We start from the raw sequence: 55,405 nt of genomic DNA on the forward strand, positions 1-55,405 counted from the left end.
TAGCCCGATAGCGCGTCGAACAGGGTGGCCAGTTGACCCGGCGACACCGCGACGCCGCATTGGTTGCGCAGGTCGCTCAGCGGCTGCGCGATGTGTTGCAGGTCCATCAGTTCGCCGACATGGCCGGCGAAGTAGCCCCGCACCGACGCGCGGGCCTCCGCCGGCGACTGCTGCACCGCGCTGGTCAGCACGTCGTTGGCTTCCGGATGGCTGCCCAGGTATCCGCCGGCCCCGCTGAGCACGCCGCTGGCGGTGGTCGCCAACCCGGCGGCCGTGCACTGATCGGGGGCGGCGTCGGCCGGCCGCGTCACCGCGGCGCCACCCAGCACGCCGACACAGGCCAAGACGATCGCGGTGCGCCACAACTGTGCAGAGGATTTCATCACGCTGGGTCCTTTCGGGGGTTCGCCTACCCGCCACGTTATCCGCGCAGCCGCAGCGGCAGGCCGGCGACCATCAGAACCACCGAGTCGCTGTCAGCGGCCATGCGCATGTTCAACTGACCGAGCAGATCACGAAACAGCCGCCCGGAGGCAGTAGCTGGTACCACCCCGCTGCCCACCTCGTTGCTGACCGCGACGGCCCGTACCGGGCAGGCCCGCCAGGCCGCCACCAGCTCGTCGATATCGGCGTGCACGCCGTCCAGCGAGCCGCCGTCCCACACCCGGTGCAGATCCATCCGGGCGGTCAGCCAGGTGCCCAGACAATCCAGCAGCAGCGGAGTCGTCGCGGACCGCAATTGTGCTGCAGCGTCAGTGGTTTCGACCGTTCGCCACGCCGCCGGACGGCGCACCTGATGCTGCCGGATCCGCTCAGCCCATTCCGCGTCGCCGGGGCGAACTCCGCCGGTGGCCAGGTAGGTCACCTCCGATTCGGCCGCCAGCGCCGCCTCGGCGTAGGCCGACTTTCCCGACCGCGCCCCGCCGAGCACCAGGGTGCGGATGCCCATGACCCTCCTCGTTGACCCTGCGCTCACGGCGCACACCACTCGCACTTTTGCGCCGTAGGCGCAGAGTCAACGTAAACGACGAAGGCCCGGCCCCCACCAGGGGAGCCGGGCCTCGTCGCGCTCAGACTTAGAAGTCCATGCCGCCCATGCCACCGGTCGGGTCGCCCGCCGGAGCGGCCGCCTTCTCCGGCTTGTCGGCGACAACGGCCTCGGTGGTCAGGAACAGCGCCGCGATGGACGCCGCGTTCTGCAGCGCCGAGCGGGTGACCTTGACCGGGTCGGCGACGCCGGCCTTGAGCAGGTCCTCGTACTCACCGGTGGCGGCGTTCAGGCCGGTACCGGCAGGCGAGTTGCGAACCTTCTCGGCGACCACGCCGGGCTCCAGCCCAGCGTTGAAGGCGATCTGCTTCAGCGGAGCCTCCAGTGCCACCTTGACGATGTTGGCACCGGTGGCCTCGTCACCGTCGAGCTTGAGCTCGTCGAGCGCCGGGGCGACCTGCAGCAGGGTCACGCCACCACCGGCGACGATGCCCTCCTCCACGGCGGCCTTGGCGTTGCGCACCGCGTCCTCGATGCGGTGCTTGCGCTCCTTGAGCTCCACCTCGGTGGCGGCGCCGGCCTTGATCACCGCAACGCCGCCGGCCAGCTTGGCCAGCCGCTCCTGCAGCTTCTCGCGGTCGTAGTCGGAGTCGCTGTTCTCGATCTCGGCGCGGATCTGGGCCACCCGCCCGGCGATGGCATCGCTGTCGCCAGCGCCCTCGACGATGGTGGTCTCATCCTTGGTCACCACGACCTTGCGGGCCTTGCCCAGCAACGCGACGTCAGCGGTCTCCAGCGAGAGGCCGACCTCTTCGCTGATGACCTGGCCGCCGGTCAGGATCGCCATGTCCTGCAGCATCGCCTTGCGACGGTCACCGAAGCCCGGAGCCTTGACGGCCACGGACTTGAAGGTGCCGCGGATCTTGTTGACGACCAACGTGGACAGGGCCTCGCCCTCGACGTCCTCGGCGATGATCAGCAGCGGCTTACCACCCTGGATGACCTTCTCCAGGAGCGGCAGCAGGTCCTTCACGGTGGACACCTTGGAGCTGACCAGCAGGATGTAGGGATCCTCCAGGACGGCTTCCTGACGCTCGGCGTCGGTCACGAAGTAGCCCGAGATGTAGCCCTTGTCGAAGCGCATACCCTCGGTGAGCTCCAGCTGCAGGCCGAAGGTGTTGGACTCCTCGACGGTGATGACACCCTCGTTGCCCACCTTGTCCATCGCCTCGGCGATCAGGTCGCCGATCGACTGGTCGCCCGCGGAGATCCCGGCGGTGGCCGCGATCTGCTCCTTGGTCTCGACCTCCTTGGCGTCCTTCAGCAGGGTCTCGCTGATCTTCTCGACGGCCTTCTCGATGCCGCGCTTCAGACCCAGCGGGTTGGCGCCGGCGGCCACGTTGCGCAGGCCCTCACGAACCAGCGCCTGCGCCAGCACGGTGGCCGTGGTGGTGCCGTCACCGGCGACGTCGTCGGTCTTCTTGGCGACCTCTTTGACCAGCTCGGCGCCGATCTTCTCGTAGGGGTCCTCCAGCTCGATCTCCTTGGCGATGGACACACCATCGTTGGTGATCGTGGGGGCGCCCCACTTCTTCTCCAGGACGACGTTGCGGCCCTTGGGGCCCAGCGTCACCTTGACCGCGTCGGCGAGGGCGTTCAGGCCCCGCTCGAGGCCGCGACGGGCCTCTTCGTCATACGCAATTTGCTTAGCCATTGCGAAGTGATTCCTCCGGTTAGGGGGTGCACGTCTTGTCGGTCGGGTGCAGTGCCCGCGACGGACGGCTGTGGGTGTGCTCCGCTATGCGGCCCCTGCCTCACCGTCCCGACCTAGCACTCACTGGTCGCGAGTGCCAGTGTCATTTTTAGCACTCGCCCATAGGGAGTGCAAGGAGTGGGCCGTCGTCATCGCCGCGGGCGTAGACCGTCGATGACGACGTCGGTCACCCGTTCGGCCCGAGCCTTGTCGTAACCCTGCATGGCCTGGCAGCCCACCAGGAGTGCCTTGATCTCGGGCACGTCGACGTCGGCGCGCACCGTACCGGCGTGCTGGGCGGCGAGCAGCAGTTCGCCGAGAAGCCCACGAAATGCGTCTTCGGCGTCGGGGGCGACCGACGCGACGTCGATCCCCAACCCGCCGAGGGCGTCGACCAGGCCCTGATCGGTGGCGCCCCAATCCAGCACCATCGACCGCAGAAACGTATACAGCGCCTCGCCGGGTCCGGGGTCGTCCAGCAGCGCGCGACCGTCGGCGATGACGTGCTGCAGCCTGCTCTCGACCACCGCCCCGAACAGGTCTTCCTTGGTCGGGAAGTGCCGGTAGACGGTCCCGGCCCCGACACCGGCGCGGCGGGCGATCTCATCGATGGGCACCGACAGACCCTCGGCCGCAAAGGTCTCGTAGGCGACTTCGAGGACGCGGGCTCGGTTGCGCGCCGCGTCCGCACGCAACGGTCGGGCAGGCTGGGCCACCAATATCCCCTCACGGTTGACAAAACGGGGCGTGCGTTCCGTATAGTGTTTCAACAACCGGAGCGTCCGCCCCGTTTACCCTACCGCGCAGGAGCCTTCCGATGGCCAAATGGACAACCGCCGACATTCCCGACCAGACCGGTCGGGTCGCCGTGATCACCGGAGCCAACACCGGCCTCGGCTATGAAACCGCCGCCGCACTCGCCGCCCGGGGCGCCCACGTGGTTCTCGCGGTGCGCAATCTCGACAAGGGCAAGGACGCCGCGACCCTGATCAGTCGACGCAGCCCGGGTGCCAGCGTGGCGCTGCAGGAGCTCGACCTGACGTCGCTGGAATCGATCCGCGCCGCCGCGGCGCAGTTGGGTGCCGACCACGACCGCATCGACCTGCTGATCAACAACGCCGGCGTGATGTACCCGCCCAGGTCGACCACCCAGGACGGCTTCGAGTTGCAGTTCGGCACCAACCACCTGGGCCACTTCGCGTTCACCGGCCTGCTGCTGGATCGGCTGCTGCCGGTCGCGGGTTCGCGGGTGGTGACGGTCAGCAGCATCGGCCATCGCATCCGCGCCGACATCCACTTCGACGACCTGCACTGGGAGCGCCGCTACAACCGGGTCGAGGCCTACGGGCAGGCCAAGCTGGCCAACCTGTTGTTCACCTACGAACTGCAACGGCGGCTCGCTGCGCACGGGACGACGATCGCCACGGCCGCGCACCCCGGCGGCTCCAACACCGAGCTGATGCGCCACCTGCCCGGATGGGCGGCGAACGCCTACCCGGTGATCGCACCGCTGTTCCAAAACGCCGCCATGGGTGCCCTGCCGACGCTGCGGGCCGCCAGCGACCCGCAGGCACAAGGCGGGCAGTACTACGGACCCGACGGCTTCGCACAGACCCGGGGCTACCCCAAGGTGGTGCGATCCAGCCGCAAGTCGCATGACGCGGCGCGGCAGCGTCGGCTCTGGACCGTCTCCGAGGACCTGACCGGGGTGGTCTTCCCGGTCAGGTGATCCGGGCTCAGCCCAGGTCGAGCAGTTCCTCGTAGAACCCGCCGAAGCCGCGAGCGGAGTTGACCAGGTGGACTTCGAGGATCCAGTGGCAGGCCAGGCCGGAACTGTCCGGGCGGCGCATCGGCTGATCGGATCCCGGCGCCACGTACCACTGGGCGCCGTCACCGGAGATCTTCTTGTGCGGGAACTGGCCGACCAGATGTCCGGCGATCGGGCTGCCCAACTCGTAGCCCTCGCTTCGCGCCAGGTCGACCATGTGGTCGTAGAGTTCGGCGCCGGTGATCGCCGGGTGCGTGTCGAAGTGGTCGCGACCGGCCTGCCACACCCGGGGCAGCGCGTCGCGCAGCGCGATCTTGTCCGGGTCGTCGCCGAGTACGAAGGTCCGCCCGAAGTCGGCCTCCCATTGTTCGAAGATCGGGCCGAAGTCGCAGAACACGATGTCGTCGGCGGCGATGATTCGATCCGGGGGGTTCTCCGCGAACGGCTGCAGGGTGTTTTCCCCGGCGCGCACGATGCGCTTGTGCCAGTGTTCGGTCAACCCGAACATGTCAGCGGCCAGGTCGCGGATCTCGTCGGACAGCTCGCGCTCGCCGACCCCGGGGCGCACCAGGGCCCGCCGTTCGATGGTGTCGAACAGCTCAGCGGCCTTGGCCTGCGCGTCCAGCAGCCGCTCGACGCGGATACGTTCATCGCCGACCAGCTTCTGCACGGCACCGATGCTACCGGCAACACGCGCTGGGGAAATGCGCTGCCGGATGACCTTGCCTTAGACTGCATCTCGATCAGGGAGGAGTCTCGGGTGCGGGCTGATGCAGCGCCCAGCACCCAGGCTTTGCGGGGCTGGCAACGACGGGCGCTGGTGCGCTACCTGACCGCCAAACCGCGCGATTTCCTGATGGTCGCCACCCCCGGCGCAGGCAAGACGACGTTCGCGTTGCGCATCGTGGCCGAGCTGCTGGGCGATCGGACCGTGGACCGGATCACCATCGTGGTGCCCACCGAGCATCTGAAAATGCAGTGGGCGACCGCGGCCGCCGGCCACGGCATCGCCCTGGACCCGAAGTTCAGCAACTCCGACGCGCAGACCAGCTCGGAGTATCACGGCGTCGTCGTCACCTACGCCCAGGTGGCCAGCCACCCCACCCGGCACCGGGTCCGCACCGAGGACGCGAAAACCCTGGTGATCTTCGACGAGATCCACCACGGCGGCGACGCCAAAAGCTGGGGCGACGCAATCCGCGAAGCGTTCTCCGACGCCACCCGTCGGCTGGCGCTGACCGGGACGCCGTTTCGCAGCGACGACAGCCCCATCCCGTTCGTCAGCTACGAGCCCGACGGCACCGGTGCCCTGCGATCGGTGGCCGACGACAGCTACGGCTACACCGACGCGTTGGCCGACGGAGTGGTGCGCCCGGTGGTGTTCATGGCCTACTCGGGCGAAGCCCGCTGGCGCGACAGCGCCGGCGAGGAGCACTCGGCACGCCTCGGCGAGCCGCTGACCGCCGAGCACACCGCCCGGGCGTGGCGCACCGCCCTGGATCCGGCCGGGGAGTGGATGCCAGCGGTGATCGCTGCCGCCGACAAACGGCTGCAGCAGAAGCGTCAGCATGTGCCCGACGCCGGCGGCATGATCATCGCCTCGGATCAGAAGGCGGCCCGCGCCTACGCCAAGCTGCTGACGAACCTCACCGGCGAGGCTCCCACGGTGGTGCTCTCCGATGATACGGGCGCGTCGGACAAGATCGCGCAGTTCGCCGCGGCCACCAGCCGCTGGCTGGTGGCGGTGCGGATGGTCTCCGAGGGCGTCGACGTGCCGCGGTTGGCGGTCGGCGTCTACGCCACCAGCGCGTCGACACCGCTGTTCTTCGCCCAGGCCATCGGCCGGTTCGTCCGGTCCCGGCAGCCCGGCGAGACGGCCAGCATCTTTCTGCCATCGGTGCCCTCGCTGCTGCAGCTGGCCAGCGAGCTGGAGGCGCAGCGCAACCACGTGCTGGGCAAGCCGCACCGGGAATCGATGGGTGACGAGTTCGAGGAAGCGCAGCGCAAGCGCGACGAACCCTCGGAGCTGGAGAACACGTTCGAGTCGCTGGGCGCCGACGCCGAGCTGGATCAGGTGATCTTCGACGGCGCCTCGTTCGGTACCGCCACCCCGGCCGGTAGCGATGAGGAAGCCGACTACCTCGGTATCCCGGGCCTGCTGGACGCCAACCAGATGCGCGACCTGCTGCGTCAGCGCCAGGACGCCCAGCTGGACCGCCGATCCAAAGCGGTCGGCGAATCGGGAATACCGGTGCCGGTCACCAGGCACGGTCAGCTGCGGGAGCTGCGCCGCGAGCTCAACGCGCTGGTGTCGGCGACCCATCACCGGACCGGAAAGCCGCACGGCTGGATTCACAACGAGCTGCGCCGGATCTGCGGCGGGCCGCCGGTGGCCGCGGCCACCTCCGAGCAGCTGCAGGCCCGCATCGCAGCGATCCGCGAGCTGCGCCCCTGACGCCGCGTGTATGACTTGAGACATGATCCTTCGGCGACTGGGGACCACCGCGTGCGTACTGGCGTTCGCCGTGGCCGGATGCGGCAGCCACCGCGACGCCTCTACCGGCGCACCCCCAACATCGGCCACCGAGAGCACTCCGGACTCCGCGCCGCCACGCGCGGGTGCGGCGACACTGCCGGACGGCTTCCCGGCTGACATCCCGGTGGTACCCGGCACCGTCACGGGCAAGTCCATCGACATACCGGGATCCAGCGGAGGCAAGGTCTGGAATCTGTCGGTGACCGGCGTCAACGCCGACGCCTACGACCAGGCGGAGCAGCTGCTCACCGACGCGGGCTTCAAAGGTATTGAGTCCGACGAGAAGTGGACCCGGCGCCCCTGTGAGCGGCAGTCCCAGTTCCACAACGACGCCACCGACGGCGGCGGATACGTCGTGCACTTGTGTGGGGGCCCGGAGGGGCCGGGATACAAGCTGGATTACAACGTGAACGCCTACCCGAAGGCGGACTGGCAGCCGCCGGCCGTCCCGGCGTCCCCGGTCGTTCCGGCTCCGCCGCCGGTCCCATCGCAGCCACCGCGCTGAGTATCGTCTGACGCCATGAGCTCCTCTGCGAAATGGACCACTGCCGACGTGCCGGATCAGACCGGGCGCGTCGCGGTCATCACCGGATCCAATACCGGACTGGGCTACCACACCGCGGCGGCGCTGGCCGGTGCCGGCGCCCGGGTGGTGCTGGCGGTACGCAACCTCGACAAGGGCAACGATGCCGCCGCCCGGATCCGGGCGGCCAACCCGCAGGCCGAGGTCGGCGTGCAGTCGCTGGATCTGAGCTCGCTGGACTCGGTGCGTGCGGCCGCCGAAGCGCTACGCGGCGCGCACCCCCGGATCGATCTGCTGATCAACAACGCGGGGGTGATGTTCACCCCCAAGCAGAGCACCGCCGACGGCTTCGAGTTGCAGTTCGGCACAAACCATCTGGGTCATTTCGCGTTGACCGGGCTGCTGCTGGACCGCATGTTCGTCGAGGGCGCCCGAGTGGTCACGGTCAGCAGCGTGGGGCACCGGATGGCGCCCGCGATGCGGTTCGATGATCTGCAATGGGAGCGCCGCTACAACCGGTTCGCCGCCTACGGACAGGCCAAGCTGGCCAACCTGCTGTTCACCTACGAGCTGCAGCGCCGGCTGGCGGCCAATGGCAAGCCGACCATCGCGGTGGCCGCGCACCCGGGCGGCTCAGACACCGAGCTGACCCGCAACCTGCCGGCGTTCGTGCGCCCGGTCGAACGGCTGCTGGCGCCGCTGGTCTTCCAGAGCGCCCAGATGGGGGCATTGCCGACCTTGCGTGCCGCCACCGACCCGAGCGTGACCGGCGGCCAGTACTACGGGCCCGATGGCCTCGGCGAGCAACGCGGACACCCCAAGCTGGTGCACTCCAGCAAGGCGTCCCACGATGAGGACCAACAGCAGCGGCTGTGGACCGTGTCCGAAGAGCTGACCGGCATCAACTTCCCGGTGTGAGGAGAGGCCCGAATGCGCCCCGTCGATGAGCATCAACGCGTCGTCGCTGGCCTGATCAGCGCACGCCCGCCGATCACTGTGCCGTTGGCGCAGGCCGAGGGTCTGGCGCTGGCCGCCGAAGTGGTGGCCGCGGTGCCGCTGCCGATCTTCGACAACTCCGGTATGGACGGCTACGCGGTGCGCGCCGAGGACCTAGCGGCCGCCACCGCGACAGACCCGGTGACACTGCCGGTGGCCGAGGACATTCCGGCCGGGCGCACCGACATCCCGACACTGCAGCCAGGTACCGCGCACCGGATCATGACCGGCGCCCCGATTCCGGCCGGGGCGGACGCGGTGGTGCCGGTCGAGGCCACCGACGGCGGCACCGACACCGTCACGTTCCGGGATAACACCCAGTCCGGACGCCACATCCGCCCCGCCGGGGGCGACGTCGCCGCCGGCGCCACCGTGCTGCGCCCCGGTCACCTGGTCGCTCCGGCGGTCGTCGGGCTGGCCGCGGCCCTGGGCATTGCCGAGCTGACGGTGATCCCCCGCCAGCGGGTGCTGGTGATGTCCACCGGTACCGAGTTGGTGGCCCCGGGCACCCCGCTGCTGCCGGGCCAGATCTACGAGTCCAACGCCGTCATGCTGGCCGCCGCGGTCCGCGAGGCGGGCGCCGCCGTGGTGGCCTGCGCCACCGTCAGCGACGACGTCGACGAGTTCACCGCGGTGTTGGATCGGCATGCGGCCGACGCGGATCTGATCATCACCAGCGGCGGTGTCAGCGCCGGCGCCTACGAAGTGGTCAAGGACGCGTTCGGCCGCGCCGGCGATCGGGGGGTGGAGTTCGTCAAGGTGGCGATGCAGCCGGGCATGCCGCAGGGCACCGGGCAGGTGGCGGGCATCCCGATCATCACGCTGCCGGGCAACCCGGTCGGGGCGCTGGTGTCCTTCGAGGTGTTCATCCGACCGGCGCTGCGCCGCGCCATGGGTCTACCGCATCCCGAACGCGCCCACCGCACCGCACGCCTGGCCGAGCCGTTGACCTCGCCGCAGGGCAAGCGCCAGTTCCGCCGCGGTCTGCTGGACGCCGCCGCCGGCACCGTCACCAGCTACGGGCCGCCGGCGTCGCACCATCTGCGCTGGCTGGCATCCTCGGACTGCCTGCTCGACATCCCCGAGGACGTGGTGGAGTTGCCCGCGGGCGCGGAGCTGCAAGTCTGGGATCTGACCGGGTAGCCGCGGCCGCTTCGTAAGATGGGCGGGTGGCCAGACGACCCCGTCCCGATTCCCCGGACCTGACAACCACGCAGCGGCTGCTGGGTTTGGTGCGTTCGTCGGTCCCGCCGGTGCACCGGGCCGGGCTGCCGTTCATCTCCGCCGGGCTGGCCGTGGCGGCCGCCGGACGCAACCGTCCCTGGCTGCGCCGGGCCGGGCTGCTGGCCGCCGGCGCCTGCGCCGGATTCTTCCGCCACCCGCCCCGGGTGCCGCCCATCCGGCCCGGGGCGGTTGTGGCGCCCGCCGACGGTGTGGTCTGCCTGATCGAATCGGCGGCGCCGCCGGCCGAGCTGGGCCTGGGTGAGGAGCCGCTGCCGCGGGTCAGCATTTTCCTGTCGGTGTTGGACGCGCACGTGCAGCGGGCCCCGGTGGGCGGCGAGGTGATCGCGGTGGAGCACCGGCCGGGCCGTTTTGCGTCGGCGGATCTGCCCGAGGCCAGTGCCGACAACGAACGCAACAGCGTCGTGATCCGCACCCCGGAGGGTCACACGGTGATCGCCGTGCAGATCGCCGGGCTGCTGGCGCGGCGCATCGTCTGCGACGTCCGCGCCGGGGACTACGTGGCGATCGGCGACACCTACGGGCTGATCCGGTTCGGCTCCCGGCTGGACACCTACCTGCCGGCCGGGACCAAGCCGCAGGTGCTCCTCGGCCAGCGGACGTTGGCCGGTGAAACCGTGCTGGCCGACCTGACATGAGCGGACCCGTCCAGGACCGCGCCCGGCGGGCCGTCGGTCTGCACATCCTGCCCAGCTCGATGACCGTGCTGGCGATCTGTGCCGGGCTGACGTCGATCAAGTTCGCGCTGGATCATCAGCCGCACATCGCGATGGCGCTGATTGCCGCCGCCGCGATCCTCGACGGGCTGGACGGCCGGGTGGCCCGCATGCTCGACGCGTCGTCGCGGATGGGCGAGGAGATCGACTCGCTGGCCGACGCGGTCAACTTCGGAGTCGCGCCCGCGGTGGTGGTGTACCTGTCGGTGCTGACGCCCTCGCCGGCGGGCTGGATCGCGGTGATGCTGTACGCGGTGTGCATCGTGCTGCGGCTGGCCCGGTTCAACGCCCTGCTCGCCGACGCCAGCCTGCCGGCCTACACCCGGGAATTCTTCGTCGGCATGCCCGCCCCGGCGGGGGCGATCTTCGCGATCGGCCCGCTGGCCGCCAAGATGCAGTTCGGCGACGGCTGGTGGACCTCGGAGTGGTTCGTGTGCGCCTGGCTGGCGGCCTGTTCGGTGCTGGTGGTCAGCCGCATTCCGATGCGCAAGATGCACGCCGTGTCGGTGCCGCCGAACCTGGCGGCGGTGCTGCTGGCCGCCCTGGCGATGGTGGCCGCCGCCGCGTTCCTGTACCCGTTCATCCTGGTACTGGTGGGCATCGTCGCGTACCTGGGCACCATTCCGTTCTCGATGCGCAGCCACCACTGGGTTGCCACGCACCCCGAGGCCTGGGACGACGCCCCCAAAGAGCGTCGCGCCACCCGGCGCGCCATCCGCCGCGCGCAGCCCAACCGCCGCTCGGTGGCCCGACTCGGGTTGCGCAAACCCAGCGGCCGCTCGATGGCGCGGCTGCGGCTGCGGCGGCCGGGACCCTGACCGGGGCTATCCGACGCAATAGGCTTGCGTCGCCGCCGACAGCGCCTGCCGGTAGAACTCGTCGAGCTGCCGTGCGTCGCTGACGGCCCGTTTCGCCTCGTCGAGTTCAGCGGCGCATCCCGGTGCGTGCAGCGGCGCCCACTGCAAACCGATCTGGTCCAGCATGACGTGGTTGAGGCTGTCGATCCGGGTGCGCGACACCGACAGGTCCGCCGCGGTGGCCGGGGCGGCCGACGGGTCCAGCTTCCACTGCGCGAACCGATAGTGCTCGACTGCTTCGGTGGCGGCGATCTGGTCGGTGAATACCCGGGTCACATAGTCGGGGTCGAGGTGGCTGCCGATGGTGGCCGCCGACAGCGCGTTCAGTTGTTGGCGGACGCGTTCGGGGTCCTCGATGGCGCCTCCCGCTTGCCATTTGGCCGCCGCCACCGGGTCGGCGACCTGAAGCCGCTCGGCTGCCGCGTCCACCAGCGCGCCCAGCGGATTGGTGTCGTCGGCCCGCGCCGCGGGGGCCGCCAGCACCGCCACTGCGCAGCACACCGACGCCAGCGTGCGGATGTATGTCAATAATGACCGCATGGGTTCTGCTGAATATCACGTGGAACACCGGGCTGTCGAGACCACCCGACACCTGACGCTGATCGCGCGATTGAACACCGCCGCCGTCGACACGCGGCGCGGCGTGGTGCGGCTGCACCCCGAAGCGATTGCCGCCCTGGGGATCCGGGAGTGGGACGCGGTGTCGCTGACCGGGTCGCGGACCACGACGGCGGTGGCAGGACTCGCCGGCGGCGACACCCCGGCCGGTGTGGTGCTGCTCGACGACGTGACGCTGTCCAATGCCGGCCTGCGCGACGGTACCGCGGTGATCGTCGCCGCGGTCACCGTGTACGGCGCCAAGTCGGTGGCGTTGAGCGGCTCCCCGCTGGCCACCCAGTCGGTGTCGTCGGCCACCCTGCGCCAGGCCCTGCTGGGCAAGGTGCTGACGGTCGGTGATGCGGTGTCGCTGCTGCCCCGCGACCTGGGCCCGGGCACCTCGACGTCGGCGGCCACCGCGGCGCTGGCGTCGGCGGTGGGGATCAGCTGGACCTCCGAACTGTTGACGGTGACCGGTGTCGACCCGGCCGGGCCGGTCAGCGTCCAACCCAATTCGCTGGTGACCTGGGGCAGCGCGGTGGCTGCCGGCGCACCACCGGCCCCCGAGCCCGCCACGCCCACGTCGATCACCGTCGAGGACCTCACGGGCGTCGCCGCCCAGGCCGGGAAGCTGACCGAATGGCTCAAGCTGGCGCTGGACGAACCCGAGTTGCTGCACACCCTGGGCGCGAGCAGCAACCTGGGCGTGCTGGTGTCGGGGCCCGCCGGCGTCGGCAAGACCACCCTGGTGCGTGCGGTGTGCGCGGGCCGGCGGCTGATCGAGCTGGACGGCCCGCACGTCGGGGCGCTGGCCGCCGACGATCGGCTGGCCGCGGTGGCCGCGGCCGTCGCCGCCGTGCGCGCGGGCGGCGGGGTGCTGCTGATCGCCGATATCGACGCGCTGCTGCCGGCCGATCCCGAGCCGGTGGCCACCCTGATCCTGGCCGAGCTGCGCGGCGCGGTCGCCACCGCGGGTGTCGCGTTCATCGCGACCTCCGCGCTGCCCGATCGGCTGGATGCGCGGTTGCGGGCCCCCGAACTGTGTGACCGCCAGCTGGGGTTGAGCCTGCCGGACGGCGCCACCCGCGCCGCACTGCTGGATGCGCTGCTCAAGCCGGTTCCCGTCGATGACCTCAACGTGACCGAGATTGCGGAGCGCACACCGGGTTTCGTGGTCGCGGACCTTGCGGCGGTGATCCGCGAGGCGGCGTTGCGGGCGGCGGCGCGGGCCAGCGGCAACGGCGAGCCGCCGGTGCTGACCCAAGACGACGTGATCGGTGCGCTGAGCGTGATCCGGCCGCTGTCCCGATCGGCCGCCGAGGAGGTCTCGGTCGGGTCGGTCACCCTCGATGACGTCGGGGACATGGCGGCGACCAAGCAGGCGTTGACCGAGGCGGTGCTGTGGCCGTTGCAGCATCCCGACACCTTCGGCCGCCTCGGCGTCGACCCGCCGCACGGGGTGCTGCTGTACGGACCGCCCGGTTGCGGCAAGACCTTTGTGGTGCGGGCGTTGGCCGGCTCCGGCAAGGTCAGCGTGCACGCGGTCAAAGGCGCTGAGCTGATGGACAAATGGGTGGGCAGCAGCGAGCGTGCCGTGCGCGATTTGTTCCGGCGTGCCCGCGACTCGGCGCCGTCGCTGGTGTTCCTCGACGAGATCGACGCGCTGGCACCGCGGCGCGGCCAAAGCGTCGACTCCGGGGTGACCGACCGGGTGGTCGCCGCGCTGTTGACCGAGCTCGACGGCGTCGACCCGTTGCGCGACGTGGTGGTGATCGGCGCGACCAACCGACCCGAGCTGATCGATCCGGCGTTGCTGCGGCCCGGCCGGCTGGAGCGGCTGGTGTTCGTCGAACCGCCCGACGCCGACGGGCGACACGCCATCCTGCGTACCGCCGGAGCCTCGGTGCCGCTGCACAGTGATGTGGATCTGGCCGCGCTGGCCGCCGACCTGGCGGGCTACAGCGCCGCGGACTGCGTGGCGCTGTTGCGCGAGGCCGCACTCACCGCGATGCGGCGGTCCCTGGACGCCGCGGACGTCACCGCCGCCGATGTCGACGCGGCCCGCCAAAGTGTGCGCCCCTCACTGGATCCCGATCAGGTCGAGTCGCTGAGGGCATTCGCGCGTCCGCGCTGATCGGGCTCGACGGATTACCCGCGTACCGGTCGGGGTACCCGTATCGCAGCGCCACCCGGCGCAGCGAACGAGGGAGCGAAAGTGATCGGAACCATCATCGGCGCGATCGTGGTCGGGTTGATCGTCGGAGCACTTGCCCGGCTGGTGATGCCGGGCAAGCAGGATATCGGCATCGTCATGACAACGGTGCTTGGCGCCCTGGGCTCGCTGGTCGGCTCATGGCTGACCTACCAGGTGGGCTACTCCAATGCCAACGGCGGCTTTGAGATCATCCCGTTCCTGGTCGGGATCGTGGTCGCGGTGGTGCTGATCGCCGCCTACCTCGCCATCACCGGTCGTCGCCATTCCGTGCAGTAGCCGTAGAAAGGACAATCTCCATGGGGCTCACCGACAAGGCCAAGAACGCGGTCGAGAACGCCGCAGGCAAAGCCAAGGAGCAGGCGGGCAAGGTGACCGGCGACAAGGACACCGAAGCCGAAGGCAAGGCGGACCAAGTCAAGGCGAATCTGAAGAAGGCCGGCGAGAACATCAAGGACGCGTTCAAGTAGCCCGCGAGCTGGCGGCTGGTCTGTGTTGAGATCGCGTTCTGGTCAGCGGTCGCCCGATTGTCGGTCGGCAGACGCCTCGTAGCCGGTCGTGAGCCAGTACACCGCACGGTCCAGCGTGGGCACGATGTCGGTGATCGCGACCTCTCCGACGGCGAAGCGCCCCAACAGCCCGTACACCAGGTTGGCGACGACGGCGTCGACGTCGGCGATGAACTGTTCATCGACGTCGGCGAGCGCTCCCAACGCGGCGGGGACCACCACGTCCAGGCCGCGGCGAACCAGACGCTGACCGCCCGGCGCGGCCCGCGCCCGGAAGTAGGCGGTCAACATCGCGGGGTGTCGTTCCCACGGCTCGAAGATGGTGCGCAGCACGGCCATCAGCGCGGTGTAGACCGACTCCCCCGGCCGGCGCGGCCGCACGGTGACGCTCGAATAGCGGTGGTCCTCCATCCAGGACTCCAGCGCGGCCAGAATCAGCTCGTCGCGGGTCGGGTACCGCTTGTAGATGGTGGACAGCGAAACCTGTGCGCGACGGGCGACTTCGCGCAGTTGCACCGCGTCGTAGCCGTCAGCCTCCAGGATCTCGACGACGACACCCAGCAGTCGGTCGTCGGTTGTCACAACTGCAGTACCGATCATCCCAACCCTTGCCGTCGACGAGTAACCAGGTTACCGTACCGGAGGTAACACAGTTACTACAGGTTTCCGCCGCACAACGAAGTGAGGGTCGATGGGTACTTTGTCCGGAAAGGTCGCGTTCATCACCGGGGTGGCGCGCGGGCAGGGCCGCAGCCATGCGGTGCGGCTGGCCGCGGACGGCGCCGACATCATCGGGGTGGATATCTGCGCCGATATCGCGTCCAACGGATACCCGATGGCCAGCCGCGACGAGCTCGACGAAACCATCGCCCTGGTGGAGGAGGTCGGCGGCAAGATGCTCGGCTCGGTCGCCGACGTCCGCGACTTCCGTGCGCTCAAGGCGGCGGTCGACGCCGGGGTCGAGCACTTCGGCCGCCTCGATATCGCCTGCGCGAACGCCGGGATCGCCGCGATGGCGTTTCGGGAGTTGACCGACGAAGAAGACCTACAGATGTGGACCGATGTGGTCGACGTCAACCTGGTGGGGTCGTTTCACACCGCCAAAGCCACCATCGACCACCTCATCGCGGGAGGGCGCGGCGGCTCGATCGTGTTCACCAGCTCGACCGCGGGCATCCGGGGCTTCGGCGGCCAGCGGGGCGGCGGCCTGGGCTATGCGGCGTCCAAGCACGGGATCGTCGGGTTGATGCGCGCACTGGCCAATGCGTTGGCGCCGCACAGCATTCGGGTCAACACCGTGCACCCCACCGCGGTGAACACCATGATGGCCGTCAATCCGGCGATGACGGCGTTCCTGGAGCATTACCCCGACGGTGGACCGCATCTGCAGAACCCGATGCCGGTCGAACTGCTGGAACCCGCGGACATCAGCGCCGCGATCGCCTACCTGGTGTCCGATGCCGCCCGCTACGTCACCGGGGTCACCTTCCCGGTCGACGCCGGCTTCTGCAACAAGCTATGACCGGGCGGGTTGCCGGGAAGCGGGTTCTGGTCACCGGCGCCGCGCGCGGCATGGGCCGCAGTCACGCGGTGCGGCTGGCGCAGGAGGGCGCCGACCTGATCCTCGTCGACATCTGCGCGTCGCTGCCGGAGATCGAATATCCGTTGGCCGCAGCCGAAGACCTCGCGGAGACCGCCCGGCTGGTGCAGCAGCAGGGCCGCCGTGCGGTCACCGAAGTCGTCGACGTGCGCGACGCCGACGCGTTGGCGGCCGCGGTCAACGACGGCGTCGCGCAGTTGGGCGGCCTGGACGCAGCGGTCGCCAACGCCGGAGTCATCACCGCCGGCACCTGGGACACCACCACGGCCGAGCAGTGGCGCACCGTCATCGAGGTGAACCTGACCGGAACCTGGAACACCTGCGCGGCGGCATTGCCGCATCTGGTCGAGCGGGGCGGCAGCCTGGTCAACATCAGTTCGGCCGCCGGGCTCAAGGGCACGCCGCTGCACCTGCCCTACACCGCGTCCAAACACGGCGTGGTCGGGTTGAGCCGGGCGCTGGCCAATGAGCTGGCCGCGGTGAACGTCCGGGTCAACACCGTGCACCCCACCGGGGTGGAGACCGGGATGCGCCCGGATTCGCTGCACGGGCTGCTCGCCGAGACCCGACCGGATCTGGCCCCGCTGTTCCTCAACGCGCTGCCGATCGTGATGACCGAGGCCGTCGACATCAGCAACGCGGTGCTGTTCTTGGTCTCCGACGAATCCCGGCACGTGACCGGGCTGGAACTCAAGGTGGATGCCGGTGTCACCCTCCGCTGAGGCGCGCCGCGGGGCACAAGCCTTCGCCGATCTGATGGCACTGCCCGCGCCGGGCTGCACACCCGCCGCGGCGACCCTGCTGGATTTCGTGTTCGGGCAGGTATGGCAACGACCCGGGTTGAGCCGACGCGACCGGTGGTTCATCGCGCTGCCCTGCGTCGCGGCCGCCGACGCCGAGGGACCGCTGACCGATCACGTGTACGCCGCACTGTATTCCGGCGATCTGACGATCACCGAAATACAGGAGACCGTCCTGCATTTCGCGGTCTACGCCGGCTGGCCCAAAGCGTCGCGGTTCAACATGGCCGTCGACGCGCAGTGGGAACGCATCCACCACGATCGTGGCCAGGACGTGCCGCCGGCGCCGCCGCTGCTGCCGTTGACCACACCGAGCGACCCGGAGGCCCGGTTGGCCGTCGGCGAGCAGTCGTTCCGGGACGTCAACTGCCTGCCGTACGTGCCGGTGCGCGACAACCCCTATTCCGGGGCGGGCATCTTGAACTTCGTCTTCGGTGAGATGTGGCTGCGGCCGGGACTGGGGATGCGGGAGCGACGGCTGGTGACCGTGGCATGCGTCGCGTTTCAGGATGCGCCGTATCCGATCCTGAGCCACGTCTACGCCGCGCTCAAGAGCCGCGACGTGTCCTTCGACGAAATGGATGAGCTGGCTCTGCATTTCGGCGCCTACTACGGCTGGGCCAAGGCCTCGCACCTGAACCAGGTGATCGCCGAGCAGAAAGAGCGGGTGCTGGCCGAATGGGCCGCCGAGGAAACGTCGTGACGGCCGCCCCGGTGGGATTGCTGGTCGGCGGTGAGCGGATCACGACGTCGGACCGTCACGACCACATCTATCCGGCCACCGGTCAACCCAACGCGATCGTCGCCCTGGCCGGGGCGGCGGAGATCGACCGTGCGGTGGCTACCGCCGCCCAGGCGCAACGGGAGTGGATCGCCCTGACCGTCGACCGACGCCGCGACCTGCTGATGGATCTGGCCGACGTGGTGCACGAACACCTCGACGAGCTCGCCGTGCTGAACGTACAGGACTACGCGGTGCCGGTGTCGTTCGCCGGCAACGCCGTTCTGCTGGAACGGTTCCTGCGCCATTTCGCCGGATACGTCGACAAGCCGCACGGCTCCAGCACCCCGGTTCATGGCTGCTTCGACGTGAACCTGGTCGAACGGGAACCGTATGGGGTCGTCGGCGTCATCGCACCCTGGAACGGAGCGTTGGTGGTCGCCGGGTCCTGCGTGGCCCCGGCGTTGGCGGCCGGTAACGCCGTGGTGTTCAAGCCGTCCGAGCTGGCGCCGCTGGCCGCGCTGCGCTTCGGTGAGCTGTGTCTGGATGCCGGTCTGCCGCCCGGGCTGGTCAATGTGGTGCCGGCCGGGGCCGAGCGCGGCGACGCGCTGGTGCGCCACCCCAGCATCGGCAAGATCCACTTAACCGGCGGCGAGGCCACCGCGCGCACCGTGTTGCAGTCCGCGGCAACCAATCTCACCCCGGTGGTGACCGAGCTCGGTGGCAAGTCGGCCAACATCGTGTTCGCCGACGCCGACCTGGACGCGGCCGCCATGCTGTCCGCGCATCAGGGTCCGCTGATGCAGTCCGGGCAGAGCTGCGCCTGCGCCAGCCGGCTACTGGTGCACGAGTCGGTGTACGACGCCTTCACCGAGAAGTTCCTGGCTGTCGTGGGTTCCGCGGCTGTGGGCGACCCGTTGGATCCGACGGTGACGTTCGGTCCGGTCATCAGTCAGGCCGCGGCGGAGCGCATCCTGGGTGTGATCGAGTTAGCGACCGGCAGCGGCGCCGGCGAGTTGCTCACCGGTGGTCGACGCCTCGGCGGTGAACTCGCGCAGGGCTTTTACCTTGAGCCGACGGTGTTCGGCAACGTCGACAATGCTTCGGAGCTGGCCCAGGTCGAGACGTTCGGACCGGTGGTGTCGCTGATCCGGTTCGGCGACGACGCCGAGGCGGTCGCCCTGGCCAACGGCACCCGCTACGGCCTGAACGCGTTCGTGCACACCCGCGATCTGCAGCGCGCGCACCGGGTCGCGCGGCAGTTGCAGGCGGGATCGGTGTGGGTCAACACCTTCAGCGATATCGCTCCCCAGGGTCCGTACGGCGGCTACAAGCACAGCGGCTTCGGCCGCACCGGCGGGCTGGACGGGCTGTACGAGTTCCTACAGGTGAAGAACATCCGCATCGGGATGTGACCTCGGGTCCTTTTAGCGCACTTCGCGATCGCGAGCAAGGGATTCAAACGCTTCGGCAGTCGTGTGATCAGCGGGAAAGAGCAATTCGATCGCCAGTTCCGAAATCGTGACTTCGAACGGCATTTCGAACGTGCCGTAGATTCCGAAGAACGACCACTCACCACCGTCGGGCGCCCGGACTCTGACCGGTCCGAGACTCTGCGCGAAGGCGGATTCGCTGGCCGGGTCGCGCTCGCCGAGCTGCGGCATGAAGTTCTCAAACTGCTTATGGAGATGCGCGAGCTGGTCATCGGCGGTGGCGGCGAGCTGGCGCTGAATCCGATCACGAAAGTAGGCCATCACGTCGCGGACGTTGATGATCCGGGGAATCATCGCCAGGGCGACGCGCAAGATGTCGACCGGCGGGTTCAGCAGTTCGGGATCGATGCCCTCGACGAGCGGCTGTATGGCGGCGTTGGCGGCGACCACACGCAAGTGGCGGTCCAACACGATCGCCGGGTACGGCTCGTGGCTTGTCAGAATCCGCTCCAGTGCCTCGCGGACCGGGGCGAGTTCGGGTGCGCCGAACGGATGCTCGGGGAATGCAGGAGCGTACCCAGCAGCGAGCAGCAACTGGTTGCGCTCGCGGAACGGTATCTCAAGTCGCTCACCTACCCGCAGCAACATGTCCCGCCCGGGCTTGGAGCGGCCGGTCTCGACGAAACTCAGATGGCGCGCCGATACGCCTGCATCAAGCGCAAGCTCTAGCTGGGTCAGCCGCCGCCGCTGCCGCCACTCCCGCAGTTGGGGCCCGACTTGAGAGGCGGAGCTGGTGGTCACCATCGGGACTGACTGTAGCCGGAGCTGGTTCGCGGTTCGATTACCTCGAGGTAATCGACAGCACGACCTGTGATCGGGATCATCGGCGTGTGGCGACAAGGATCGTCATGCGTAGTTGCGACGTTGGGAGGACAAGATGACGACATTGCTCCGACGGCTGGTCTGCGGCGCAGCAGGCACCTCGATGATCGTGGCCTTGTTCATGCCCTGGACCAGTGTTGACGGCGCTGATCGCAGCGGGTGGGAGTTGCTCACTTTTCCGCTCTGTGTGATCGTGGCCGTGTGTGCGCTGACCACCGCGATCACCGGCGGACAGTTCGGCCTGATGAGGCCGGATGTTTCGATCATCGGCGCGACCGACGGTCTTGGTGTAGTCACCACAGTGACTCTTGTCTGGCTGTTGGTCGACTTTCCTGACGACGCCAGCCGTCAGCCGGCCCTCATCCTGGCGTTGATATCGGCAGCAGCAGCGGCCTTTGCAGCCGCTGATTACCGACCGCTGCGAGGAGCACCCCTATTTCCGCAAATGGTCGATCCGCTCAGCACCAGTCACCGTCCCAGAAGCCTTTCAGAAGCTTCTTGACAACCCGTCATCCGGCCGGCGTGAACTCGATGTGCAGTTCGGTCAGCCCCCGCAACAAAAACGTCGGCTCGTAGGCGTAGCGGCGGGCACCGACCGGGCCGTGGTGGGCCTCGCTGATCGTGATGTCGCGCATCCGGTCCAGCATGCGGTGCACGGTGATCCGCCCCTCCACCCGGGCCAGCGGCGCGCCGGCGCAGGTGTGAATACCGCGCCCGAACGCGATGTGCTCGCGCACGTTCTTGCGATCGAGCCGGAACTTGTCGGGATCGTCGAACTTGCGCGGATCCCGGTTGGCCGCACCCAGGCACAGCATCAACACCGTGCCGGCCTGGATACGCACCCCGCCCAGGGTGGTCGTCTTGCGGGCGAGCCGGAAGTCGATCTTGGTGGGGCTCTGGATTCGCAGTGCTTCCTCGATGAACGCCGGGATCAGCGCCCGGTTGTCGCGCAACGTCTGCTGGAGTTCGGGCCGGTCGCCGAGGGTCTGCACCGCGGCGCCGAGCAGCTTGGTGACGGTCTCCTGCCCGGCACCGAACAGGAACGTGGCCGGCCGCACCACTTCGAGCAACTCCGGCGTCGAGCCGTCCGGGTAGGTGGCGGTGGCCAGGCTGCTGAGTACGTCCCCGCTGGGGCGTAGCCGCCGCTCGGTCAGGTAGCCGCTGAACTTCTTGTCCAGGTAATGCAGCGGATTGAGCCCAACCGGCGTTCCGTCGAGGGATCCGACGTGTTGCCCGGCCTGATGCCCGGCGCCCAGCGCGCTGCGGAACTCGGCGCGTTCGTTCTCCGGAACGCCGAGCAGGTCGGTGATGGCCAGGGTCGCATACGGTTTGGCGTAGTCGAACAGGAACTCACAACGGCCTCGCAAAACCGAGGGGTCGATGAATTCATCGAGTTGGGTGTCGGTCAACCGCCAGATGAACTCCTCGTTCTCCTTCAGCCGCTTGGGGGTGAGCAGCCCACTGAGTAGCGAGCGGGCCCGCGTGTGCGCCGGCGGATCCATCACGACAACGTGTTCGAAGATCGGGAACTGGTGCCGGTGCGCCTCGATCAGCTCGGTGATGTCGTCGCCGACCGGCTCGAACGGCAGCGGCGGAAACGGCCCGCCGATCGCGTTGACCGCCGAGAACGAGTCGTGATCCTTGAAGGCGGCCAGGACCTCCTGATACCCGGTGACGGCCACCACACCGTGGTGCGGCTCGGCGAACACCGGACCCTGCGCCCGCAGGTACTCGTAGTAGGCGTACGGGTCCTGGGTGACGGCTTCATCGGAGAAATAGTCCACCGCCGCGAGATCGGGCATCGTCGTCCTCTCCGTGCCGGCCGGGCACCAACCCTCTCATTGCTGATCGATCGATCAGATTGCTAGAATGCACCATGCCTACCACGCGCCGTCGCCGATGGTCAAGCAATCGCCGCGCGGGGAGCCGCTGAATGGCCGCGCCGCGCAAGGCCCGCTCGACCGACTCCGATGCCCGTCGCCGGCTCATCGAGGCCACCGCCCGGATCATGCAGGAGGAGGGCTATGCCGCCGCGACCTCGCGACGAGTCGCCACCGAGGCCGGGGTCAAGCAGGCGCTGGTCTACTACTACTTCCCCACCATGGACGACCTGTTCGTGGAGGTGTTGCGGGCCGGCGCGGAGACCGCCCTGGAGCGCATGCGGGCCGCCCTCACCGACGACGACCCGCTGCGCACACTGTGGGCCATCAACAGCGATACCCGCCTGACCAGCTTGAATGCCGAGTTCATGGCGCTGGCCAACCACCGCAAAGCAATCCGGTCCGAGCTGCGCGCCTACGCCGAGCGGGTGCGTGACATCGAGACCGCCGCGGCCACGGTGGCGCTGCGCGCCAACGGGGTGAGCCTCGACGACTACCCACCGGTCGCGGTGTCGATGTTGATCGCACAGACCGCGCGCAGCCTGTGCAACGAGGACGCGGTCGGGCTCACCCGCGGCCACGACGAGCTGCGCGCCCTGATGGAACGCCAGCTGACCCGGCTGAGCACCCCGGCAGCCACCCACTAGCCATCGGCTGTTGACAGCGTCAATGTTTGGTGCCAGCCTTGCTGATCGACTGACCAATTCGAAAGAACGGGTGCAGAGATGGCCGGACGGGTCGAGGGCAAGGTCGCGTTGATCACGGGCGCGGCGCGTGGGCAGGGCCGCAGCCACGCGGTGCGGCTCGCGCAGGAGGGCGCCGACATCATCGCCGTCGACGTGTGCGCCCCGGTCAGCAGCAACACCCAGATCGCCCCGTCCACACCCGACGACCTGGCCCAGACAGCTGATCTCGTCAAGGGGTTGGATCGCCGCATCGTTACCGACGAGGTCGACGTGCGGGACTTCGCCGCGCTCAAATCGGTGGTCGACGGCGCCGTGGAGCAGCTGGGCCGCCTGGACATCGTCGTCGCCAACGCCGGCATCGGCAACGGCGGTCAGACGCTGCACAAGACTACCGAAGAAGACTGGCAGGACATGATCGACGTGAACCTGTCTGGCGTGTGGAAGACGGTCAAAGCCGGCGTCCCGCACCTACTTTCCGGTGGGCGCGGCGGATCCATCATCCTGACCAGCTCGGTGGGCGGACTCAAGGCGTATCCCCATACCGGCCACTACATCGCCGCCAAACACGGTGTCGTCGGGCTGATGCGAAGCTTCGCCGTCGAACTCGGCCAACAGCGGATCCGGGTCAATTCCGTGCATCCCACCAACGTGAACACCCCGATGTTCATGAACGAGGGAACCATGAAGCTGTTCCGCCCCGACCTGCAGAATCCGGGCCCCGACGATCTCGCTGTCGCGGCGCAGTTCATGCACGTGCTTCCGATCGGCTGGGTGGAGCCGGTCGATATCAGCAACGCCGTGCTGTTCTTGGCCTCCGACGAGTCGCGTTACATCACCGGGCTGCCCGTCACCGTCGACGCCGGCAGCATGCTCAAGTAGATCCCGCAACTGCGTCGAGATCGACGTTATCGGGCGGCCTTCTCGGGCTTTTCCGCGCTGACGTCGAGCTCGAGGTGTCAGGCCCGTTCGGCCAGCGCGGCAAGCCGGGACAGTGACGCCTGCAGCCTGTCCGACGTGGTGGCGCGGGCCCGTTCGACACGGTTCTCGTCGGTCAATTCCGACCAGTCATAGGTGTGGCTGACCCGGGTATGGGCCTCGCCCAGCGGCTGCAGCTCCCAACGCCACAGGTGCCCCGGCGGCGCCTTGCCCGGTTCTGCTGGCCGCCATGCGATTCGACGGCCTTCGTCGAATTCGATGACGTGGTTCTCCCGCACGTTCCCCTTGGTGGTCGTCATCATGAACACGTCGCCGACGGCGTGCACCCGTTGCCCGACATCGGATTGGGCCAGATTGTCGTTGCCGTCCCAGCGGGGTTGCTGTGCGGGATCGGCGATCAACTCGAAGATCCGTTCCGCAGGTGCCGCGATGTCGCGGCTGGCGCTGACCACCTTGGAGACCAGTGGCGAGCCCACGCGGTGCGCGGTCCCGTCCGGGTCGACGTACGCGAATTCCCTGAGCCCGTAGTCGGTGTCGCACGGCTCGACGAACCGGCCGGACAGTCCCGACGTCGCCCATTCCGCATACAGCGCGTCGGCGTCGGTGACGTACAGGTACACGCTGGCGGCGGTGCACAGCGGATCGTGTTCGGCCCACTCGGTGAGGTGCAGGGAAATCGACCCGCGGTCGGCGAACCCGTAGCGCGCGGGCCCGTCGTACGCGCGGGCGGTGAACCCCAGGCGGCGGTATCGCTGCAGCGCGGCATCGAGGTCGCGGACCGGGATGATGGGCGCGACGGCGGTGAACGCGATATTCGACATGGCCCCAGTGTCACACGGGCCGATAACTGGCCAGCAGTGCCCGAGTCGCCGCGGCGACGTCGTCTTCGAGCCAGGCCGGCAGGTCCTTGTCGTAGGCGTGGCGGCGCACCACCGCATAGGACAGGTCGACGACGGCCAAGGTGACCGCATGCACGGCGCGAGGGTCGCTTTCGCCGTACAGCTGCCGGGCCAACTCGTCGATCCGCTGCAGTAGCGGCGCGTTCATGGCGGCCAGCGTCTCCTGGAACGCCGCGTCGGGTTCCCCGTCCAACAGATCGCCGGGCCGGATGGTCAGCAACAGCCGGGCATCCTCGGGGAGATCGCGCGCAAAGCGCACCGCGGCGACGCTCATCGCGACGGCCACCTCCCCCGGCGAGTCACCGGTGGCCGCCCACACCCGCGACTGGAAACGTTCCAAGGCGCGCAACCAGGCGGCCGTCAGGATCCCGTCCCGGTTGCCGAATCGGTGGTAGAGCGTGCCGGCCGGCGCGCCGCTGGCCTGGGCGATCGCCGCGACACTGGCCGCACGCGGGCCCTCGGCAAGGACCAGGGCGCGGGTCGCGTCGAGGATCACATCGGTTTCATGCTTTCGCGGAGGCGCCACGATCTAGTACAGTCCTTCTATATGAAACGGTTACCCTATATCGATGAGCATGCCATAACGATCGACGCTTCCCCGGCAGACACGTGGTCGGCGCTGCTGACGGTGTTGTGCGGCAACCCCAGCGATCCGACCAAGGTTCCGCTGGGTTTCGCGTTGGCCGAGGCGACGTCACCCCGGCGGTTTGCCCTCAAAGGACGCCACCCGTTCGCGGTGTACCGCTGGGTGTTCGAGCTGGACGAGCTCGACCCGCAGCGCACCCAGGTGCGTTCGCAGACGTGGGCGGCGTTTCCGGGCCTGCACGGCAAGATCTACCGCGCGTTGGTCATCGGCAGCGGCGGACACCGCATCGCGGTGCGCTGGATCCTGCGGCGCATCGCCGCGGCGGTGCGCCCGCCGGCGCCGGCACTGCCGTGACCGGCCTGAACTGGGGTGCCACCGCATTGGAGCGCTGCGCCGCGATGCCATGTGACGAGCTGCTCGCGCGGGGTACCCAGGCGGATCGGGCGATCAGCATCGCAGCACCCCCGGACCTCGTCTTCGCCTGGTTGTGCCAGCTACGGGCGGCCCCCTACAGCTACGATCTGCTGGACAACTTCGGCCGCCGCAGCCCCCGGCAGCGCAATCCGGACCTGACCCGACTGGCGATCGGGCAACGGTTCATGACGATATTCCAACTGCATTCGTTCACCGACGGCGCGCAGATCACGCTGCGCGGCAAGGGTGCCGCGGTGACCTACGCGCTGCGCGCGATCGACGCCGGCACCCGGTTGCACGTGCGGGTGGTCTTCGGCGGATCACGTCTGATCGGGTCGGTCCTGGCCGCCGGCGATTGGGTGATGATGCGAAAACAGTTGCTTACCATGCGCGAACTGGCCCAACGCGACGCACAGCTGCGGCGCTTACCATCGAAACGGTGACGAAAGACTCCCCCAATCCACCGGTCCGCGCCAGACACGATAACGACGCCTGGGACATCACCGAGAGCGTCGGCGCCACCGCGCTGGGCGTGGCCAGGGCGCGGGCAGCCGAGTCCACCAGCGACTCTCCGCTGTTCACCGACCGCTACGCGCAGTTGTTCCTCGACGCCGCAACCGAACGCGGCTGGCAGCCGCCGTCCGAGACAGGACCGTTGGCCCAGCGGTTTCGGGCGATCGCCGGCTACGCCGCGGCGCGCACCAAATGGTTCGACGAGTTCTTCATCGCCGCCGGCGCCAACGGCATCCAACAGGCGGTGATCCTGGCCGCCGGTCTCGACGCCCGGGTCTGGCGTCTGCCGTGGGTGTCCGGCAGCGTCGTCTTCGAGGTCGACCAGCCCAAGGTGCTGGAGTTCAAGGCCGCCGCCCTGGCAGCGCACGACATCCACCCGACCGTCGGCTATCACCCCGTACCGGTCGATCTCCGCCACGATTGGCCGAAAGCGTTGCTCCAGGCGGGGTTTGACCCGTCGGCGCCGACAGCGTGGTCAGCCGAAGGGTTGCTGCCCTACCTGCCCGCCGCCGCCCAGGACCTGCTGTTCGAGCACGTCGTCGACCTCAGTGCCCAGGGCAGCAGGGTGGCGGTCGAGGGGTTCGACCCCGCCTTCTTCAACCCGGAGAATCTGGAGCGTCGCCGCGAGCAGTTCCGCCGGATGCGCGAGGCAGCAGACAGCGACCCCAATACACCCGACGTCCAAGACCTTTGGTACATCGAGGAGCGCACCGACCTGGTTGACTGGCTGACCCGCCGGGGCTGGCAGGTCACCGCGATCGAAGCGCTGGACCTGATGGCCAACTACCGGCGGCCCGCGCCGGAGGACCTCACCGAGATCACGCCACGCAGCCTGTTCATCGAGGGCCGGATGCCCGGATAGCACCGAAATTCGGATGCACGACTCCGCGGTCGGACGGTATTTTCGTTGTCCCAAGACGAAAGTGACCATGCAAACCGACACCGAAGCCGAGCAGATGCAGACTGCGCGGCGGTCTTTCATCGCCGCGACCATCGTGACGATGGTCAACGGCGGCCTATGGGCGCCGCTGATCTTCCTGTTCTTCACCCTCGGACGAGGCCTGCCGCTGACCGCCACCGGTGTCGCCGCCACGATCGGCAACACTGCCGCGCTGGTCTGCGGGGCGGTGATCTCCGGGCGTGTCATGGACCGGTTGGGGCCGTTTCGGACGATGGCGTTCTCCGGTCTGGTCGGCGCCGGCGCCTTCCTGGGTTTCCTGATCACCCGCACCCTGGCCGAAGTCGCCGTGTTCTCCTTCGCCGCCGCGCTGGCCTGGAATCTGCTGTTCACCAGCGATCCCGAGGCGGTCCGCCGACTGACTACCGAGGGGAACGACCGCACCCGGATGTTCGCGCTACTCACCTCGGCGCGGGTGCTGGGCTTCGGCATCGGTGCGCTGGCCGCCACCGTGGGGCTGGTGCTCGACGACGGATCCGGCTGGTTCTGGACGGCGCTGGTCGCCGCCATCGCCGTCGGCTCGATCATCACCAGCCTGCTGTTCTGGCGACTGCGGTGGGTCGATGACGGCCTGGCCGAGGCCGGCGAGGCAATCGGCGCGCCCCCGCCGCGCTACCGCGACGTGCTGCGTCAAGGCCCGTTCATGGCCTTCCTCGCCGGGGTGTTCGTGATCGCGCTGACCACCATCGGGATGGACACCGCGCTGCCGCTGTTCATGTTGTCGGTGGGGCTGCCCAACTGGTCGACGACCGTGGCCTACCTGTTCATCTGCATCATGGTCGCGGTGGCGGCGCGGTGGGTTGCCCGCATCGGGACGCGGGTGCCGCACCTTCGGATTCTGGCCCGGAGCACCGCGCTGTGTGCGGTCAGCTTTTTGGTGGTGGACGGTGTCGCCGGCCTGCAAAATGCCGGGCCCGCCGTGTTGTTCGCGGTTCTGGCCTTCGGCTTGACCCTGTTCAGCGTGTCGGATGCGGCCAGCAATGCGCTCGGCGGAGCCATCATGCTGACGTTCGCCCCGGACGAATCGTCCGGGCGGCACGGCTCGATGTTCCAGACCGCGTGGGCCGCGGCGAGCGCGGTGGCGCCCGGTATGTACGCGGCGCTGTTCACCACCGCACGGGTCCTGCCCTGGCTGGTCAGCTCGGTGCTGCTGGCCGGCGCCGCGGCGGTGTTCGGCGCGGTGGCAGCCAAAACCCGCTGACTCTGCACCCAGGGCGCACTGCACTCCCACTGTTGCGCCATGGATGCAGAGTCAACGCGAACGGAACTCCACCATGGCCGTGACGGTTTCGACGGCCTCGTGCAGCGCGGCCAGCCGATCCGCGGCCGATGGAGCAGCCAGCACCGCGTAGCGGTCGGCGACACCCATCGGCACCCGGGAAGCCAAGAAGTACAGCCGTTTTCCGGCATCTGCACCGAGCACATGAGCGCGGCCCAGCACGGCCTCGCGAGGAGGCGGACGCTGGCCCCGCGCCGCCGCGACGCGCGCGAACAGCGCGACGACGCGTTCCTCGGCCTCCAGCAGCTGCACGTCGGACACCGGATTCCCGGGCTCATCGGGCCAGACGTCCACGTCGGCACGCGGGTAGGGGTCATCCGGCAGCCACTGCGTCACCCGGATCCGCTCCCCCATCCGGCACCGCAGCGCGTAGCGGCCGAACCCGAGCTTGCGGTGTTGATCGATGGTGGCCACCAGCCCGACGTCGCAGCGCTCATCGCCACCGCCGACCTCGCGGCCCCGAGCGATCAGCACCACGCCGAAACGCCGGTCACCGCGCAGACAATCGTTGGCCAGCTCGCGGTAGCGGGGCTCGAAGATCTGCAGCGGCAGTTCGTCGTCGGGCAACAACGCCGACTCGAGCGGAAACATGGGCAGCTGCACGGTTATACGTCCAGCTCGCCGATCAGCGCATCGACGACCGCCCGCAGGTCACCGTCGTGCTCCTCGGCCACCCGGCGCTGCCGCTGATACGACGCGCCGCGGGAGTAGATCTCCTCGACGGCCGCCAGTTCATCGGCGCAACGCAGCGACCTGGCCACCGGCTCCAGGCGGGTCAGCAGATCATCGAGATCGTCGGTGACCAGCCGCTCGTTGCTGTCGGCGTCCAGAATGATCTCCGCGTCCAAGCCGTAACGGGCCGCGCGCCACTTGTTTTCCTGGACATGCCACGGCGGCATCGTCGGCAGCGCCTCGCCGGCGTCGAGTCGACGGTCCAGGTCCACCACCAGGCAATGCGTCAACGCCACCAGCGCACCGAGTTCACGAAGGTTCGACACACCGTCGCAGACCCGCACCTCGAGGGTACCCAGGTGCGGTGACGGCCTGATGTCCCAACGGATCTCGTTCATCCGGTCGATGATCCCGGTCTTCTTCTGGTCGTGCACGAACTGCTCGAATTCACTCCAGGTCTGAAACTGGAATGGCAGTCCGGCCGTGGGCAGCTGCTGGAACATCATCGCGCGATTGCTGGCGTAGCCGGTGTCCTCGCCGCCCCACCAGGGCGACGACGCCGACAGCGCCAGCAGGTGCGGATAGAAGTTGAGCAGCGAGGACATGATCGGCATCGCCTGGTGCGCCGAGCGGATCCCGACATGCACGTGTACGCCCCAGATCAGCATCTGGCGACCCCACCACTGGGTGCGCTTGATCAGCTCGGCGTAGCGGGGCGCGTCGGTGAGCTGCTGGGCGGACCACTGCGCAAACGGGTGGGTGCCGGCGCAGAACAACTCCATGCCGCGGGCCTGCACAATCGGGCGCACCGTCCCCAGGGTGGAACGCAGGTCGTCCATCGCCTCGGCCGTGCTTTCGCAGACACCGCTGACGACCTCGACGGTGTTGCGCAGCAATTCCTTGTGCACACGCGGGTTTTCGCCGATCTCGGCGATGACCGCGGCGGCTTCGTTGCTCAGGTCGCGGGTCTGCGCATCGACGAGCGCAAATTCCCACTCGACGCCGATCGTCGGTCGCGGCGAGGCGGCGAAATCAATATGGGCGGGTGCCCGGTTTACCGGCGAGCTAGCCGGACCCGATGACACCGCATGCCACCCGCTTGCCGGCGTCGCCCGTGGCCATCGTCATATCGTCCGGGCCGGGTGATCCGTTGACCTGGGTGTAGCGCTCCGGCGGGATGTTGCCGAAATTGTCCGAGCCGCCGTGAATGACGATCGCGGTGCCCTCACCGGCCAGCAGATCCGCCTTGGTGAACGCGTCGGTCGTGGTCACCAGCAGCGCGGAACCGTCCTTGCGAACCTGCAGCGAAGTCAGGTCTCCGCTGGCCGGCTCGCCGGTGTGGCCCGCAACCTGGAAGTGGCCGCCGGCGGACAGGAAGTCGCCGGGCGCACCCCCACCGGGGGCCTCCGAGTGGGCCTCGCACTTGCCCACCTTGTGCAAGTGCATGCCGTGGAATCCGGGGGTCAACTGTCCGGTGCCGGTGGTCTGGACCGTCACCTTGACGTAACCCTCGTCGAACTCGAACGTCGCGGTGGCCACCTCGATACCGTCGGCCGACTTGAGGTGGGTGGTCAGGGAGTCTGCGGCACCCGGCTCGTGTGACGACTCCGACGGCGCCGGCGACCCGGTCCAGATCGACGGCGTGGTACCCGGCGCATCCGACGGCGGCTGGTTCGGGGTGCACGCGCTCAACAGGGCGACAGGAGCGGCAAACATGACGGCAGCGAGTTTTTTGCGGTGACCGGGCGTGACCATGCCGGATAGCCTAGCCTGGCGGCGCCGGGCGCCCGGTTAGACCCGCCTCAGCCGGCTACCACCACGATGACGCCGGGCGGCTGATCAGCGATATCGGGGTCACCGATGCGCGGCTCGGCCGGTGCGTTCAGCAGCTTGCCCACCGCCTCGGCGGACTCCTTCTCACCGGGAGCATCCGGGTTGTAGTACACGGTGGACACCGTCACATCGAGCAACACCATGTCACCGGTATCGGTGACATCCCAGCCGGCTTCCCGCAGCTGGTCGGCGGTGCGCGCGGCGAGGCCGTCCTGCCCGGAAATGTTATAGACCCGGACTTGGGCCTTGGGTGGGGCCGGTTTCGACGACGTCGGGCTGCTTGTCGAAGTGGTGGCCGAAACCACGGTGCTGGCCGACGAGTCGTCGTCGCCGCCGGAGCTCATCGCCTGGAATCCGACCAGCAAGAAGATGACGCCCAGGAACAACAGCACCATCACCATCGCCCGCAGCGGCAGGCCCGAGGAGTCAGGGACGTGGTCGTTCATTACACCCACTGTATCCAGGAGCCGGCCACAACCGGAAAACGCAGCGCGCGATCAGGTGATCTCGAAGCCGAGCCGACGCGCGGCCTTCGCCTTCTGTCGGCTGGCCCGCAGCCGGCGCAGCCGTTTGACCAACATCGGGTCGGCGGCCAACGCTTCGGGACGCTCAACCAGCGCGTTGAGCACCTGGTAGTAGCGCGTCGCTGACATCGAGAACAGCTCTTTGATGGCTTCTTCTTTGGCGCCGGCGTATTTCCACCACTGCCGCTCGAACGCGAGGATGTCGTGCTCACGTCGGGTCAGCCCGTCGACGGTTTCAGAGTCGTCCCCCGATCGATTAGCCCGCGCCATGGCGCCGTCCATATCGCTCCCCTGGACCCTTCTGAAGAATGCTCGTAATACCTTTGCGCAGGCGTCGCGATCTCAGCCCGCTACGGCGAATATTCAACCACGGTCACCACTCTTGACCCGGAACCCCGCCCCGCGAGTCGGCACACTCAATGACGAATGCCGACACAGTTTAAGCTTGCCGACCATGGCAATCGTTCCCATCCGCATCGTGGGCGATCCCGTCCTGCACACCCCGACCAGCCCGGTGGCCGTCGGCGAAGACGGTTCGCTACCGGCCGATCTGGCCGAGCTGATCACCACGATGTACGAGACGATGGACGCGGCCAACGGTGTCGGGTTGGCCGCCAACCAGATCGGCGTGGGGCTGCGGCTGTTCGTCTACGACTGCGCCGACGACCGGCGTTCGCCGACGCGCCGGCGCGGGGTGGTGATCAACCCGGTGCTGGAGACCTCCGAGGTGCCCGAGACCATGCCCGACCCCGAGGACGACGACGAGGGCTGTCTGTCGGTGCCCGGCGAGTCGTTTCCGACCGGCCGGGCCGACTGGGCGCGGGTGTCCGGCCTGGACGCCGACGGCAGCCCGATCACCCTGGAGGGCAGCGGACTGTTCGCCCGGATGCTGCAGCATGAGACCGGCCACCTGGACGGCTTTTTGTATCTGGACTGCCTGATCGGCCGCAACGCCCGCAGCGCCAAGCGCCGGGTGAAATCGAACGGCTGGGGCGTGCCGGGTTTGTCGTGGACCCCGGGCGAGGTGCCCGACCCATTCGGCCACAGATGACGTCGGTACCCGGCCGGCCTGATCTGCCTGCCCCGGGTACCCGGGTCAGCCTCCGCTACATGCGGCCCTCGGGGTCGGAACCCGCGATGGGCGACGTGATTGGGCACCTGATCGAGGTGGGGCCGCGAGTCCGGGTCCGCGCCGGCGACGGCGCCGTGCACGAGTTCCGGCTCTCCGATGTGCTGTATGTGCGACGGCTCACCGACCGGCCGGTGAAGAACTCGCAGATTCGGGCGGTGGAACACGCCGCGGCGCTGGCGTGGCCGGGTCTGGAACAGCAGTGGCTCGACGGCTGGCTGTTGCGCGCCGGGCAGGGATCGACGCTGCGGGCGAATTCGGCCGTACCGCTGGACAGGTTCGCGCGGACCGGTGCGCTCCCGGCGATCATCGACTGGTACGCGCAGCGCGCGCTGACCCCGTGGCTGGCGGTGCCCGAGCGGCTGCTGCGGCTGCCCGAGAGCCTGCCGACGCGCTGCGAAACCCGCACCATGGTGCGGGACATCAGCGCCGAGGAGGGCGCCGGCGTCGTGCTCTCGCAGCAACCCGATAGCGACTGGCTGGGCGGCTACGCACGCGACGTGCCCGTCGAGGTGCTGACCGCCGTCGTCGACGGGCAGGTGATATTCGCCTCCATTCCGGGGGTGGCGGTCGGGCGCGCCGCGCTGACCCCGGGGCCGGACGGGCAGCGCTGGGTGGGCCTGTCGGAGGTGCGTGTCGCCGCCGATCAGCGCCGGCACGGTCATGGGCGGACGCTGTGCGCGGCGCTACTGGGCTGGGGTCGCCGGCACGGGGCGACTCAGGCCTATGCGCAGGTCCGCAGCGACACCGACGGCACAGCCGCATTCGATTTCTTCGCATCGGTCGGGTTCATCGGGCAGCACCGCAGCCGCTATCTCGATGCGCGCACACTGCACCCGTAGGGTGTGCGCATGTCCGATTCGCTGCGGTTGGCCACCTGGAACGTCAACTCGATTCGCACCCGGGTGGGGCGCGTCGTCGACTGGCTGGCCCGTGCCGACGTCGACGTGTTGGCGATGCAGGAAACCAAGTGCACCGACGCGCAGTTCCCGACCATGCCGTTCCACGAACTCGGCTACGAGGTCGCCCACGTCGGCCACAACCAGTGGAACGGCGTGGCGATCGCGTCCCGCGTCGGCCTCGACGACGTGCAGATCGGATTCGACAACCAACCCACCTGGAGCAGCAAGCCCGAGGTGGCGGCCGCGGCCGAAGCCCGCGCCATGGCTGCGACCTGCGCCGGGGTGCGGGTGTGGAGCCTCTACGTGCCCAACGGACGCGCCCTGGACGACCCGCACTACGCCTACAAGTTGGATTGGCTTGCCGCGCTGCGTGATACCGCCGACAGCTGGCTGAGCGACGATCCGTCGGCGCCCATCGCGATGGTCGGGGACTGGAACATCGCCCCGCACGACGACGACGTGTGGAGCATGGCGTTCTTCGAGGGCGCCACGCATGTCTCGGAGCCGGAACGCAAGGCGTTCAACGCGATACTGGACACCAAGTTCAGCGACGTGGTCCGGCCCTTCACGCCGGGCCCGGGCGTCTACACCTACTGGGATTACACCCAGCTGCGGTTCCCGAAAAAGCAGGGCATGCGCATCGACTTCATCCTCGGCTCGCCGGCGCTGGCCGAGCGCGTCACCCACGCCGAGATCGTCCGCGAGGAACGCAAAGGCAAGGGCCCCAGCGACCACGCGCCGGTGCTGGTGGAGGTGCGCCGCGGTTAGCCGCTGACCGGGCGCGCAGCCAGCGACGCCAACGCCGCCGGCTTCACGCTCGCGGGCCCGGCGAAGAAGACGGCGGCGAACAGCGCCAACGCGCCGACGATCAGTGATCCGAACAACAGCGGCAACTGCGCCATGAGCACCGCCAGGTAGCGGTAGCTCAGCAGCAAGGTGGTCAGCAAAGCCGTGCCGCCGCAGACCAACCCGATCCGCGACGGGCCCCAGCCGCGCTGCGGGTCCCGCAAGGCGGCCTCCACGGTCAGGCACAGCACTGCGCCGGCCACCAGGTCGACGCCGTAGTGGTAGCCGAACCCCAGCGTGGCGGTGATGGTGCCCAGCAGCCACACCGTGCCGCCCCAGCGCAGCCACTGCGGACCGCCACGAGAGTGAATGAACACCGCCAACGCCCACCCCACATGCATCGAGGGCATGCAGTTGCGCGGTGTGATGCTGTCGAAGTCGACGGCGTGCGGCAACAGTTGGGCGGGCGGTAGGACGTGCGGCCAGACGTCGGCGACCTGCCAACCCTGCCCCTGCGGCCCGAACGCGAAAACGGGTCCGACGACCGGGAAAAGCATGTAGAGCAGCGGGCCGACCAGACCCAGCACCAGGAACGTCCGCATCAGGTGATGGTGGGGCCAGCCGCTGACGGTGACGTTGCGCAGCTGATAGACCGCGACCACCAGCACCGCCACCGGCAGTTCGATGTAGAGCCAGTGCAACAACGCCGACGGGATCGGGCCGGCCACGTCGAGAACCCGGCCGACCATCCAGGACGGCTGGCCCAACGCGCGGTCGGCCAACATCGCGTACTCGTCGAGCACACCCGGCCGGCTTAGCGCGGTGATCCGCAGCCAGGCGTCGGCGGCCTTACTCGCCACGATCAGCAGCGCACCCCAGCCGGCCGCACGTAGCGCGTTGCTGCGCTCGATGCCCGACCAGCGCAGTGCGGCCACCAGGATCAGTCCGGTGAGCACAATCAGCGGCCCATTGCCGACGGTCAGCGGGCCGTGCAATCCCGAGCGCAGTAGCCGGCCGGCCACAAAAAGCAGATCGAGACCGGCCGCGAGCCCCAGCGCCAGCAATCGGCGCCGACTCGACAACCCCACCATCGCCAGTCCCAACCCGGCCCACGGCAGCGTCGCCGACTTGGGCACCCCCAGGTAATCGCTGATCAGGCTGTGTAGCGGCCCGGGGAATCCGGCGTGGGTCGCGGCGATCTGCAAGGCGAGCACCAGGGCCGAAACCCCGGCCACCACTGCCGTCACAGCACCGCGAGCCGACGGCGTCTGGCGCCGTTCGCGGCCCACGTCATTGATCAGCACCGATAGATCGTAAACGTCCGGTGAACGGCAAGGTGGCATTGCACAACCTCAAAGCTCCCAGCGGATGAAGGTGCGACGTCACACGGTCCGCCGCCAGACCGGGACGAAATGCTTAGCGAACGGTATGAGAGTGCGCGACATCCTTCACCCGGTGTTCGGCAGCGCCTACGATTGATCTTGCTATGAATCTCGCTCGCTTGAGCTCCGGCTGTTCGCAGGCACGCCACACGCCGCCAGCCGGGTTTGCGGAGCAGCAATTACGCAGGGAGCAATCATGAACCGCGTCGGCGACGATGCAGAGCGAAGCGATGAGGAGGAGCGACGCCCATGAGTGCCGTCGGCGACGATGCAGAGCGAAGCGATGAGGAGGAGCGACGCCCATGAACGCCGTCAGCGGGACGGTACGCAAGCTGAGCGACGCGGTGGGCCGCGCTGCGGCGATGACCACCGGGGCCGCCGGCGCCCTGGGCGGCGCCGCCGTTAACGGCGTCATCGGCGGAGTCACCGGTGCGGCCGCCGGCGCCCAGCGCGGAATCAGCAGCGGCAGCAAGTCGACACCTGCGGCCGCACTGACATTCGGCGCGCTCGGCGTTGCCGGGTTGGTCGAGTGGCCGCTGTTGCTGGCCGTCGGCGGCACCGCGCTGGCGATCCGGCAACTGACCCGACGACGCGAAGCCGACGCTCCGCCGGGCAAGGCGGCCGCACCGCCACTCACGGCGGTACCGCCGCTGAAAGACGCAGCGCCCAAGAAGGCTTCGCCCGCCAAGGCAGTCAAGAAGGCCGCACCCAAAAAGGCCGCACCCAAGAAGTCCGCCGGCACCACGTCCGCCAAGCGGGCCGCCCCTGCCAAACGAACGCCCGCAGCCAGGTCGCGCACCGGTCAACCGCGCGGCCGTCAGTGACCCGGCAGAAGTAGGTATCGCTAAACCTTGCCAAGACCCAATCCGTTCCGTGTAATCGCGACCTGCATCCAAACCACCACCGCCCTCACCGGCCTGACGCTGCACACCGCTGCCACGGCCGCGGAAACCGTCAGCGCTGTCGCCAACGCCGGCATCGACCTGGCCACCCTCCCGGTGCGCCAGGCGGCCAAGGCGCTCTCGCGCGACCTCGCCGGCGCGGCCTCGTCCCGGCGGTGTTGGCGCGGCGACAACCGGGCCTGGATCGAGGTGCGCGGCCTCAATGGCCCCCGCGGCCCGGAATTGGGGACCGCCGTCCTCGATGCCGTCCGGGCACAACCCGGTGTCACCTCGGCGACCCTCAACTTCCCGCTCTCGCGGGTGGTCATCGGCTTCGACGAGCCGCAGACGTCGTTGCAGGAGTTGTGTGGGGTGGTCGCGGCCGCCGAGTCCCGGACCCCCGCCGGCCCGCAGGCCGTCCCGCAGCGGTCGGCGCGAACGGCGAGCCTGCCCGGAGACGGGCTGACCATGGCCTTGCGGATGGTGACCACCGGCGCCAACGTCGCCGGGCTCGGCGTGGCGACCGTGGGCCGGCTGATGCGGATGCCGCCCCTGCCGCTGGGTCTGCAGGCCGGCGTGGTGTTCGCCGACTACCAGCCCTGGCTGCGCGCCTTACTCGAGGACAGACTCGGCAAGACCGCGACGGACACCGTGCTGAACCTGGCGGCCACGGCCGTGCACACCCTCAACGAGGCACCCAGTTCGCTGGCGGTGGGTCTGGTGATGGAGGCGATAAAGGGCGCCGAAGAACGCGCCGAGGCCGACGCCTGGCGTCGCCGTGAGCCCGAACTCGCCGGGCGCGCCGGGCATCCGCGCGTCGACGTGCCGGTACGGCCGGTGCCACGGCCGCCGGGGCCCGTCGAACGGCACGGCGATCGCAGCGCATGGGTACAGGGTCTGGGCGCCGGGGTGGTCGCGGCGGCGACCCGCAGCCCGGACATGGCGGGTACCGCGGCGGCGGTGACAGCGCCCAAAGCGATGCGCACCGCGCGTGAATCGTTCTCCGCGACGCTCGGTCGCGGGCTGGCCGACCAGCATCAGGCCGTGGTGTTGCGGCCGGGCAGCCTGCGCGAGTTGGACCGCGTCGACACGGTGATCATCGATCCCCGGGTGTTGTGCGGCGACACGCTGCGCGTGATGCAGGTGCGCGGCGCCGACGACGATCAGCTCTCGGCCGTGTGGGCGGCCGCGCAGAACCGACTCGGTGAGGATGGGCTGACCCCCGGCTGGCATCCCACCGGCGAGCCCGGTGTCGAGGTGTCGTTCCAGCCCGCGCTGCAGCCGCTGGCCGCGGCGCTGGTGACCGAGGCGCGACACGCCGACGTCGAGGTGGTGTCGGTCGACTTCGAAGCACTCGGTGAGCTGCGGTCGATCTTCGACGAGATCCGCCCGCTGGACGGCGCGTCCATGGACGACGCGCTGACCGCGGCGGTCACCGCCTATCAGGCCGACGGCCACGACGTCGCGGTGCTGTCGACCACAGCCCTGCAGGCGCTGGTCGCGGCCGACGTCGCCCTGGGCGTGCTTTCCACCCGCGGCACCCCGCCGTGGTGTGCCGATCTGCTGTTGACCGACCTGGCCGCGGCGTGGCGGGTGATTCACGCACTGCCGGCGGCCCGGTCCGCCAGCCGGCGCGGGGTGGAGATCTCGACCGGCGCCTCGGCCCTGGGATCGCTGCTGATGTTGCCGGGGGTGCGCGGCCGTGGCCCCGGCCCGGTGACCACCGGCGCAGCGGCCGGCGCGTTGTCCGGCCTGCTGCTCGGACGTCGAGTGATCAGCGCCGCCACACCGCGACCTGCCGCGGTGCACGAATGGCACGCGATGTCCATCGACCAGGTCCGCACGATCCTGCCGCCGCCGGAAACGATCGACGATGCGGCCGCCGACCGGCGACGACAGCTGCCCGGTGCCGCCGCCGGTCGCGCCGTCACCGGCGCCGCCAAGCGCGGCGCCGAGTTGACCGCCTCGCCGCGAGAGTTGGTCTGGCAGTTCGCCGGCGCGGTCCGCAGTGAACTCTCCGACCCGATCACACCCGTGCTGGCGCTGGGTGCGACCGCCAGCGCGATATTGGGCTCACCCCTGGACGCGGTGCTGGTCGGTTCGGTGGTCGGCGGCAACGCCGTACTGGCCGCCGTGCAGCGGATGGTGGCCGAGCGGCGGTTGAACGTGCTGTTGGACGAACAGATTCCCCCGGCCCGGCTGGTGATCGGCGGTGCCGAGTCCACAGCGTCCCCAGCGTTCGTCGGCGCCGACGACGACAGGGTCTACCGCGAGGTCGTCGCCGAAGAGCTGCAGCCCGGTGCCCTCATCGAGGTCCGCGCCCACGAGGTGGTGCCCGCCGACTGCCGGCTCATCGAGGCCGACGACCTCGAGGTCGACGAGTCGTCGCTGACCGGAGAGTCCCTGCCGGTGATCAAGCAGGTCGAGGCCACACCCGGCGCCAACCTCGGCGACCGGGAATGCATGCTCTACGCCGGGACCACCGTGGTGACCGGCACCGCGGTCGGATTGGTGACCGCGGCCGGCGGCGACACCCACAGTCGCCGTGCGGCCGAACTGGTGGCCGGCGAGCAGTCCTCGGTCGGATTGCAGCACCAGCTGAGCCTGCTCACCAGCAAAGCGTGGCGGATCAGCCTGGCCGGCGGGGCGCTGGTCACCGGTCTCGGGATGCTGCGCCGGATCGGGTTACGCCAGTCGGTGGCCAGCGGGATCGCGATCAGTGTCGCGGCCATCCCGGAGGGATTACCGCTGGTGGCCACCCTGGCCCAGCAGGCGTCGGCGCGACGGCTGACCGGTGAGGGCGCGCTGGTCCGCGTCCCGCGGTCGGTGGAGGCGCTGGGACGCATCGACGTGGTCTGCTTCGACAAAACCGGGACGTTGAGCCAGAACCGGCTGCGGGTGGCCCAGGTGCATCCCGCGGCGCGCTATGCCCGGACGGATGTGCTGCGCTGCGCGGCGCACGCCGCCCCGGCGACCAACGGCACCCCGCAGATTCACGCGACCGATACCGCGATCACCGAGGCCGCCTACGCGGTCGACGGGGTCCAGGAGCACGCCGGACCCGTTGCGCACCTGCCGTTCCGCTCCGGACGGTCGTTCTCGGCGACGGTGGCCGGTGTGGAACTGACCGTCAAGGGCGCCCCCGAAGTGGTGCTTGCCAAATGTCACGACCTGGAACCGGATGTCCGCAGCTCGGTGACCGCCCTGGCGGCCGAGGGGTTGCGCGTGATCGCCGTCGCCCGATGCGACCTGACCGTCGAGCAAGTCCAAGCCCTCGGCGACGACCCCGAGCCGGAAGACATCGCCGAGCTGTGCGGGGACGGGTTGTCGTTCGTCGGCTTGCTGGGGCTCTCCGACACCCCGCGCGAGGAAGCCGCCGAGCTGCTCGCCGAGCTGGGGCGTCGGGAGATCCCGGTCTGCCTGATCACCGGAGACCATCCGATCACCGCGACCGCGATCGCCCGCGAGCTGGGCCTGCCGGTCAGCGCCGATCAGGTGATCAGCGGCGCGGAGTGGGACGGACTCTCCCGCAAGGCCCAGGAGCGGGTGGTCACCGAGCGGGTGGTGTTCGCCCGGATGTCGCCGGAGAACAAGGTGCAGATCGTGCAGACCCTGGAGCGCACCGGGAAGGTCTGCGCCATGGTCGGTGACGGCGCCAACGACGCCGCCGCGATCCGGGCGGCCACCGTCGGGATCGGGGTGGTGGCCCACGGCAGCGACCCGGCCGCCACCGCCGCCGACGTGGTGCTGCTCGACGGCCGCATCGACGCGCTGCTGGACGCCCTCGACGAGGGCCGGCAACTGTGGCAGCGAGTACAGGCGGCGGTCGCGGTGCTGCTCGGCGGCAACGCCGGCGAGGTGGCGTTCGCCATCATCGGCAGCGCGGTCACCGGGCGCTCCCCGCTCAATGCCCGCCAGCTGCTGCTGGTGAACATGCTCACCGATGCGCTGCCGGCCACCGCGCTGGCGGTGAGCTCGCCGAACCGCCCGGTGGACTCCGGCGGGCACGGCCCCGACCCGCAAGCACTGTGGCGCACGGTGGCGGTGCGCGGGGCGACCACCGCGTCCGCTGCCGTGGTGGCCTGGGCGATGGCGTCGTTCACCGGGCGCCAGCAGCGTGCTGCCACCATTGCCCTGGTGTCGCTGGTGGCGACCCAGCTGGGCCAGACGCTGCTGGATTCGCACGATCCACTGGTGGTGCTCACCGCGGTCGGCTCGCTGGCCGCGATGGGCACGATGATCAGCATCCCCGGCGTCTCGCAGCTGCTGGGCTGCACACCCCTGGGCCCGGTGGGCTGGGCCCAGGCGTTGGGCACCGCAGCGGTCGCCACCGCGGGCGCGGCCGTACTGCCCCGGCTGCTCAGCGAGGTCAGCTTCGAGCCGGCATCCGAGGCGACCACCGAAACCATCCCCGACCTCATCAACCGTGCGGTCGCCAAGGCGCCGCGACTGCGGCTGGTGCGCGACGGGGAGAGGCTGCCGACGCTCCGGCGGCCCGGCACGCCCGACACCCCACCCCGCCTGTCGCAGCGCGAGGCGGTGCAGCAGATCCGCGAAGGCCAGACCTTCGCGGTGAACCTGCCGGTGTTGGGGCTGGTGGCCGTCCCGCGGCCCGAGCAACTCGCCTTCTACAGCGCCCTGCTCACGCTGACCGCGTTACGGCTCCTCGACTGGCCGGTGGCGCTGATCATCGCGGCCGGTCATATCCTGGCCAACAATCAGCACAACCACGTCCTCGAAGAGATCGCCGAAGCGTCGGAAGAGGTCTAGCGCATGGCAGACAATCCACACCGCCCGTCGCAGAGCGAGGCGGTGCAGCAGATCCGCGAGGGCGAGAAGTTCGTGGTGAACCTGCCCGTGCTGGGAGCCGTATCGCTGCCGCAGCCGCAGCAACTCGCGTACTACGGCGGCCTGGTGGCGCTGTCGGCGTTCGGGCTCCTCGACTGGCCGGTAGCTCTGGTCATCGCGGCCGGACACATCCTGGCCAACAACCACCACAACCACGTCCTCGAAGAAATCGGTGAGGCGCTGGAAGAGGTGTGACGCCTCAGCCGTTGACCACCAGCAGACCGGTGCGCCACAGCAGCGCGTACGCCTGCCGCATCGGCACGGTCAGCAGACGGGTCGTGGCGTCGATCAGCGGGTCGCCGACCGGCCGGTGCTCCTGCGCCTTCGCGGCACGGACCGGACGAGCGGTCCGCGTGGTGATGTCGATGACCTCGGCGGTGTCGGTGTAGGTGTCGGTGTAGGCGAGGGCAACCATGGCGGGCCTCCTAAGCGCGGTACGGTGCTCCGCACACCAGCCAGGAGGCTCTATCTCAAATCAGGAGAGAAGCTCAACTGGAGGTGACGTGCGACCGTTCGGATGGGGACGGAACAGACGGCAAATATCGACTCGGACTATCACCGGAACTCATGCGTCCCTCACCTCCTCTCGGTCACAGCACGCGACACGCTGCCAGTTGGCCTGGGGCCAATTCAGTACACGCTGGGAGGCAGACCCGGCCGATCGCCGGAGAACCGCACCCCTCTCGTCAGAGTTTCGACACCACACGGCGTGTCCTGACCCAGTACTGCGGTCCGGAAGCCACTTGGGCTCAACCCTTAAGCCGGGAGGAGCTGTCCTGACCCGGGGCGTCTCTCGACGTTCGGGGTCAGTGGCCTGTGTCCGTGTAGCCGCCTCACCTAACGAGGTGCTTACCTGGTCCATGGTGCATCAGCGCGGGTGACGGGTCAATCCGAAACACGCCCCCGGCGCTGTGAGGTTCCTGGGAGTGTTCCCGGGGGTCCCGATCACCGGGCGGGATCGAGATGCCCCCTTACATTGAGTCTGCGTCCAGGGCGGGAATCCGGGCGGAAATCCCGCCCTGGACGCAGACTCGATGACAAACGCCGCCATGAGCGCACAGCCAAGGTCGAAAGCGGAAGCGAGAAGGGGAAATACCCGCTATCGGGCGGGACGGACCTCGGCGGCATACCTGCCGGGCGAAACCAGCGATGCCAGCGCGCCCAGCACCATCATCAGGGTGGCCGCGGCGAACACCACCACCAGGCCGGTATGGAACGGCCCGGAGATCAGCAGCGGGAAGAAGGTGTGCCCGGTCAGGGTGCCGGCGTCGACGCCGGGCTGCTGCAGGGCGCCTGAGGGGGCCAGCAGCTCGGCGATCGGGTTGTAGCCGAGGAACGCGGCGAACAAACTGCCCACCGGCGGCGTCTGCGCCACCTGGTGGGCGACATCAGCCGACACGCCGTGCTCGGTCAGGCCTGCGTTCATCGCGCCGGGCAGCGAGTTGGCGAGCCCGACGATCATCAGCGAGAAGAACACCCCGATCGACAGCGACATGCCCGCGCTGAAGACCGTCGCCCGCACCCCCGACGCCGAGCCGCGGTGATCGGCCGGGACGCTGGACATGACGACCGCGGAGTTGGGGGCGGTGAACACGCCGCCGCCGAGGCCGTTGAGGAAGACCAGCGCCGCGAACATCCAGTAGTCGAAGTTCACCGGGATCAGCGTGAGCGCCACGAACGTCGCGGCCGCCAGCAGCATCCCACCGACGGTGAACGGGCGGGCGCCCCATCGGTCGGACAGCGCCCCGGCCACCGGACCGGCCAGCAGGAAGCCGCAGGTCATCGGGAGCAGATAGATTCCCGACCACAACGGCGTGGATTCATAGCTGTAGCCGTGCAGCGGTAACCAGATGCCCTGCAGCCAGATGATCAGCATGAACTGCATGCCGCCGCTGCCGACCGCCGACAACAGCGCGGCGACGTTGGCGAGGGCGAACGTCCGGTTCTTGAACAACCGGATATCGAGCATCGGGTACCGCACCCGCATTTCGATCACGCAGAACACCGCGATGGCCAGCAGCCCCAACGCGAGCGGGCCCAGCACCCACGGGTTGGTCCAACTGGTGGCGGAGGCGCCATGCGGCTGAATGCTGTAGGTGATGGCGGTGAGGATCACGGTCAGGCCCAGCCCGAACGTCGCGGTTCCAGCCCAGTCCAGCCGGGCCGGGCTGCGCTCACCGAGCTCGTGCAGCGAGCGCATCGACCACACGCTGCCGATCACGCCGAACGGGACGCCGACCCAGAAGATGGCCCGCCAATCCCACTCCGACAACGCCCCACCGATCAGCAGCCCCAGAAACGAGCCGGCGACCGCGGCGACCTGGTTGATGCCCAGCGCCATGCCGCGCTGATTCGCCGGGAACGCGTCGGTGAGGATCGCCGCCGAGGACGCCATCAGCATGGCGCCGCCGACGCCCTGCATCACCCGCCAGCCGATCAGCCACATCGCGCCGGCGCCCAGGTGGAACGGGTCGACCGACAACGCCACGGCGGCCACGGTGAAGACCACGAAGCCGAGGTTGTAGATGCGGACCCGGCCGAACATGTCGCCGAGGCGGCCGAAGAACACCACCAGCACCGCCGAGACCAGCAGATACCCCATCAGCATCCACAGCAGGTAGCTGACGTTGGACGGGTCGAGCGGGTTGAGGCCGATGCCGCGGAATATCGCCGGCAGCGAGATCAGCACGATCGAGGAGTTGATGGTCGCCATCAGCACGCCGAGCGTGGTGTTGGACAGCGCGATCCACTTGTAGAACGGGTGGTCGTGGTCGTAGGCCAACCGGCGGCGGGCGGTCGCGACGGCACCGGCGTCGACCACCGGCGGGTCGGCGCCCGGCGTTGTCGCCTGGATTTCAGTCGTCATCGGGCCCCCACAAATCACATATGTTAGCTATGCAAATGAATTTCGCCTAATCCTTATCGGTTTCGAATCCGTTCGGACCTGCCGACCGCCGGTGCACTGAGCTAGCGTGGGGGGCGTTGCTAACCAAACCGCGGGAGCGTGCGTCGAGCGCGCTGAGAGGACGGCTGATGCGCCGTCGACCGTACGAACCTGACCGGGTAATGCCGGCGTAGGGAGATGAAATGACCGAATTGGCTGTATCCCCGTCCGTGACCACCGGGCCCATCCCGTACAGCACCAAGCACTACCGCGAGCTCGACGGCCCGGACGGCGTCGTGCTGCGGGTCCCGTTCCGGCGGGTCAACCTGACCAACGGTGAACACTTCGACCTCTACGACACCTCCGGCCCGTACACCGAGGACGACGCGGTGATCGACCTGCACGCCGGCCTGCCGCCGCGTCCGGGCGTGGTCCGCGACCGGGGCACCCAGTTGCAGCGGGCCCGCGCCGGGGAGATCACCGCCGAAATGGCATTCATTGCCGCCCGCGAGGGTGTGCCCGCCGAGCTGGTCCGCGACGAGGTGGCCCGTGGCCGGGCGGTGATCCCGGCCAACCACAACCACCCTGAGCTTGAGCCGATGATCATCGGCAAGGCGTTCAAGGTGAAGATCAACGCCAATATCGGCAACAGCGCGGTCACGTCGTCGATCGCCGAAGAGGTGGACAAGATGGTGTGGGCGACCCGCTGGGGCGCCGACAACGTCATGGACCTGTCCACCGGCAAAGACATCCACGAAACCCGGGAGTGGATTCTGCGCAACTCGCCGGTACCGATCGGGACCGTGCCGATCTATCAGGCGCTGGAGAAGGTCAACGGCGATCCGACCAAGCTGACCTGGGAGATCTACCGCGACACCGTGATCGAGCAGTGCGAGCAGGGCGTGGACTACATGACCGTGCATGCCGGGGTGCTGCTGCGCTACGTGCCGCTGACCGCCAAGCGGGTCACCGGGATCGTGTCCCGCGGCGGGGCGATCATGGCGGCGTGGTGCCTGGCCTATCACCGGGAATCGTTCCTCTACACCAATTTCCACGAGCTGTGCGAGATCCTGGCCCGCTACGACGTCACCTTCTCCCTCGGCGACGGCCTGCGACCCGGGTCGATCGCCGACGCCAACGACGAAGCCCAGTTCGCCGAGCTGCGTACCCTGGGCGAGCTGACCAAGATCGCCAAATCCCATGGTGTGCAGGTGATGATCGAAGGCCCCGGCCACGTCCCGATGCACAAGATCGTGGAGAACGTGCGGCTGGAGGAAGAGCTGTGCGAGGAGGCGCCGTTCTACACCCTCGGCCCGCTGGCCACCGACATCGCGCCGGCCTATGACCACATCACCTCGGCGATCGGGGCGGCGATCATCGCCCAGGCCGGCACCGCGATGCTGTGCTACGTCACCCCCAAGGAGCACCTGGGCCTGCCCGACCGCAAGGACGTCAAGGACGGGGTGATCGCCTACAAGATCGCCGCGCACGCAGCAGATCTCGCCAAGGGGCATCCGCACGCTCAGGAACGCGACAACGCACTGTCCAAGGCCCGCTTCGAGTTCCGCTGGTACGACCAGTTCGCGCTGTCGCTGGACCCGGACACCGCGCGGGAGTACCACGACGAGACGCTGCCCGCCGAACCGGCCAAGTCCGCCCACTTCTGCTCGATGTGCGGGCCTAAGTTCTGCTCGATGCGCATCACCCAGGATGTGCGGGACTACGCCGCCGAACACGGCCTGCAAACCGAAGAGGACATCGAGTCCGCGCTGACGATGGGCATGGCGGAGAAGTCGGCCGAGTTCGCCGAGCACGGCAACCGGGTGTATCTGCCGCTGTCGCAGTGACGACCGCAAGCGCGGCGGAGCCGGGCGCAGCGGGTCGGCACCCATCCGACGCAGTGACGACCGCAAGCGCGGCGGAGCCGGGCCAAGCGGGTCGGCACTCATCCGACCCAGTGGGTTTCCTGCCGTTGGCCGCACCGGCAACCACCCCGCTTCGGGTATTGACCATCGCCGGTTCGGACTCGGGCGGCGGCGCCGGGTTACAGGCCGACCTGCGGACCATGGCACTGCTCGGGGTGCACGGGTGCGCCGCGGTGAGCGCGGTGACGGTGCAGAACACCGTCGGCGTGCAGGGTGTTCACGAGATTCCCGACGACGTCGTCGCCGCCCAGATCCGGGCGGTGGTCACCGACATCGGGATTCAGGGTGCCAAAACCGGCATGCTGGCGTCGTCGTCGATCATCAGTGCGGTGGCGGCCACCTGGCGCGAGATGGGCGCCGGGGTGCCGCTGGTGGTGGATCCGGTGTGTGCGTCCATGCACGGGGACCCGCTGTTGGCCACCTCGGCGCTGGATTCGCTCCGCGGCGAGCTGTTTCCGTTGGCGACTCTGGTAACCCCCAACCTCGACGAGGTCGCGCTGTTGACCGGTATCGAGGTGGTCGATCCGCAATCGCGGCAGGCGGCGGCCAAGGCCCTGCACGCACTCGGCCCGCGTTGGGCGCTGGTCAAAGGCGGTCATCTGCGCTCGTCGTCGCACAGCACCGACCTGCTCTACGACGGTTCGGACTTCTACTCCTTCGACGCTGAACGGATAGCCACCGGCGACGATCACGGCGGCGGCGACACCCTGGCGGCCGCGGTGGCGTGCGCGTTGGCGCACGGGCTGTCGGTGCCCGACGCGGTCGCCTTCGCCAAACGCTGGGTGACCGAGTGCCTGCGAGCGGCGTACCCGCTGGGGCACGGTCATGGGCCGGTATCCCCGCTGTTTCGGCTCCGGGCCGAGCAATGACCGCCGACCTCGATGCCATCGACGGCATCGCGCACGCGCCCGATGCCACCCCGGCAGGGGTGGTGGTGTTGACCCACGGCGCGGGCGGAAATCGGGATTCTGCTCTGCTGCAGCAGATCTGCGACGAATGGGCCCGCCGGGGCTGGCTGGCGATCAGATACAACCTGCCGTATCGGCGCCGCCGGCCCAAGGGACCGCCGTCGGGCTCGGGGGCCGTCGACCGCAGCGGGATCGCCGAGGCGATCACGCTGGCCCGCGGCCTGACCGACGGCCCGGTGGTGGCCGGTGGCCATTCCTACGGCGGCCGACAGACCTCCATGGTGGTGGCGGCCGGCCTGGACGACAGGGCAGCCCCGGTGGACGTGTTGACGCTGTTCTCCTATCCGGTGCATCCGCCCGGCAAGCCTGAACGCGCCCGCACCGAGCACCTGCCCGACATCGCGGTGCCGACGGTGTTCACCCACGGCACCTCCGACCCGTTCGGCACCCTCGACGAGGTGCGCGCCGCCGCGGCACTGATCGCGGCACCGAGCCGAATCGTCGAGATCACCGGAGCTCGCCACGACTTGAGCTCCAAGCGCCTGGACGTCCCGGCGCTGGCGGTCGGCGCGGCGCTGGGACTACTGGCTTAACTGGTCGTCGGTAGGTGTCTGGCCGCGCCGGTTGATGACCTCGGCGGCGACCACGGCGACCTTGACGTTGAGTTCCTGCGAGGCCCGGCGCAGCATGTCGAATGCCTCGGCTTCGGAGATGTCGTTGAGCACCATCAGCATGCCGATGGCCTTGCCGATCTCGCGGTTGGACGCCAGGCCGCGGCGCAGGGTGGCCGCCTCCTCGCCCTGGGCGGCGGCACCGATCGCCATCGTGGCGAAGGCGGCCAGGATCACCGCTCGTTCGGCCGACGACTTGTCGAACACGTTGGGAGTATCGGAGAACAAGTTGAGGGCACCGACCTTGCGACCCTCGACCAACAGCCGAAATCCCATGGCTCCGCGCACCGGGGTTTCGGCAATCAGCCGGGCAGCCAACGCCGGCCACTGACTGTTCACGGTCAGATCGGCGTCGATCTGGGCGGCTTCCTCTTCGATGGCATCCAGGCAGGGACCGTCGCCGACGGCGATCTCCAGTTTGTCTGCCATCCGGGCCACCCCGTCGGTGGCGGCAACCGTGCCGTAGCTGTCGCGACGGCGCAGCATGAGGCTGGCCCGATCGCATCCGGGCACCATCAAGGTGGCGGCCACGCAGATCGCGGTGTACACCTCATCGAGGTCCGTTCCCTGGTAGACGATGTCGGCGAGCGCGCTGAACACCGTCGCGGGATCGACCTCGCCGGCCGATTGCTCGAGGTTATCGGTCATAGTCGTCGTCCGCCGGGGGCGCGCTCCGCTGCTGCTCGAACAGGTCGGCGGCGTCCGCCTCGACGGCCGCCGAGAAGTCGGCGTCGCTGTCGGCGTCATCGGCGGGATCGGCGACCCGCGACTGCTCGGCGAGGTCACCGTCACTGGCGTCGGGATCCGGTTCGGTCATCGCGCCTCCCGTCTGTCTGCGGTAATTCTCCACCAGTGTGCACCGGTATCGTGATGCTGACGAAGTTCAAACTTACTTTGAAGTAAGGTACGGTCTTTTTATGAGTGCGGAGCATCTCGACGTCGTCATCGTGGGGGCTGGCTTCGGCGGCATGGGCGCGGCGATCGAACTGAAAAAGCTGGGCTACCACAACATCGTACTTCTCGAACGAGAAAACGACCTCGGTGGAACGTGGCACGTCAATCGCTATCCCGGACTGGCCGTCGACATCCCGTCGACGACCTATTCCTACTGGTTCGAACCCAACCCGTACTGGTCACGGCTGTTCGCCACCGGCCCGGAGCTCAAGCGCTACGCCGAGCACGTCGCCGACAAGTACGACGTGCGCCGTCACATGCGGTTCAACACCAGCGTGCAGGGCGCCCGCTGGGACGAGGAAGCCCAACTGTGGCGGGTGGCGCTGGACGGCGGGGAAACGCTGAGTACCCGATTCCTGATCACCGCCACCGGTTTCCTGTCCCAGCCGCACACCCCGGACATCCCGGGCATCACCAGCTTCGACGGCAAGGTCATCCACACCACCGCCTGGGACGGCAGCTATGAGTTCGCCGGGCGCCGCGTGGGTCTGATCGGCACCGGCGCCACCGCGGTGCAGTTGATCCCCGAGCTGACCAAGACGGTCGCCGACCTGACCGTGTATCAGCGCACCGCGATCTGGGTGGCACCCAAACTCGACTTCCGAATCGCCCCGTGGGTGCAGAAGCTGTTCGCCCGGGTTCCGCTGGCCCAGCGGGCGATGCGCTGGGTTACCGACAACCTGCTCGAGTTCATGACGCTGACCGCCGTGCTGAACTACCCCTACTTCCGGCGGCTGTCGATCGCCGGCATGGACGCCTGCAAGATGCACCGGTTCGTGCAGGTGCGCGACAAGGAGTTGCGGGCCAAGCTGACCCCCACCTACGACATCGGCTGCAAGCGCCCGAGTTGGTCCAACGATTACTACCGCAGCTTCACCAAGCCGCACGTGCATCTGGAATCGGGGGGCATCGAGCGGATCGAGCCCGACGGCATCGTCTCCACCGACGGACGCAAGACCGTGATCGACACCCTGGTGCTGGCTACCGGCTTCGATCTGTGGGAGGCTAACTTCCCGGCCATCGAGGTCGTCGGACGTGACGGGCGCAATCTCGGAAAATGGTGGCGGGAGAACCGGTTCCAGGCCTACCAGGGGCTGTCGATCCCGCATTTTCCGAACTATCTGAGCCTGGCCAGCCCGTACGCGTTCTCCGGGTTGTCGTTCTTCAACACCATGGAATACCAGATGCGCCACATCGGCCGGCTGCTCGGCGAGGTGCGGCGGCGCGGCGCGACGACGTTCGAGGTCACCGAGGCCGCCAACACCCGCTTCCTGGACGCGATGACCGAGCGGCTGGACAACTCGGTGTTCTACGCCGGCGATTGCGCGACGTCACGCTCCTACTACTTCAACCACAGCGGTGAGGCGTCGCTGCTGCGTCCCACCTCGGTGCGTAACGCCGTGCGCGACGGCTCGCGATTTCCGTTGGACGACTACGCGATCGCCTAACCTCCTGCGACTCAGCGCCGATCCGAAGGAGCACAGATGTTGGAGCTGCTCCGCCGCGTACTGAATTTCCAGTTCACCGTGGCCGAACTGATCGGGATCGCGCTGATCCTCGGGACGCCGTATCTGGTGGTCGGTGTGATCTGGTCGGCGACGCACACCCGGCATCTGCACGAGATGGACGGGATCGATTTGGTGGTGTCGTTCCTCGGGTCGATTGTGTCGTGGCCGGTGTTGTTGTTCGCCAACGTCTGTATGACCTGAGACGACGTCAGGCCGACCAGCTTCTGGGCAGCATCGGGACCGTCGGCCCGCCGCTGAACTCGGTCTCGGCCAACGTGGTCAACCCCGCCGCCTCGGACACCTCGGGTTTGGCTGCGGCGCCGGTAAAACCCAGTGGCCCCGCGCCCCGGTCGGAGGCCGCCGCCCAATCCGGCTCGACCTCGATCGTCATGTCCATGAACTCGTTGCCGTGCCCGCGCAGCCGCGCCGCCCTGCGGCGACGGGTCCGGGCCTGTTCACCGGCCAGCGCGCTGCCGGCGGGAGCGACGGCATCGTCGGTGTCGGGCAGCTCGGTCCGCCGGGCCCGACGCGCACCCGCGCTGCTGCTCGCCGACAAACCCGCGGCGCTTGCGGCATAGAAGCCATCGGTGGCGGTCGGCCCGAATCCCGCACCGGGTCCCCCGCCGGCCAGTCCGCCGTCGGCGACAGCGGTGCCGGGCGGGGTCGTGCCGCTGGATGCGTTGGACAGGGTCGTTTCGATCCCGCCCGGGCTGGTGGGCGCCGCCGAGGCACCACCCGCTGGCGCGGGTGTGGTCGCGGTCGCCGGAAGGTTCGCGGGAGGCTCGGGCAGCGTCGCGGTGCCGTCGGGGACCCCGGCCAACGCCGCCAACCCGGCCAGCCCGGTGGCACCGGTCGCGGCCAGCGCCGCCGGAACGGCGAACGCGAACAGCAGCGGCGACGCCTGCAGGAGCGGATAGATCAGCATCAGGTTGTGAAACACGGTCCACGCCAATGCGGAAGCCAGTCCGGGCGCGATTCCCGGAATCTGCGCGAACAGCGGCTGCAGGGCGTTGACCAGTGGCATCGGGCTGATCGGGTAGCCGTTCGGGTAGAACAGCAGCTTGGCGAGCGGATCGGCGAAGCCCATGTTGTATTCGGTGATCCACTGGGCCAGTTGATCCTGCCACGACGTGCCGGTGCCGGCCTGCTGGGCGGCGGCGGTGGCCGGGGCGCTGGGAGCGACGATCGGCGGTGCGGGCGTGGTCGGCGGGACCGCGGCCAGGGCCGAATCGCTGACCGCGTGATAGAGGGTCATCGTGTCGGCGGCTTGGATCCACATCCGGACGTAGTCGGCTTCGTTGAGCGCGATCGGGATGGTGTTGATGCCGAAGAAGTTCGTGGCGACCAGGGCCCCGTGGATGGTGTGGTTGGCCGCGAGTTCGGCCAGGGTGGGCATGGCGGCCAGGGCGCCGGTGTAGGCACCGGCCGCCGTCTGGTGCAGGGTCGCGGCGGCGGTGCTCTTGGCCGCGCTGTCCAGCAGCCAGCTCAAGTAGGGGCCGTGGGCGGCCACGTATTGAGTGGCAGAGGGGCCCTGCCAGGCGCCGGCCTGCACGGCGTCGAGCAGTGCGGTGAGGTCGGCGGCCGCCGAGGTGTACTCGGCGCTCAGCGACGACCAGGTGCCGGCTGCAGCCAGCAACGGCCCCGGACCCGGACCACTGCTGAGAAGCGCCGAGTGCACTTCCGGCGGCGACGCCATCCACAGCGGCAGGGACACCGGTTCCCCTTCTGTTCGTCCGGGTGCTTACCTACAGTGGTCGGCGCATGGCGGCGATTGGTTCCCAAAGACTGGCGAGCAGTCGCAAATGTGCCCTAGTAACCGGGTTACAGGGCACATTTGCGACTGCTCGCCGGGGGGCGGGGCTACTCGCGGACGGCGGCGCGGTGCTCAGCCGGCGCCGGGCAGCCGCAGCACCAGCCGCGTGCCGCCCAGCGGGCTGTCTTCCAGCGCCGCGGTGCCGCCGTGCAACTCGGCCTGTTGAGCCACCAGCGCCAGGCCCAGCCCGGAGCCCGAATGCGAAGCCGTCGACCCGCGGGAGAACCGTTCGAACACGGCCGCACGTTCCTCCTCGGGAACGCCGGTGCCGTTGTCGTCGACGGTGACCTCGACACCATCGGCGGAGCTGACGGCGTTGAGCTCGATCTCGGTGGCGCCGCCGTGTTTGACGGCGTTGGCGATGGCGTTGTCGATCACCAGGCGCAGTCCGGCGGGCAACCCCAGCATCAACACCGCATTGGTCGGCACCAGGGTCACCTGCAGGTCGGGGTAGATGCGCATCGCGTCGTGGGCAGCGCGGTCGAGTAGTTCGGTGATGTCCAAGGGGACGTGGTCGTCGGCGGTCATCAACTCGCCCTGGGCCAGCCGCTCCAGAGCCATCAGGGTGGCTTCGATGCGGCTCTGGGTGCGCATGACGTCGCCGACCATCTCCTTGCGCTGCTCGATCGGCAGATCCATGGTGGCCAGCACCTCGAGGTTGGTGCGCATGGCGGTCAGCGGGGTGCGCAACTCGTGGGAAGCGACGGCGGCGAAGTCGCGGGCCGATTCGTAGGCGGCCTTGGTCCGCTGTTGGGCGGTGCCGATGCGGGCGAGCATGCCCTCCACGGCTTCGGCGATCTCCACCGCCTCCCGAACACCACGTACCTGGACTTCGTCGGGCTTGGACTGGGCGCTGATGGCGCGGGCCTGCTGGGCCAGCAGCCGGAACGGGTTGATCATGATCAGCCACATCACCCAGACGACGATGACGGTGCCGATCAGCACACCGCCACAGATCCCCAGTACCCGCAGGTGCAATTCGTGGATGCGATGCTCGGTTTCGGTCACCGGCGAACCGACCGCGATCAGAGCCCGCCCGGCCGTGAAGGTCCGGACCCGGTACACGACACCGTCGATGGTGGTGGTGTTGTAGCCGGTGTCGAACTGCGGCAACACGATGTTGGCCGGCACCGACACCGTCGCGTCGCCGATCCGGGCGGTGCGCACCACATTGTGATCCGGCTGCGGCTGACCGGTGTTGCTCTGCTGGGTGCTGTTGAGCAGCATGTTGATATCGCCCAGACCGCTCAGCGAGTCCAGCCGTCGGTCAAGCTGGCTGTACTGGTCGTTGGTCACGCCGAACCACACCCAGGCGCCCAGGATGATGACGAGGGCGACCACTGACAGCGCGGCGACGATCACGATGGTCCGCAGCGACAGCAACCGACGCAGTCCGCCGAGCAGTCCGCCGCGAGCGGAAGGTGTCCCCGCTGAAAACACCCTGATCACGCCGCTTTTGGCCACAATTGCGTCTCTCTGGAAAATTGGATGATCCACCCGTTACAGGTCGATCGACTGTGCGGTTTAGGAAGTGCCTTCTCGGCAAACGCGTACCAAAGCGCACACTCGGGGCGATTTTCGCCCTCCACCGCGGGGCGCAGCGCGAGGGTCTGCTCGCGCATCAGTCACTTACCCAGTACGTGCCGGGTGCGGTCGTCACGGGTCGGAACACCGTTGTGGCCACCCAGATCCTGGGCGTAGATGCCCGCCGCATAGGCCGCGCCGCCGCCGTTGATGCCCAGTTCGTCCTTGTCGACGTGCTCGAGGGTGTCGCCCTTTTGGTGGTAGTTCGGGTCGAACGGCTGGTCGGCGTCACCGCCCCAGAGCTCGGCCTCCTCCGGGGACTTCTTGTTTTCGGCACCGGAGAACAAACCGCCGGCCGGCACGCCGGCCAGGGTGAACCCGTCGTAGTCGGAGCGGCCGTCGAAGGACGTGTCCCGCGCCGTCTTTCCGGCGGTCTTCAGATAGGCGACCAGCATCCGCTCGATCCCGGCCGAACCTTCCGGCACCACCGGCTGACCACGCTGATCGGGCGCCAACGACTGGTCACCGTCGTAGGTGAAATAGCCTGGGTTCGGCGAGCCGAGCATGTCGAAATTCAGGTATAGCGCAATGTCTTTGAGCGCCTCGAAGTCCAAGGATTCAACGTATTTGCGCGATCCGATCAGCCCCAGCTCCTCGGCACCCCAGAAGCCGAACCGCACCGCGTTGCGGACATGCGGCGAATTTCCCAGCTGCAGAGCGGTTTCCAGCACCGCGGCCACTCCGGAGCCGTTGTCGTTGATGCCTGGGCCTTCCGGAACACTGTCCAGGTGTGCACCGAGCATCACGACGTCGTGCGTCGAGCCGGTCTTGGTCTGCGCGACGATGTTGCGGGCCTTGACATTTTTGGTCTCCGCCGACAACTTGACGGTGGCGGTTCCATGCTTGCCGCGCAGAGTCGCCCCCTGCGACTTGGTGATGCTGACAACCGGGATCTTGACGTCGGTGTCCTCCCCCAGGGTGCCACCCATTTTCTCCTCGTCGACGTTGTCGGCGACGATCATCGCCACCGCACCGCGCTCGACGGCGATGGCCTCTTTGTCCTTGAAAGGACACTTGCCGCGGTCGACCAGAACGACCGCACCCTGCACCGGCAACCCGTCGTAGTCGGCGGCGCTGCAGCCGGGGCTGTCGTCGTCGGCCGGTGCGGCTACCAGTGGGCCGCCCACCCCGTCGGGCGGAGTGCCCAGGCTGTACTGCAGCGCCCGGGCTTCCACGGTGGTGCCGTCGACGCTGACCGAGCCCTTCTCGGACTGGAATACGCGTGCGGAGAATTCGGGGGTTTGTACGTCGAAATCCTTGTCGCGCAATGCTTTGGCCACGTAGTCGACGCTGGCTTCATACCCGGGCGTCCCGACAGCGCGCGTCCCGTTGTTGGCGTTGGCGATGTCCTGAAGCTTCGACAGGTGCGCCATCATCGCGTCGACGGTGACCTTGTCACGCAGCGTGGCGGCGAATTCCGCGGGCGGCTCGGAGCCCACCGATTGGCGGTCGCAGCCGCCGACCAGCATCGCAGTGACCGCTACCGTACCCAGCAGCGCCGGCATCATCTTCGACTTGTTGCCCATCGCGCCCACGTTAGCCGCTGCGCCAGCCCCGCACCGCGCCGAGTGTCAAGTTGTGTTACGCGGATCGCAAAAAAGTGTGCATCAACCCGACGCTCGGCGCAGAACCAAATCCGCCACCGCGCGCATCCCGACGGCGTTGGGATGAAATGGTGCCGGGCGCCACGGCAGCGGCCAGGCCGCACCCACCGTCCACGGCCGCTCGGACCACGCGTGATGCTCGCGGCTAGCCTGGCCTGCGCGAATCAACTCGCATCCCGTCGCGGCCGCGGCGTCGGCGGTCGCCGACTCCAGTTCGGCGGCGACGTGGCGACCGTGTTCGGCCTCGGCCTGCGACAGCGGCGCCGCGGCGTGCCCGGCCGGTGGCAGCAGCGTGAGATAGTCGACGAACAGC

Annotated in this window: 56 protein-coding genes, 3 pseudogenes and 2 riboswitches (1 of these 61 cut by a window edge); of the genes and pseudogenes, 33 read left to right on the forward strand and 26 right to left on the reverse strand. The window is 68.8% G+C overall.

What is annotated here, in order from left to right; genetic code table 11:
• The 4 genes and pseudogenes from AC5Y36_RS03010 to AC5Y36_RS03025 form a co-directional block, all read right to left on the reverse strand.
• A partial coding sequence (locus AC5Y36_RS03010) for a heme-binding protein (RefSeq protein ID WP_500039373.1) occupies positions 1–383 on the reverse strand: 383 nt, incomplete at its 3' end.
• 38 nt (positions 384–421) lie between these two features.
• Positions 422–943 (reverse strand): annotated as a pseudogene (cobU, locus tag AC5Y36_RS03015) (bifunctional adenosylcobinamide kinase/adenosylcobinamide-phosphate guanylyltransferase); the annotation flags it as partial.
• Positions 944–1,076: 133 nt separating this feature from the next.
• Positions 1,077–2,702, reverse strand: coding sequence for a chaperonin GroEL (gene groL, locus AC5Y36_RS03020; protein WP_500039374.1), 1,626 nt, complete (start codon positions 2,700–2,702; stop codon positions 1,077–1,079).
• A gap of 188 nt (positions 2,703–2,890) precedes the next feature.
• Positions 2,891–3,457, reverse strand: a complete 567-nt coding sequence (locus AC5Y36_RS03025) for a TetR/AcrR family transcriptional regulator (RefSeq protein WP_500039375.1) — start codon at positions 3,455–3,457, stop codon at positions 2,891–2,893.
• A gap of 101 nt (positions 3,458–3,558) precedes the next feature.
• Between AC5Y36_RS03025 and AC5Y36_RS03030 the strand changes: the two genes are divergently transcribed.
• A complete protein-coding gene (locus AC5Y36_RS03030) occupies positions 3,559–4,470 on the forward strand; it encodes an SDR family NAD(P)-dependent oxidoreductase (protein WP_500039376.1) in 912 nt (303 codons plus the stop codon).
• A 7-nt stretch (positions 4,471–4,477) separates the two neighbouring features.
• Here AC5Y36_RS03030 and AC5Y36_RS03035 read toward each other — a convergent pair whose 3' ends face one another.
• Positions 4,478–5,170: a M24 family metallopeptidase gene (locus AC5Y36_RS03035; protein ID WP_500039556.1), complete on the reverse strand. Its 693-nt coding sequence runs from the start codon at positions 5,168–5,170 to the stop codon at positions 4,478–4,480.
• Positions 5,171–5,269: 99 nt separating this feature from the next.
• On the opposite strand from AC5Y36_RS03035, the gene AC5Y36_RS03040 reads away from it, so the two are divergent.
• Genes AC5Y36_RS03040 through pssA form a run of 6 tightly spaced genes read left to right on the forward strand, consistent with a single transcriptional unit; the run spans position 5,270 to position 11,340 of the window.
• Positions 5,270–6,964, forward strand: coding sequence for a DEAD/DEAH box helicase (locus AC5Y36_RS03040; protein ID WP_500039377.1), 1,695 nt, complete (start codon positions 5,270–5,272; stop codon positions 6,962–6,964).
• A 22-nt stretch (positions 6,965–6,986) separates the two neighbouring features.
• Positions 6,987–7,550 (forward strand): hypothetical protein, encoded by a 564-nt coding sequence (locus tag AC5Y36_RS03045; RefSeq protein ID WP_500039378.1) that lies wholly within the window; start codon positions 6,987–6,989, stop codon positions 7,548–7,550.
• 15 nt (positions 7,551–7,565) lie between these two features.
• Positions 7,566–8,486, forward strand: a complete 921-nt coding sequence (locus tag AC5Y36_RS03050; RefSeq protein WP_500039379.1) for an SDR family NAD(P)-dependent oxidoreductase — start codon at positions 7,566–7,568, stop codon at positions 8,484–8,486.
• 12 nt (positions 8,487–8,498) lie between these two features.
• The gene (moeA, locus tag AC5Y36_RS03055; RefSeq protein ID WP_500039380.1) at positions 8,499–9,707 is read left to right on the forward strand and encodes a molybdopterin molybdotransferase MoeA; all 1,209 of its coding nucleotides are present in this window, start codon (positions 8,499–8,501) and stop codon (positions 9,705–9,707) included.
• 26 nt (positions 9,708–9,733) lie between these two features.
• The gene (locus AC5Y36_RS03060) at positions 9,734–10,444 is read left to right on the forward strand and encodes a phosphatidylserine decarboxylase (RefSeq protein WP_500039381.1); all 711 of its coding nucleotides are present in this window, start codon (positions 9,734–9,736) and stop codon (positions 10,442–10,444) included.
• A complete protein-coding gene (pssA, locus tag AC5Y36_RS03065; protein WP_500039382.1) occupies positions 10,441–11,340 on the forward strand; it encodes a CDP-diacylglycerol--serine O-phosphatidyltransferase in 900 nt (299 codons plus the stop codon). Before AC5Y36_RS03060 ends, pssA begins: the two co-directional genes overlap by 4 nt.
• Before the next feature lie 6 nt (positions 11,341–11,346).
• On the opposite strand, the gene AC5Y36_RS03070 is transcribed toward pssA, so the two are convergent.
• Positions 11,347–11,919, reverse strand: a complete 573-nt coding sequence (locus AC5Y36_RS03070; RefSeq protein ID WP_500039383.1) for a chorismate mutase — start codon at positions 11,917–11,919, stop codon at positions 11,347–11,349.
• Here AC5Y36_RS03070 and AC5Y36_RS03075 point away from each other — a divergent pair.
• From AC5Y36_RS03075 to AC5Y36_RS03085, 3 genes are all read left to right on the forward strand, one after another.
• On the forward strand, positions 11,918–14,110 hold the full coding sequence (locus tag AC5Y36_RS03075; protein WP_500039384.1) for an AAA family ATPase: 2,193 nt from the start codon (positions 11,918–11,920) through the stop codon (positions 14,108–14,110). The two genes, AC5Y36_RS03070 and AC5Y36_RS03075, sit on opposite strands and share 2 nt — an antisense overlap.
• A gap of 81 nt (positions 14,111–14,191) precedes the next feature.
• Complete coding sequence (locus AC5Y36_RS03080) at positions 14,192–14,467, forward strand: GlsB/YeaQ/YmgE family stress response membrane protein (RefSeq protein ID WP_500039385.1); 276 nt, start codon at positions 14,192–14,194, stop codon at positions 14,465–14,467.
• 20 nt (positions 14,468–14,487) lie between these two features.
• Positions 14,488–14,658 carry a CsbD family protein gene (locus AC5Y36_RS03085; RefSeq protein WP_500039386.1) on the forward strand — a complete coding sequence of 57 codons (171 nt, stop codon included), beginning with the start codon at positions 14,488–14,490 and terminating at the stop codon, positions 14,656–14,658.
• Positions 14,659–14,700: 42 nt separating this feature from the next.
• Here the strand turns inward: AC5Y36_RS03085 and AC5Y36_RS03090 are convergent, their stop codons facing one another.
• Positions 14,701–15,297, reverse strand: coding sequence for a TetR/AcrR family transcriptional regulator (locus AC5Y36_RS03090; protein ID WP_500039387.1), 597 nt, complete (start codon positions 15,295–15,297; stop codon positions 14,701–14,703).
• A 91-nt stretch (positions 15,298–15,388) separates the two neighbouring features.
• On the opposite strand from AC5Y36_RS03090, the gene AC5Y36_RS03095 reads away from it, so the two are divergent.
• The 4 genes from AC5Y36_RS03095 to AC5Y36_RS03110 are packed head-to-tail and all read left to right on the forward strand — an operon-like array spanning position 15,389 to position 19,233.
• A complete protein-coding gene (locus tag AC5Y36_RS03095) occupies positions 15,389–16,219 on the forward strand; it encodes a mycofactocin-coupled SDR family oxidoreductase (protein ID WP_500039388.1) in 831 nt (276 codons plus the stop codon).
• A complete protein-coding gene (locus AC5Y36_RS03100; protein ID WP_500039389.1) occupies positions 16,216–17,019 on the forward strand; it encodes a mycofactocin-coupled SDR family oxidoreductase in 804 nt (267 codons plus the stop codon). The genes AC5Y36_RS03095 and AC5Y36_RS03100 overlap by 4 nt, the downstream gene beginning before the upstream one ends.
• Positions 16,997–17,800, forward strand: a complete 804-nt coding sequence (locus tag AC5Y36_RS03105) for a carboxymuconolactone decarboxylase family protein (RefSeq protein WP_500039390.1) — start codon at positions 16,997–16,999, stop codon at positions 17,798–17,800. The genes AC5Y36_RS03100 and AC5Y36_RS03105 overlap by 23 nt, the downstream gene beginning before the upstream one ends.
• Positions 17,776–19,233 carry an aldehyde dehydrogenase family protein gene (locus AC5Y36_RS03110; RefSeq protein ID WP_500039391.1) on the forward strand — a complete coding sequence of 486 codons (1,458 nt, stop codon included), beginning with the start codon at positions 17,776–17,778 and terminating at the stop codon, positions 19,231–19,233. The genes AC5Y36_RS03105 and AC5Y36_RS03110 overlap by 25 nt, the downstream gene beginning before the upstream one ends.
• 12 nt (positions 19,234–19,245) lie before the next feature.
• Here AC5Y36_RS03110 and AC5Y36_RS03115 read toward each other — a convergent pair whose 3' ends face one another.
• Positions 19,246–20,055, reverse strand: a complete 810-nt coding sequence (locus tag AC5Y36_RS03115) for a helix-turn-helix domain-containing protein (RefSeq protein ID WP_500039392.1) — start codon at positions 20,053–20,055, stop codon at positions 19,246–19,248.
• Positions 20,056–20,188: 133 nt separating this feature from the next.
• Between AC5Y36_RS03115 and AC5Y36_RS03120 the strand changes: the two genes are divergently transcribed.
• A complete protein-coding gene (locus tag AC5Y36_RS03120; protein ID WP_500039393.1) occupies positions 20,189–20,635 on the forward strand; it encodes a hypothetical protein in 447 nt (148 codons plus the stop codon).
• Between the two features lie 7 nt (positions 20,636–20,642).
• Here AC5Y36_RS03120 and AC5Y36_RS03125 read toward each other — a convergent pair whose 3' ends face one another.
• A complete protein-coding gene (locus tag AC5Y36_RS03125) occupies positions 20,643–21,935 on the reverse strand; it encodes a cytochrome P450 (RefSeq protein WP_500039394.1) in 1,293 nt (430 codons plus the stop codon).
• A gap of 131 nt (positions 21,936–22,066) precedes the next feature.
• Here AC5Y36_RS03125 and AC5Y36_RS03130 point away from each other — a divergent pair, with 131 nt between their 5' ends.
• Positions 22,067–22,660, forward strand: coding sequence for a TetR/AcrR family transcriptional regulator (locus AC5Y36_RS03130; protein ID WP_500039395.1), 594 nt, complete (start codon positions 22,067–22,069; stop codon positions 22,658–22,660).
• A 78-nt stretch (positions 22,661–22,738) separates the two neighbouring features.
• Positions 22,739–23,578 carry a mycofactocin-coupled SDR family oxidoreductase gene (locus AC5Y36_RS03135; RefSeq protein WP_500039396.1) on the forward strand — a complete coding sequence of 280 codons (840 nt, stop codon included), beginning with the start codon at positions 22,739–22,741 and terminating at the stop codon, positions 23,576–23,578.
• A 77-nt stretch (positions 23,579–23,655) separates the two neighbouring features.
• Here AC5Y36_RS03135 and AC5Y36_RS03140 read toward each other — a convergent pair whose 3' ends face one another.
• The 3 genes and pseudogenes from AC5Y36_RS03140 to AC5Y36_RS03150 all read right to left on the reverse strand — a co-directional run bounded on the left by AC5Y36_RS03140 (position 23,656) and on the right by AC5Y36_RS03150 (position 25,060).
• Positions 23,656–24,111, reverse strand: a complete 456-nt coding sequence (locus tag AC5Y36_RS03140; protein ID WP_500039557.1) for an SRPBCC family protein — start codon at positions 24,109–24,111, stop codon at positions 23,656–23,658.
• Positions 24,100–24,456 (reverse strand): annotated as a pseudogene (locus AC5Y36_RS03145) (bleomycin resistance protein); the annotation flags it as partial. The pseudogene AC5Y36_RS03145 and the gene AC5Y36_RS03140, both read right to left, overlap by 12 nt.
• A 10-nt stretch (positions 24,457–24,466) precedes the next feature.
• A complete protein-coding gene (locus AC5Y36_RS03150; RefSeq protein WP_500039397.1) occupies positions 24,467–25,060 on the reverse strand; it encodes a TetR/AcrR family transcriptional regulator in 594 nt (197 codons plus the stop codon).
• A 21-nt stretch (positions 25,061–25,081) separates the two neighbouring features.
• On the opposite strand from AC5Y36_RS03150, the gene AC5Y36_RS03155 reads away from it, so the two are divergent.
• The 4 genes from AC5Y36_RS03155 to AC5Y36_RS03170 all read left to right on the forward strand — a co-directional run bounded on the left by AC5Y36_RS03155 (position 25,082) and on the right by AC5Y36_RS03170 (position 28,206).
• The gene (locus AC5Y36_RS03155; protein WP_500039398.1) at positions 25,082–25,474 is read left to right on the forward strand and encodes a hypothetical protein; all 393 of its coding nucleotides are present in this window, start codon (positions 25,082–25,084) and stop codon (positions 25,472–25,474) included.
• Entirely contained in the window at positions 25,471–25,977 is a 507-nt protein-coding gene (locus AC5Y36_RS03160) for a hypothetical protein (RefSeq protein WP_500039399.1), read from the forward strand. Before AC5Y36_RS03155 ends, AC5Y36_RS03160 begins: the two co-directional genes overlap by 4 nt.
• Positions 25,974–26,909, forward strand: a complete 936-nt coding sequence (locus tag AC5Y36_RS03165) for an SAM-dependent methyltransferase (protein ID WP_500039400.1) — start codon at positions 25,974–25,976, stop codon at positions 26,907–26,909. The genes AC5Y36_RS03160 and AC5Y36_RS03165 overlap by 4 nt, the downstream gene beginning before the upstream one ends.
• Before the next feature lie 67 nt (positions 26,910–26,976).
• Positions 26,977–28,206 carry an MFS transporter gene (locus AC5Y36_RS03170; RefSeq protein WP_500039401.1) on the forward strand — a complete coding sequence of 410 codons (1,230 nt, stop codon included), beginning with the start codon at positions 26,977–26,979 and terminating at the stop codon, positions 28,204–28,206.
• Between the two features lie 51 nt (positions 28,207–28,257).
• On the opposite strand, the gene AC5Y36_RS03175 is transcribed toward AC5Y36_RS03170, so the two are convergent.
• Genes AC5Y36_RS03175 through napA form a run of 5 tightly spaced genes read right to left on the reverse strand, consistent with a single transcriptional unit; the run spans position 28,258 to position 31,595 of the window.
• Positions 28,258–28,875, reverse strand: coding sequence for an LON peptidase substrate-binding domain-containing protein (locus AC5Y36_RS03175; RefSeq protein WP_500039402.1), 618 nt, complete (start codon positions 28,873–28,875; stop codon positions 28,258–28,260).
• A gap of 14 nt (positions 28,876–28,889) precedes the next feature.
• The gene (locus tag AC5Y36_RS03180; RefSeq protein WP_500039403.1) at positions 28,890–30,041 is read right to left on the reverse strand and encodes a glutamate--cysteine ligase; all 1,152 of its coding nucleotides are present in this window, start codon (positions 30,039–30,041) and stop codon (positions 28,890–28,892) included.
• Positions 30,022–30,711 (reverse strand): superoxide dismutase[Cu-Zn], encoded by a 690-nt coding sequence (gene sodC, locus AC5Y36_RS03185; protein WP_500039404.1) that lies wholly within the window; start codon positions 30,709–30,711, stop codon positions 30,022–30,024. The genes AC5Y36_RS03180 and sodC overlap by 20 nt, the downstream gene beginning before the upstream one ends.
• Before the next feature lie 47 nt (positions 30,712–30,758).
• A complete protein-coding gene (locus AC5Y36_RS03190) occupies positions 30,759–31,235 on the reverse strand; it encodes a LytR C-terminal domain-containing protein (protein WP_500039405.1) in 477 nt (158 codons plus the stop codon).
• Positions 31,236–31,286: 51 nt separating this feature from the next.
• Positions 31,287–31,595, reverse strand: a complete 309-nt coding sequence (gene napA, locus AC5Y36_RS03195) for a nucleoid-associated protein NapA (RefSeq protein ID WP_500039406.1) — start codon at positions 31,593–31,595, stop codon at positions 31,287–31,289.
• 172 nt (positions 31,596–31,767) lie between these two features.
• Here napA and AC5Y36_RS03200 point away from each other — a divergent pair, with 172 nt between their 5' ends.
• The 3 genes from AC5Y36_RS03200 to AC5Y36_RS03210 are packed head-to-tail and all read left to right on the forward strand — an operon-like array spanning position 31,768 to position 34,112.
• Positions 31,768–32,364 carry a peptide deformylase gene (locus AC5Y36_RS03200; protein WP_500039407.1) on the forward strand — a complete coding sequence of 199 codons (597 nt, stop codon included), beginning with the start codon at positions 31,768–31,770 and terminating at the stop codon, positions 32,362–32,364.
• Positions 32,361–33,284, forward strand: a complete 924-nt coding sequence (locus AC5Y36_RS03205) for an N-acetylglutamate synthase, CG3035 family (RefSeq protein ID WP_500039408.1) — start codon at positions 32,361–32,363, stop codon at positions 33,282–33,284. The genes AC5Y36_RS03200 and AC5Y36_RS03205 overlap by 4 nt, the downstream gene beginning before the upstream one ends.
• 21 nt (positions 33,285–33,305) lie before the next feature.
• Positions 33,306–34,112, forward strand: coding sequence for an exodeoxyribonuclease III (locus tag AC5Y36_RS03210; RefSeq protein ID WP_500039558.1), 807 nt, complete (start codon positions 33,306–33,308; stop codon positions 34,110–34,112).
• Here the strand turns inward: AC5Y36_RS03210 and AC5Y36_RS03215 are convergent.
• Entirely contained in the window at positions 34,109–35,434 is a 1,326-nt protein-coding gene (locus AC5Y36_RS03215) for a DUF5933 domain-containing protein (RefSeq protein ID WP_500039409.1), read from the reverse strand. The two genes, AC5Y36_RS03210 and AC5Y36_RS03215, sit on opposite strands and share 4 nt — an antisense overlap.
• Before the next feature lie 380 nt (positions 35,435–35,814).
• Between AC5Y36_RS03215 and AC5Y36_RS03220 the strand changes: the two genes are divergently transcribed.
• The 4 genes and pseudogenes from AC5Y36_RS03220 to AC5Y36_RS03235 all read left to right on the forward strand — a co-directional run bounded on the left by AC5Y36_RS03220 (position 35,815) and on the right by AC5Y36_RS03235 (position 41,436).
• The gene (locus AC5Y36_RS03220) at positions 35,815–36,336 is read left to right on the forward strand and encodes a hypothetical protein (RefSeq protein ID WP_500039410.1); all 522 of its coding nucleotides are present in this window, start codon (positions 35,815–35,817) and stop codon (positions 36,334–36,336) included.
• Positions 36,337–36,363: 27 nt separating this feature from the next.
• Positions 36,364–40,952 (forward strand): annotated as a pseudogene (locus tag AC5Y36_RS03225) (HAD-IC family P-type ATPase); the annotation flags it as partial.
• Positions 40,870–41,163: a hypothetical protein gene (locus AC5Y36_RS03230; protein WP_500039559.1), complete on the forward strand. Its 294-nt coding sequence runs from the start codon at positions 40,870–40,872 to the stop codon at positions 41,161–41,163. The pseudogene AC5Y36_RS03225 and the gene AC5Y36_RS03230, both read left to right, overlap by 83 nt.
• Positions 41,164–41,166: 3 nt before the next feature.
• Complete coding sequence (locus AC5Y36_RS03235; protein WP_500039411.1) at positions 41,167–41,436, forward strand: hypothetical protein; 270 nt, start codon at positions 41,167–41,169, stop codon at positions 41,434–41,436.
• Positions 41,437–41,440: 4 nt separating this feature from the next.
• On the opposite strand, the gene AC5Y36_RS03240 is transcribed toward AC5Y36_RS03235, so the two are convergent.
• The gene (locus AC5Y36_RS03240; RefSeq protein ID WP_500039412.1) at positions 41,441–41,656 is read right to left on the reverse strand and encodes an Rv1535 family protein; all 216 of its coding nucleotides are present in this window, start codon (positions 41,654–41,656) and stop codon (positions 41,441–41,443) included.
• 256 nt (positions 41,657–41,912) lie between these two features.
• Positions 41,913–42,093, reverse strand: a riboswitch (M-box (ykoK) riboswitch).
• Positions 42,094–42,340: 247 nt separating this feature from the next.
• Positions 42,341–44,107, reverse strand: coding sequence for an MFS transporter (locus AC5Y36_RS03245; protein ID WP_500039413.1), 1,767 nt, complete (start codon positions 44,105–44,107; stop codon positions 42,341–42,343).
• 120 nt (positions 44,108–44,227) lie between these two features.
• Positions 44,228–44,339: riboswitch (TPP riboswitch) on the forward strand.
• Between AC5Y36_RS03245 and thiC the strand changes: the two genes are divergently transcribed.
• From thiC to AC5Y36_RS03260, 3 genes are all read left to right on the forward strand, one after another.
• A complete protein-coding gene (gene thiC, locus AC5Y36_RS03250) occupies positions 44,329–45,972 on the forward strand; it encodes a phosphomethylpyrimidine synthase ThiC (RefSeq protein ID WP_500039414.1) in 1,644 nt (547 codons plus the stop codon). (Overlaps the previous riboswitch by 11 nt.)
• Before the next feature lie 110 nt (positions 45,973–46,082).
• Positions 46,083–46,919 carry a bifunctional hydroxymethylpyrimidine kinase/phosphomethylpyrimidine kinase gene (gene thiD, locus AC5Y36_RS03255; RefSeq protein ID WP_500039560.1) on the forward strand — a complete coding sequence of 279 codons (837 nt, stop codon included), beginning with the start codon at positions 46,083–46,085 and terminating at the stop codon, positions 46,917–46,919.
• A complete protein-coding gene (locus AC5Y36_RS03260; protein ID WP_500039415.1) occupies positions 46,916–47,551 on the forward strand; it encodes an alpha/beta hydrolase family protein in 636 nt (211 codons plus the stop codon). The genes thiD and AC5Y36_RS03260 overlap by 4 nt, the downstream gene beginning before the upstream one ends.
• On the opposite strand, the gene AC5Y36_RS03265 is transcribed toward AC5Y36_RS03260, so the two are convergent.
• Complete coding sequence (locus AC5Y36_RS03265) at positions 47,540–48,277, reverse strand: GAF and ANTAR domain-containing protein (protein ID WP_500039416.1); 738 nt, start codon at positions 48,275–48,277, stop codon at positions 47,540–47,542. The genes AC5Y36_RS03260 and AC5Y36_RS03265 overlap by 12 nt on opposite strands.
• Positions 48,267–48,446, reverse strand: coding sequence for a hypothetical protein (locus tag AC5Y36_RS03270; protein ID WP_500039417.1), 180 nt, complete (start codon positions 48,444–48,446; stop codon positions 48,267–48,269). The genes AC5Y36_RS03265 and AC5Y36_RS03270 overlap by 11 nt, the downstream gene beginning before the upstream one ends.
• Positions 48,447–48,546: 100 nt before the next feature.
• Here AC5Y36_RS03270 and AC5Y36_RS03275 point away from each other — a divergent pair, with 100 nt between their 5' ends.
• Together AC5Y36_RS03275 and AC5Y36_RS03280 are read left to right on the forward strand one after the other, a co-directional pair.
• Positions 48,547–50,031 (forward strand): flavin-containing monooxygenase, encoded by a 1,485-nt coding sequence (locus AC5Y36_RS03275; protein WP_500039418.1) that lies wholly within the window; start codon positions 48,547–48,549, stop codon positions 50,029–50,031.
• A gap of 36 nt (positions 50,032–50,067) precedes the next feature.
• Complete coding sequence (locus AC5Y36_RS03280; RefSeq protein WP_500039419.1) at positions 50,068–50,292, forward strand: hypothetical protein; 225 nt, start codon at positions 50,068–50,070, stop codon at positions 50,290–50,292.
• Between the two features lie 7 nt (positions 50,293–50,299).
• On the opposite strand, the gene AC5Y36_RS03285 is transcribed toward AC5Y36_RS03280, so the two are convergent.
• The 4 genes from AC5Y36_RS03285 to AC5Y36_RS03300 form a co-directional block, all read right to left on the reverse strand.
• Complete coding sequence (locus AC5Y36_RS03285; protein ID WP_500039420.1) at positions 50,300–51,805, reverse strand: PPE family protein; 1,506 nt, start codon at positions 51,803–51,805, stop codon at positions 50,300–50,302.
• A 171-nt stretch (positions 51,806–51,976) separates the two neighbouring features.
• The gene (locus AC5Y36_RS03290) at positions 51,977–53,308 is read right to left on the reverse strand and encodes a sensor histidine kinase (RefSeq protein WP_500039561.1); all 1,332 of its coding nucleotides are present in this window, start codon (positions 53,306–53,308) and stop codon (positions 51,977–51,979) included.
• A 221-nt stretch (positions 53,309–53,529) separates the two neighbouring features.
• Positions 53,530–55,014, reverse strand: a complete 1,485-nt coding sequence (locus tag AC5Y36_RS03295; protein ID WP_500039421.1) for a M28 family metallopeptidase — start codon at positions 55,012–55,014, stop codon at positions 53,530–53,532.
• 81 nt (positions 55,015–55,095) lie between these two features.
• On the reverse strand, positions 55,096–55,405 hold the end of the coding sequence (locus tag AC5Y36_RS03300) for an SGNH/GDSL hydrolase family protein (protein ID WP_500039422.1). Its footprint extends 443 nt past the window's final position; 310 of the gene's 753 nt are visible here — the last part of the coding sequence; its start codon lies beyond the right edge, outside the window; its stop codon occupies positions 55,096–55,098.

The organism is Mycobacterium sp. NGS50 (assembly GCF_059812545.1).

Excerpts from the sequence above, each read along its gene's own strand:
- AC5Y36_RS03170 (WP_500039401.1), top strand. The coding sequence starts at position 26,977 with ATGCAAACCGACACCGAAGCCGAGCAGATGCAGACTGCGCGGCGGTCT.
- pssA (WP_500039382.1), top strand. The coding sequence starts at position 10,441 with ATGAGCGGACCCGTCCAGGACCGCGCCCGGCGGGCCGTCGGTCTGCAC.
- thiC (WP_500039414.1), top strand. The coding sequence starts at position 44,329 with ATGACCGAATTGGCTGTATCCCCGTCCGTGACCACCGGGCCCATCCCG.
- AC5Y36_RS03070 (WP_500039383.1), bottom strand. The coding sequence starts at position 11,919 with ATGCGGTCATTATTGACATACATCCGCACGCTGGCGTCGGTGTGCTGC.
- groL (WP_500039374.1), bottom strand. The coding sequence starts at position 2,702 with ATGGCTAAGCAAATTGCGTATGACGAAGAGGCCCGTCGCGGCCTCGAG.
- AC5Y36_RS03295 (WP_500039421.1), bottom strand. The coding sequence starts at position 55,014 with ATGGGCAACAAGTCGAAGATGATGCCGGCGCTGCTGGGTACGGTAGCG.
- AC5Y36_RS03075 (WP_500039384.1), top strand. The coding sequence starts at position 11,918 with ATGGGTTCTGCTGAATATCACGTGGAACACCGGGCTGTCGAGACCACC.
- AC5Y36_RS03240 (WP_500039412.1), bottom strand. The coding sequence starts at position 41,656 with ATGGTTGCCCTCGCCTACACCGACACCTACACCGACACCGCCGAGGTC.
- AC5Y36_RS03100 (WP_500039389.1), top strand. The coding sequence starts at position 16,216 with ATGACCGGGCGGGTTGCCGGGAAGCGGGTTCTGGTCACCGGCGCCGCG.
- AC5Y36_RS03130 (WP_500039395.1), top strand. The coding sequence starts at position 22,067 with ATGGCCGCGCCGCGCAAGGCCCGCTCGACCGACTCCGATGCCCGTCGC.
- AC5Y36_RS03235 (WP_500039411.1), top strand. The coding sequence starts at position 41,167 with ATGGCAGACAATCCACACCGCCCGTCGCAGAGCGAGGCGGTGCAGCAG.
- AC5Y36_RS03275 (WP_500039418.1), top strand. The coding sequence starts at position 48,547 with ATGAGTGCGGAGCATCTCGACGTCGTCATCGTGGGGGCTGGCTTCGGC.
- AC5Y36_RS03270 (WP_500039417.1), bottom strand. The coding sequence starts at position 48,446 with ATGACCGAACCGGATCCCGACGCCAGTGACGGTGACCTCGCCGAGCAG.
- AC5Y36_RS03085 (WP_500039386.1), top strand. The coding sequence starts at position 14,488 with ATGGGGCTCACCGACAAGGCCAAGAACGCGGTCGAGAACGCCGCAGGC.
- sodC (WP_500039404.1), bottom strand. The coding sequence starts at position 30,711 with ATGGTCACGCCCGGTCACCGCAAAAAACTCGCTGCCGTCATGTTTGCC.
- AC5Y36_RS03090 (WP_500039387.1), bottom strand. The coding sequence starts at position 15,297 with ATGATCGGTACTGCAGTTGTGACAACCGACGACCGACTGCTGGGTGTC.
- AC5Y36_RS03125 (WP_500039394.1), bottom strand. The coding sequence starts at position 21,935 with ATGCCCGATCTCGCGGCGGTGGACTATTTCTCCGATGAAGCCGTCACC.
- AC5Y36_RS03280 (WP_500039419.1), top strand. The coding sequence starts at position 50,068 with ATGTTGGAGCTGCTCCGCCGCGTACTGAATTTCCAGTTCACCGTGGCC.
- AC5Y36_RS03205 (WP_500039408.1), top strand. The coding sequence starts at position 32,361 with ATGACGTCGGTACCCGGCCGGCCTGATCTGCCTGCCCCGGGTACCCGG.
- AC5Y36_RS03175 (WP_500039402.1), bottom strand. The coding sequence starts at position 28,875 with ATGTTTCCGCTCGAGTCGGCGTTGTTGCCCGACGACGAACTGCCGCTG.
- AC5Y36_RS03105 (WP_500039390.1), top strand. The coding sequence starts at position 16,997 with ATGCCGGTGTCACCCTCCGCTGAGGCGCGCCGCGGGGCACAAGCCTTC.
- AC5Y36_RS03050 (WP_500039379.1), top strand. The coding sequence starts at position 7,566 with ATGAGCTCCTCTGCGAAATGGACCACTGCCGACGTGCCGGATCAGACC.
- AC5Y36_RS03220 (WP_500039410.1), top strand. The coding sequence starts at position 35,815 with ATGAACGCCGTCAGCGGGACGGTACGCAAGCTGAGCGACGCGGTGGGC.
- AC5Y36_RS03115 (WP_500039392.1), bottom strand. The coding sequence starts at position 20,055 with ATGGTGACCACCAGCTCCGCCTCTCAAGTCGGGCCCCAACTGCGGGAG.
- AC5Y36_RS03120 (WP_500039393.1), top strand. The coding sequence starts at position 20,189 with ATGACGACATTGCTCCGACGGCTGGTCTGCGGCGCAGCAGGCACCTCG.
- AC5Y36_RS03030 (WP_500039376.1), top strand. The coding sequence starts at position 3,559 with ATGGCCAAATGGACAACCGCCGACATTCCCGACCAGACCGGTCGGGTC.
- AC5Y36_RS03245 (WP_500039413.1), bottom strand. The coding sequence starts at position 44,107 with ATGACGACTGAAATCCAGGCGACAACGCCGGGCGCCGACCCGCCGGTG.
- AC5Y36_RS03135 (WP_500039396.1), top strand. The coding sequence starts at position 22,739 with ATGGCCGGACGGGTCGAGGGCAAGGTCGCGTTGATCACGGGCGCGGCG.
- AC5Y36_RS03190 (WP_500039405.1), bottom strand. The coding sequence starts at position 31,235 with ATGAACGACCACGTCCCTGACTCCTCGGGCCTGCCGCTGCGGGCGATG.
- moeA (WP_500039380.1), top strand. The coding sequence starts at position 8,499 with ATGCGCCCCGTCGATGAGCATCAACGCGTCGTCGCTGGCCTGATCAGC.
- AC5Y36_RS03260 (WP_500039415.1), top strand. The coding sequence starts at position 46,916 with ATGACCGCCGACCTCGATGCCATCGACGGCATCGCGCACGCGCCCGAT.
- AC5Y36_RS03095 (WP_500039388.1), top strand. The coding sequence starts at position 15,389 with ATGGGTACTTTGTCCGGAAAGGTCGCGTTCATCACCGGGGTGGCGCGC.
- AC5Y36_RS03045 (WP_500039378.1), top strand. The coding sequence starts at position 6,987 with ATGATCCTTCGGCGACTGGGGACCACCGCGTGCGTACTGGCGTTCGCC.
- AC5Y36_RS03200 (WP_500039407.1), top strand. The coding sequence starts at position 31,768 with ATGGCAATCGTTCCCATCCGCATCGTGGGCGATCCCGTCCTGCACACC.
- napA (WP_500039406.1), bottom strand. The coding sequence starts at position 31,595 with ATGGACGGCGCCATGGCGCGGGCTAATCGATCGGGGGACGACTCTGAA.
- AC5Y36_RS03155 (WP_500039398.1), top strand. The coding sequence starts at position 25,082 with ATGAAACGGTTACCCTATATCGATGAGCATGCCATAACGATCGACGCT.
- AC5Y36_RS03110 (WP_500039391.1), top strand. The coding sequence starts at position 17,776 with ATGGGCCGCCGAGGAAACGTCGTGACGGCCGCCCCGGTGGGATTGCTG.
- AC5Y36_RS03265 (WP_500039416.1), bottom strand. The coding sequence starts at position 48,277 with ATGACCGATAACCTCGAGCAATCGGCCGGCGAGGTCGATCCCGCGACG.